This window comes from Nocardia donostiensis (assembly GCF_002081715.1).
In the GTDB taxonomy this organism is placed as follows: Bacteria; Actinomycetota; Actinomycetes; order Mycobacteriales; family Mycobacteriaceae; genus Nocardia; species Nocardia donostiensis.
The window spans coordinates 1-55,109 of record NZ_MUKP01000010.1 but is presented as its reverse complement, the minus strand read 5'-3'; the positions used below and the strand labels follow the sequence as shown (position 1 = coordinate 55,109).

The window sequence follows — 55,109 nt, the reverse complement described above, 5'->3', positions numbered from 1 at the left end:
GCCTGCCCGTAGCGAGCGGGTCGCCAAGTACAACCAGCTGCTGCGCATCGAGGACGCGCTGGGCGATTCGGCTCGTTACGCGGGCGATGTGGCGTTCCCGCGTTTCGCGTTCGAGGACTGATCCGCGGGGAGTGCGATGACGGAGCGACGTGCGCGTGGGACCAGTCCGGCCGGACGCGGTGACCGCCGCACGTCGCGTGCCGCCCACTCCCGCCCGTCGCCGGAACCGCATGCGCGGGCCGCGGCGGCGAAGCGGAAGGTGCGCCGCCGATCGGATGAGCAGAGGCGGACCCGGAACCGGCCGGAACACACCATTCTCGGTATTTCCACCGGTAAAGCGGTGATTCTGGCGATGATGGTGTGCGCGCTGGCGTTGACGTTGGCGGTGCCGATGCGCACCTATCTCACTCAGCGCGCCGAGGCCGCCGAGCTGGCGCAGGAACGCCGGGAACTGGAAGCGGATCTGGCCCGGTTGCGTGACCGTCGCGCCGAGCAGCAGGACCCCGCCTATATCCGGTCCGAGGCGCGGGACCGGTTGCGGCTGGTGATGCCGGGGGAGACGCCCTACATCGTGCAGGTGCCGGGTATCGAAGCCCCCGCCCCGGTCGATCCGACCACCAAGTCCCGCGAGCCCGACCCCTGGTTCACCGATCTGTGGCGCAGCATCTCCGAACCACGGACACCGACAACAACACCCCCCGCCGCGCCACCGCGGCAGCCGGAAGGACCCAGGTGAGCGAACCCGACGACCGGGATCTGCAGATCGTCGCCGACCAGTTGGGCCGCACACCACGCGGTGTGCTGGCCATTGCCTACCGCACACCCGACGGTGTGCCCGCGGTGGTGAAAACCGCGCCGCGGCTGCCGGACGGCACCCCGTTCCCGACGCTGTATTACCTGACCGATCCGCGGCTCACCGCCGAGGCGAGCAGACAGGAGTCCGCGGGGGTGATGCGGGAGATGACCGAACGCCTCGGCCGTGACTCGGAGCTGGCCGAGGCTTACCGGCGGGCGCATGAAAGCTATCTGGCCGAACGCGACGCGATCGAGCCCTTGGGTACCGATTTCACCGGCGGTGGGATGCCGGAGCGGGTGAAATGCCTGCATGTACTGATCGCGCATGCGCTGGCGAAAGGGCCGGGTGTCAACCCGCTGGGCGATGAGGCCGTCGCGTTGGCGGCCGAGCACGGGCTGCGGGGTAGCGCGATTCCCGCCGACTGGCCCGCCTACGAGGGAACAGAAGAGGAGCTATGAGCGAGCGGGTCGCCGCCGTGGACTGCGGTACGAATTCCATCCGTCTGCTGATCGCCGACCCCGGCGTGGACGGCACACTCACCGACGTACATCGCGAGATGCGCATCGTGCGGCTCGGCCAGGGGGTGGACGCGACGGGCAGGCTCGCGCCGGAGGCGATCGAGCGTACTCGGGTCGCGCTCGCCGACTATGCCGCGCTGATGCGTGAGTACGAGGTGAAGCGGGTGCGGATGGTGGCGACCTCGGCCACCCGTGACGCCGCCAACCGCGACGATTTCTTCACCATGACCCGCACTGAACTAGGTGCCGTAGTGCCGGGCGCGGAAGCGGAGGTGATCACCGGCGACGAGGAGGCGCGGCTGTCGTTCGCGGGCGCGGTGGGTGAATTGGCCGGGGATCGTGGGCCGTTCGTGGTGGTCGATCTGGGTGGCGGTTCGACCGAGCTGGTGCTCGGCGACAGCGACGGTGTGCACGCCGCCTTCTCCGCGGATGTCGGTTGTGTACGCATCACCGAACGCTGCCTGCCGGGGAACCCACCGGACAGCGAACAGGTCGCTGCGGCCCGCGCTTTCGCATCCGAGCGGCTCGCGGAGGCGTTCACGCATGTGCCGGTGGGGGAGGCGCATACGTGGGTGGGTGTCGCGGGCACCATGACCACGATCGCGGCCGTCGCCCTCGACCTGCCCGAATACGATGCGGCACAAGTGCATTTGTCCAGGCTGAGCCAGGACGAGGTGCGGGCGGTATGTGAACGGCTGATCGGCATGAATCACGATCAGCGCGCTGCGCTCGGGCCGATGCACCCCGGCCGGGTCGATGTGATCGGCGGCGGCGCGGTGATCACACAGGTACTGGCCGAAGAGTTGTCGCGGCGCGCCGGTATCACCGAACTCGTGGTGAGCGAGCACGACATCTTGGATGGGATCGCGCTGTCGATTGCCTGAACTGCGAGCGGGGTCTGCGGCCGCCACCGTGGCGAACAGCGAGCACGCTGTCGATCGCATACCCCTTCGGCGATCAGTCGGACGAGAGTGACTGACGCCCGCTGCCGGTTCGGCCGAGGATCAGCGACGCCAACCGGTGCAATGCTTCTCGGTTTCGAGGTTTCAGCGCCAGGTCCTGGGCGAAGCCGGGGATCAGCGCGCCCGCACCCCGTACTGCGCGTTCTGCCATGCGGATACGGGTGCTGCCCGGGCTCGGTTCGTCCAGCCGGAGCCGGATCCATGCCGCCCCGAACAACCACAGCCGGGCGTCGAGTTCCAGCAGGTGCGGTGGGTCGACAGCGATGACTTCGGTGGCGTCGGCCACGGTCAACGGCCACGGTCCGACGCTGTGGTGGATGCGGCTGCCCACCGCGGGCCAATCGGCGTCTACCTCCCTGATATGGGAGGCGCCGACCACCCAGGCCGCGTATATCCAGCCGTCGGACAGGACCGCGAACGCCTGTTCGATCGGCGCGTGAACCGTCACTTCCACTTCCGCCATGCGTACCTCCGCCTTCGCTACGGCCATGTGCTTTTATGGGTGCCTTCCGTATAGGCGCGGCTGTGTGGGGGTCTGCCTACTACCGCCTTTGGTCTGGGCGGGCGGCCTGGGTATTCTCGCGTTCACCTTGGGTGGGGCTTGGGTACCTCCGTGTTTGCTTCGGTCAGGTGCGGTCGCTTCGCAGCACGCGCGAGTGTGGTCGGCTCACCTCGTCAGCGCATCGACTGGGCACTTTCTCCTACCGCGGTACCCGCTTGCGGGCGCGTATCACCGGTTTCTCGGTTTCTGGGTGGTATCGGTGTGGATTCCCGTCGCAGGGGGCCGTGACGTGGGATCGTCAGGGGATGGCGGGCGCAGTGGAAGTGGGGCCGACGCCGTCGGGGCGGACGCTGTTCGGGCACCCCATCGGGTTGACGAATCTGTTCGGGGTGGAGCTGTGGGAGCGGTTCTCGTTCTACGGGATGCTCACCATCCTCGGGTACTACCTGTACTACTCCGTGACCGACGGTGGGCTCGGCCTGTCGCAGGACACCGGGCTCGGGCTCGTCGGCGCATACGGCGGGCTGGTGTATTTGTGCACCATCCTCGGCGGGTGGGTGGCCGACCGGCTGCTCGGTATGGAACGCACCGTGTTCTACGGCGGGGTCGTGGTGGTCGCGGGGCATCTCGCGTTGGCCGTGCTACCCGGGTTGAGCGGGGTGGGTGTGGGTCTGGTGCTGGTCGCGCTGGGCAGCGGGGCGTTGAAGGCGAACGCGTCCTCGCTGCTCGGCACGCTCTACGACCACGGGGATCCGCGGAGCGACGGCGGTTTCACCCTGTTCTACCTGGGCATCAACCTGGGCGCTTTCGTCGGCCCGCTGCTGACGGGACTGTTGCAGCGGGAATGGGGTTTCCACGCCGGTTTCGGCGCGGCCGCGGTGGGGATGACGTTGGGCCTGATCCAGTACGCGGTGTTCCGGCGCAATCTGGGCGATGCGGGTAAGCATGCTCCCGATCCGCTGCCGCGTGGTTCGGTCGGCCGGCTGGTTGCGGCGGTCGTGGGTGTTGCGGCGGTCGTCGCGGTGGCGGTGGTGACCGGTCAGGTCAACTTGGGCAACCTGTCCGACGTGACCACGGTGGTTATCGTCGCGGCCGCGGTCGCCTATTTCGTCGTCCTGTTCACCCATCGCAGGGTGACACCGGTCGAGCGGAGCCGGGTGCGAGCGTTCATTCCGCTGTTCGTGGCGAACGCGGTGTTCTGGTCGCTGTTCCAGCAGATCTTCACGGTGCTGGCGGTGTACTCCGATGAGCGGATGAACTGGACGATCTTCGGTTGGACCGCACCGTCGAACTGGATCGGCTCGGTGGAGCCGGTGTGGGTCATTACGTTGTCGCCGCTGTTCGCGCTGCTGTGGACGAAACTCGGCACGCGGGCGCCGAGCACCCCGCACAAGTTCGCGCTGGGGGTGATCGGGGTGGGGGTCGCATTCTGGTTGTTCGCGCTGCTTTCGGTCAGCACCGGCGGCACCGGCCAATCGGTGCCCGCGCTGGTGGTGCTGTGCATTATGGCCGTGTTCGCGGTGTCGGAGCTGCTGCTGTCACCGATCGGGCTCTCGGTCACCACCCAGCTGGCGCCGGAGGCGTTTCGCGCGCAAATGATGGCCCTGTACTTTCTGTCAGTGGGTTTGGGGACGTCTATGTCGGGCGTTCTGGCTCGTTTCTACGACCCCGCCCACGAGTTCGCATATTTCGGTATTACCGGTGCGGTCGCCGTTTTTGCCGGTCTGATCGTCGTCGGCCTGACACCATGGGTGAGCCGACATATGGCAGGTGTCCATTAGGGCGGTCCACAACCGAACCGAATGGACGCGAGACAGAAGATGAAGGAGACCGCCGTGGCGATCCCGACCCGACGGAACCAGTTGTTCCGCACCAAATCGGTGGAGCAATCGATTCGTGACACCGACGAACCCGGCGCGAAATTGCGCAAAGACCTCACCGCCTGGGATCTGGCGATTTTCGGTGTTGCTGTTGTCATCGGCGCAGGTATTTTCACCCTCACCGCCCGCACCGCGGGCAATGTGGCGGGTCCTTCGGTGTCGTTGGCGTTCGTTTTCGCCGCTATCGCCTGCGGTCTGACCGCGCTGTGCTACGCCGAGTTCGCTTCCACTGTCCCGGTTGCGGGCAGCGCCTACACGTTCTCCTATGCCACATTCGGCGAGCTGGCCGCCTGGATCATCGGCTGGGACCTCATCCTGGAGTTCGCGCTGGCCGCGGCTGTCGTGGCCAAAGGCTGGTCCCAATATCTGGGTGACCTGGTCGGCTCGGGTCCGGCGGTGCTGCATATCGGCGGGGTTGACTTCGACTGGGGCGCGGTGCTGCTCATCGCGGCCCTGACGGTGCTGTTGGCGACCGGGACCAAGCTGTCCTCCCGGGTGTCTGCGGTTGCCGTCGCGATCAAGATCGGCGTGATTCTGCTGGTCATCGTGGTGGGCCTGACCTTCTTCGACTCCTCGAACCTGAGCCCATACATCCCGCCGTCGGAGGCCGGTGCAGAGGCAGAAGGGGTGCGTCAGTCGTTGTTCTCGTTCCTCACCGGCGCGGGTAACAGCACCTTCGGCTGGTACGGTCTGCTCGCCGCCGCGAGCCTGGTGTTCTTCGCGTTCATCGGTTTCGACGTGGTCGCCACCGCCGCCGAGGAAACCAAGAATCCGCAGCGCGACGTACCGCGCGGTATTCTCGGCTCGCTGGTGATCGTCACCGTCCTGTACGTGGCGGTGTCGCTGGTACTCACCGGCATGGTGCCCTACACCGACCTCGCAGGCAACGACGCCACCCTGGCCACCGCGTTCGCCCTACACGGTGCCGATTGGGCGAAGAACATCATTTCCGTCGGCGCGCTCGCCGGCCTCACCACTGTTGTCATGGTGATGCTGCTTGGGCAGACCCGGGTGTTGTTCGCCATGTCGCGCGACGGGCTGACCCCGCATGTGCTCGCCCGGACCGGTAAAAAGGGCACTCCGGTGCGGATCACCGTGATCGTCGGTGTGGCGTGTGCGCTGCTCGCCGGTTTCGTCGAATTCGGCACCCTGGAGGAAATGGTCAATATCGGCACCCTGTTCGCGTTCGTGCTGGTGTCGATAGGTGTGCTGGTGTTGCGGCGCACCCGCCCTGATCTGCCGCGCGGTTTCCGGGTTCCGTTCGTTCCGGTGCTGCCGATTCTGGCGGTGCTGGCCTGCCTGTGGCTGATGCTGAATTTGTCGGTGGAAACCTGGCTGCGTTTCGTTGTCTGGATGGTGATCGGATTGGTGGTGTACTTCGCATACGGCCGGCAGCATTCGCTGCTCGGTAAGGCCTCGTCGGAACAGGGGTGATCGGATGCGCAATCCATGGTGGCGGCTCCGTCGGCGCGCCCAGCAGATCGTCGCGCCGGAGCCGGTCGACGACACCGGCACCGATCTGGTGATCCGCTGGATCGACACGGTGACCACCGCGCTGGCCGAGCCACCGAAGGGGCCGCCAGAAGCGGCCCCGGCCCGAGTCTGCGACGGCATGTTCACCGCCGCCACCATCGCCGCCGTGCTGATCGAAAAGGTGGCCGATCGCACCGAATACCGTGTTGCCAACAACCGCTGTATGGCGGCCGCCGTCGATTTCATGAAGGTGCTGGGCGAGGACACGCTGCGTCGCCACCGTATCCACGCCCAGCCCGTCGGCCTGGACCAGCTGTCCCCCGATATGAACGAACTGGCCATAGCCCGCCACCTAGCTCAACTCGGCGAGGCCCTACAACTGTCCCTGTGCGCCGTCACCACCGACGACGCCCTGTCCATCGAGGTTCGCGACACCGCCAACGACTCCGGCTTGCTGGCCGCCGACGTCCTCGTGGAGGTCTGCCAAGCCATCCAATCCGATCCCACTACCTGAACTCCCCGCTGGAGGGGATTCCGGTACATCCGTACGAGTCGGTAGTCTGAGCCGCACGCCCCTATAGCCCAATTGGCAGAGGCAGCGGACTTAAAATCCGCCCAGTGTCGGTTCGAGTCCGACTGGGGGCACCGAAGTGCGCAGGTGGACGCGTTGCCGGGTGGTGTGGGGTGGAGCGCGGCGACGTTCAGCCCGCACCATCCGGGGCAGCCCGCGCAGCGTCCCAGCCGTTCGTGGCACTACCTGTTGAGCAGGCCTTTGGCGATGTGGGTGACCTGGATTTCGTTGCTGCCTGCGTAGATCATCAGCGATTTGGCGTCGCGGGCGAGTTGTTCCACCTTGTATTCGGCCATGTAGCCGTTTCCGCCGAACAGTTGGACGGCTTCCATCGCGACCTCGGTGGCGGCGCGGGAGGAGTACAGCTTCATCGCCGATGCCTCGGCCAAGGAGACTTTTTCGCCTGCGGCGGTGCGTTCGATGGCGTTGAACACCATGTTCTGGACGTTGATGCGGGCGATCTCCATCTCGGCGAGTTTGAGCTGGATGAGCTGGAACTGGGCGATCTCCTTGCCCCACAGTTTGCGGGATTTCGCGTAATCCACGCACAGTCGGTGGCATTCGTTGATGATGCCGAGCGCCAGGGAGGCGATACCGATGCGTTCGGCGGTGAAAGATTCCTTGGCGCTGTCTTTTCCGTCGCCCTTGGCCGGGTTCTCGGTCTCGCCGAGCAGGCGGTCCGGGGTGATGCGCACGTTGTCGAAGAACAGTTCGCCGGTGGGGGAGGAGTTCATGCCCATCTTTTTGAACGGCGGGCTTTGTTCGAATCCCGGCATGCCCTTGTCGAGCACGAATGTCAGGACCTTGCGGTCGCGTCGGTCGGTGCCGTCTTCTTCGTCCAGTTTGGCGTAGACGACGGACACGTCCGCGTACGGGCCGTTGGTGATGAAGGTCTTGCGTCCGTTGAGGATGTAGTCTTCGCCGTCGCGGCGGACATAGGACTTCATTCCGCCGAACGCGTCGGAGCCCGAGTCCGGTTCGGTGATCGCCCAGGCGCCGACCTTCTCCATGGTGACCAGTTCGGGCAGCCAGCGCTTCTTCTGGGCGAGCGTGCCGCGGCTGCGGATGGTGGCTGCGGCGAGCCCGAGACTCACCCCCATGGACGCCACCAGGCCCAGGCTGACCCCGGCTAGCTCGCTGTTGAGGATGACGCCCATGCTGCCCACTCCGCTGAACCCGCCACCCGATTTGCTCGAGGTCTCCCCCGCTTCCTCCCGGGCGAGTGATTTCGCGAGCCCTTCGCGGGCCATCTCGTCCAAGCCGAACGTCGCGTACAGCTTGCGGATGATGTCGAACGGCGGTAACTTGCCGCTTTCCAGCTGGTCGACGTGGGGTTTGAGCTCCTTGTCGATGAAGGCGCGGAGTGCGTCGCGGAACATCAGGTCTTCGTCGGACCACTGGTACATGTCGTGAACTCCCGAGGATCGCCGGTACAGTCTCCTCCGAATATAGAACACGTTCTAATTTGTTTCGGTTCGAGATTGCGACGACAGGAGGTTGCCGTCCGATGTTGTTCGCCCGCTCGGGCGGCCTATCGCATGTCGTGATCGGACAAACTCGAACCATCGGGCGCGTCAGTGGGCAGGTTGAGCGATGTGCGCGATGGCCTCGAGCTGGTCGGCGATTCGCGTCATAACCGACGAACACCCCGCGTCGAGCCGGCGGGTGGCGAGGGCGTCGCCGCGGGTTGCGCCGCGGTTGACGATCAGGATCGGGATGCCGTTGGTGGCGGCTCGGCGCACGAAACGTAGACCCGACATCACGGTGAGTGAGGATCCCGCGACGAGCAGCGCGTCGGCGTTGTCGACCAGATCGTATGCCGTGGCGACGCGGTCTTTGGGCACGTTCTCGCCGAAGTAGACGATGTCCGGTTTCAGGAGGCCGCCGCAGTGTTCGCAATCCACCATGCGAAAGCGCGCGGTATCGGCGATCACGGCGTCGGCGTCGGGGGCGACTTCGATCCCGGTGGCTGTGGCGGCGTCGGCGAAACCGGGATTCGCTGCCTCCAGTCGTTCAGCCAGCGTCATCCGGGACATATGGGACTGACAGCCCAGGCAGCGCACCTGGGCATAGGTGCCGTGCAGGTCGATGACTCGGCGGCTGCCTGCCTTGGTGTGCAACAAGTCGACGTTCTGGGTGATCAACCCCGTGACGACACCCACCCGTTCCAGCCGGGCCAGGGCGCGATGGCCGGGGTTGGGGCGGGCGGCGTCCATCTGCCGCCAGCCGATGTGGTTGCGCGCCCAATAGCGTTGCCGGAATTCGGCGTCACCCACGAACTGCTGGTAGGTCATGGGATTGCGCGGTGGAGAGTCGGGGCCGCGATAGTCGGGGATACCGCTGTCGGTGGATATGCCCGCACCGGTGAGCGCGACCACCCGACGGCCCGCGAGCAGTGGGATGAACGCTTCCACCTCGGCGGCCTCTTGGGGTGACGCGATCGCCATTCCACGAGAGTACGTGCGAGTGCCCGGCAGAGCGGTGACGGCCACGACACTCGGTTGCCGCGTCCTTCGGCAATAACCCAGGCTGGCGATGGGCGGTTTCCGGTGAGCCTTCGACCCGGTTGCGACCTGGCGGATCGCCACGGTGGGCGGTTGCGTTTGTTGCGGGAGGTGCCGGGTAGGTCGTGCGCATGTTGGAACGCAGTGTCGCCGACGGCGTGCATCGACTCGCGCATGCGAACGTCAATGTTTACCTGATCGAGGACGACGATGGCGTCACCGTGGTCGACACGGGGCTGCCCGCGACCTTCAAACGAATCGAGACCGCGCTGAAGGATCTCAGCCGCACCCCCGCCGATATCCGAGCCGTCGTATTGACCCATGCACATTTCGATCACGTGGGCTCCGCGCGGCACGCGCACAAGACGTGGCGGGTGCCGGTGTGGGTGCACGATGGTGACCGGCCGCTGGCCGCGCACCCGTACCGGTACAAACGCGAGAAAAATGTATTCCTCTATCCGTTCCGATACCCGCGCAGCCTGCCCGTGCTGGGGAAAATGGCCGCCGCGGGCGCATTGTTCGTCCGTGGATTGACCACGGTTTCGTCCTTGACGGCGGGCACCGAGCTGGATGTGCCGGGCCGGCCGCGGGTGGTGTTCACCCCCGGTCACACATTTGGGCATTGTGCGCTGCATCTACCGGAACGCGATGTCGTCGTCACCGGTGACGCGCTGGTCACCCTCGACCCCTATACGGGCGGGACCGGCCCGCAGATCGTCTCGGGTGCGGCGACAGCCGACAGCAGTCAGGCTCTGGCGTCTCTGTCGGCGCTGGCCGACACCGGCTCGCAGACGGTACTACCCGGACATGGGGAGCCGTGGCGCGACGGGATCGCCGCGGCCGTCGATGCCGCATTGCGCGCCGGACCGTCGTAGCGGATCCTGCTTGCCGTGTCGCTCGTCCAACGGCGTCGCTATCCGTCCACCTGTTCGGGATCGTCGAGAACTGCGCCGATCGGCGACCACCGTACGTACACCTCGTCGACGTCGACAACCACATCCGCCACCGCGATCACCCGATTGTGTTCACCTTCCAAATGGTCCAGATGCGGCACGAATACGGCCTCGGCCTGCTCGCGCTCGATCTGGTCGAGCAGCCGGCTGATCCGGTCGTCGGAAAGGGCCGAGAACGTGATGGTCTTACGTAGGTTGTAACCGAGACGTTTGGCCAGGCTGCGCATCCGGATTTCGTCCCACCGCTGCCGCACGCCGCAGAGATCGGTGCGGAGGTAGGAAATGGCCGGTGTTTTGTCCATACCCTTCCTCTCTCGAGAGGACTAGATGGTCCTCGAGCCAGACTCGAGTCTCATGGTAGGACTTACTAGTCTCCGACGGGGGCTTTCCGGCGGATAGGAGGTTGTGCCCGTGAGTAGTACCGCCGAGGTGATCCGGTTGCAGCGCAGCAGGTTGCATATATCGCAGGGACGGCTGGCCGAACTGGTCGGCGTCTCCCAGCGGCAGATCGGCCGGTACGAATCCGGCGAGCAGTCACCCAGTTTGACGGTCAGCGTCAGATTGGCTCAGGCGCTGGAAGTTTCGCTGGCCGAGCTGGCCGGGATACCGGCGCCCGAGATCGAAACGCCCGATGTGGAAGGACGGCAGACCGAAGACGACATCGTCGACGTATCCATCACCGCCGGGGACGCCGAATGGCTGGCCGAGTTCACCCGTCGCCTGGTGCGCGACCGGCTCGCCGCCTGCGGCAACATCATCGCGGGTGTGCGTTCGATCTACCGCTGGGAAGGCCAGGTCGAAGACGGCAGCGAAGCGCTGGTGGTGCTGCACACGCGGAGGTCGCTGGTTCCGGCGATCACCGAACGCGCCGATACCGAACATGCCGACAAGACGCCGCAGGTGCTGGCCGTTCCGGTCGTGGACGCCCATCCCGGCTATCGGCAGTGGGTTTTGGACGAAACCCGCCCCTAGTGTTCCCCACGTGGGTGCGCGTCAAGGGAACTGCGCTGTTCGCCTGCTCAAAAATCCAGCTCGCTCCACAAAAAGCGAATCGGGAACGGGAATTCGGTGCACACGCCATCGGTGGTCGCGGGCGCCCATTCGCCGCAGCGGCCGCGGATTTTCCGGGGCAGGTGGCGGACGTGATCACGCCCGCCACCTGCTCTTCGCTCAGCGCCCGCCGAGCATGCCGTTCATCTGGTCGATTTCGGCCTGCTGGGTGGTTTTGATGGATTCGGCCAGGGCCTTCGCGTCGGCGTTCTGGCCGTCGGTGATTTCGGTGTCGGCCATATCGATGGCGCCCTGATGGTGGGCGATCATCATTTCCAGCCACATACGGTCGAATTCTTCGCCGTTCGCGGCTTCGAGCGCATCCATCTGTTCGTCGCTTATCATGCCGGGCATCTGGTGGTCGCCGTGGTCGCCGTGATCACCATCGGTGGGGGCCGGTTTGCCGAAGCTCTGCAGCAATGCGGACATCTGCTGCATCTCGGGCCCCTGGGCCTGCTCGATCGCTGTCGCCAGGGCCAGCAGTTCCGGGTTCTGAGACCGCTGCGGAACCATCTCCGCCATATCGACGGCCTGCTCGTGATGCGGATACATCATCTGCAGGAACATGACATCGGCGTCGTTGAAATCGGAACGGGTCGCCGCGGTAGCGCTGGTGGTCGGGCTGCCGGTCTGGGTGGTGGTGGCCGACGTATCGTCGGCCGAATCGTCGCCGCAGCCCGCGAGAGCGAGTGTCGCGGCGGCGAGGGTGAGCATGATCCGGTTACGGGTGATGAACATGGTGTTGTCCTTGTGCAGTCGGATTCGAGGAGACGAGCAGAAGCCGCGGGTGGCCGCGGCCGGTCCATCAGATCCGCAGAATCGCCAATTCGGACAGGGAGAGAACGGTCCAAGGCGGCGGACGTTCCTGCCGCCGGTCCAGCCGCCGGGCCTTCGCTACGGCGCTCAGCGGGCTGTCGGCCAAGCGGAACAACAGCACCAGTCCGAGCCCGAGCGCGATCACCGACAGAATGAATACGCACAGATGAATCCCGCCGTGCGCCCCGCAACCTCCGCTGTCACAGTCGGGGCCTTGTTCGGTGCCGGTGCTGTGGGGGAGCGCAGCTGCGGAGTGGGGGGAGCCGATGGAAGCTGGTGAGCCAGTCGATGGGAGGCCGCTCGGGTGGGCGAGAAGGCCGGTCGAGGTGGGTGAAACGCTGTCGCTGTGTGCGCTGCGCGCTGCGTTGTTGCTCCCGGCGTCAGGAGCAGCGATTGCCGTGACAGCAGGGTCGTCGGCGACCGAACCATCCGAGCTGTGCTGGGGGGACCTCGGGATGTTGCCGGTGGAGGCGTGCGCGGTATGGGGCTGGAGGAGGAAAACCCCGGCGTGCATGGCGACGACGCCGGTGAGCAGAGCCAGCAGGAGGAGCAGCCGGGGGAACCCGGACGCGCGCTCGCTACGGTGCTGGTCGGTCACGTCGTCATTCTAGAGCGAGGGACAGCAGACCAAGGCGAGGCCCGTATCGGCTGCCTGTACCACGTGGCAGGCGTCTCAGTAGTCCTCGCAGGCCCCGATGGCGGTTTCCCTCGTGGCGTTGAACTTGTCGATCTGCGGGTTCATGGTGTCGACCGGGGCGTCGCGCTCCACCATGTCGGCCAGGGTTTTACTGTCGTCACGGTAGGCGCGTAGCGGAACGGAGACAGCGGAGGGGACCTCGGCGGTGAGTTTCCGGTCGATGTGCTGCGCGCTGTTGCGTAGCGCACCGGCCGCTTGGTCCGCCTTGGTGCTCACATCGGGGGCATTGTCGTTGGCCGCGGCGATGTAGGCGTTGAACGTGGTGATCAACTCGCTGTTCGAGGTCCGGAACGTGCTGCATGCCGCCTCCGCCGCCCGATCCGCAGCGGCCGCCCGCGACGACGATGCCGCAACCGAGGAGGCACGGACCTCCGAGGTGTAGAGCGCGAGTTCCTCCTGGTTGACCTCGGCCGTACCGGTGACGGTGTTCGTGCAGGCCACGAGTAGGGCGCCCACCGCGATCGCGGAGACTGAAACGGCCAGGCGGGCGCGTTCGAATCGTCGCATCTGGTTCCGATCTCCCCTCGGCCGTTGTCGCCGCCGAAGTACCGGGCATACGACTACCGAAGAACTAATCTACTGGGGCGCAGGTTGTTTCGATAGCGACTCGAGTGAATTGTCGAGTAATGAACCTGATACCCCGGAGTTCGGAACCGCGAAGCAGCTGACGGCGACACCGAGCGCGTCGAATAGCGCAGGGTGCGGTGCAGCGATATCCGCGCGCTCACCGGCAGCCCGCGCCACGTCAGCGGCTGTGATCGGCAGCGAAAGGTCGGCGAAGGAGTAGCCAGGGTCGCGGCGCGTGACAGGTTCGGACGGTCGTCCTAGGGCAATCGGTCGGCCTGCCGATGTCGATATCGATCCACTGCGGCAGGTTTGGCAGCTGCAGCGGGCCGCTATTCCGTTGCGATATCTATGACCAGTCGCGTGGGGTCGCTCTGGGTGCTCACCGAAAAGGCAGGATGGTCGGCATTGACGCCGATGAAGGACTGGGTGACGCCTTCGAAGACGAGCGACCGGTACACACCGGCGATACCGGGCGCGGAGGGGTTGACGACCGGGTCGGGTCCTGCGTACTCCTCCACCCCGCTGTCGAACGGATACGCCGAACCGGTGATCCGCACTTCCAGGATCGACTGCCCCGCGACCTCGATCGGGGCGCCGCTGCCGTCCTGATAGGCGACGTCGGTGTATTCCACGATCCAGCCGGGGGTTCCGGTGCCGCCGAGGTCGTAGACGACGCGGTCGAATCCGTCGTGGTGGCCGATTCGTATTCCGGTGACGGTCAGCCGCGCGTCATCGGAGGGTTCCGCGCGTTCGGTGTCCGCGTCGCTCGGGCTCGGCGCGGCCGTGGTCGTCGGTAGCGCTGGTGCGTTCGCCGCGGGGGCGTCCCCGGCCGGAGATGAACCCCCGTCGGCACAGCCGGCGAGCAACGCTGCTGCAGCGGCCACAACCACCACGATGTTGTTACGCATGTGGCAGATGTTACCCATGAGTCGGCATTCATCCGGGAAATCCGAGCAATTGGTATTGGGCGTGCGAAACGAGGGCTCGTGCCGCGTGTTTCGCGTGGGAAGCGTCGCGTGTTTCTCGTTGGCCATGGGGTGGGCGCGGCGGTGTGGCAACGATCTAGCACACTTTACGTGTGCGAGATGTGGAGGAGTTGCTGGAGCGACTGCGCCGGTATCCGGATGTGGAGGCGGCGAACCTCTATGCCGTCGACGCCGCCGACCGGCTGATCCTCGATATCGCGGCGGATTCGCTCGCGACAGCCGGTAGCGCAGAAGTTGCTGTGATCGGAGATGGTTACGGCGCGCTGACACTCGGTGCGGCTGTGGCGCACGATCTACGCGGGATCAGGGTGCATCAGGATCTGTTGACCGGGGAACTGGCTTTGGCGGCCAACGCGCGAACCCACGGGCTCGCCGACCGCTACAGCGCGCACGGGCTCGACGAAAGCCTGCTCAAAGGTGCGCGCGTAGTGCTGCTGCGGCTGCCGCGGGTGCTCGGCGGTCTGGCCGAGATCGCCGACGCCATCGCCCGTTACGCCGACCCTGAGGTGGTGGTGATCGCAGGCGGGCGCGACAAATACCTGACCAAGTCTATGAACGAGGTTCTCAGCGAATCGTTCTCCCTGGTACGAGCCAGCCGCGGCAGGCAGAAATCGCGGGCACTCGTGGTCAGTGGGCCGAAAAAGCTCGGCGAGCCACCGTTTCCGGTGCGGGAGTGGATCGCCGAGCTCGGTATCGATGTCGTCGCGCACGGCGCCGCGTTTTCCGGTGCCCGCCTCGATATCGGTACCCGTTTCCTGGTGCAGCATCTGCGTGCCATGAAACCGGACGCTCGCGACGCCATCGATCTGGGGTGCGGCACCGGGATCCTTGCCGTCGCGTTGGCCAAGGCGCGTCCGCGGATCGCTGTTGTCGGCACCGACCAGTCGGCCGCGGCGGTGGCGTCGGCGACCGCGACGGTCGCCGCCAACGGGTTGGGCGACCAGGTGACGGTGGTGCGGGACGACGCTATGTCCTCAGCCCCCGACAACAGCGCCGACCTGGTGCTGTGCAATCCGCCGTTCCATGTGGGCGCGGCCGTGCACACCGGCTCGGCAATCAAGATGTTCACCGCGACCGGCCGGGTGCTGCGTCCGGGCGGCGAGCTGTGGACGGTGTACAACACCCATCTGAACTACCGCGGTGTGGTGCAGCGAATAGTCGGGCGGACCGAAGTGATGGGCCGGAACCGGAAATTCACCGTTACTCGATCAGTGCGTGGGTTGCACGACCCGCTGCCCCGGTAGAGTCCGATTTGTCTGTCTTGTTGTGCGGGCCGGGAACTCTGCCCGAGTGACAAACGTTGGACACAACAGTTGGATATCGAGTATCAGCTCGAGACTGACGGCCACGGTGACGTGGGCCACGACTCCAGGAAGGGATACACGGTGCGCGCCACAAGCAATCCGGTTTTCAAAAATCTCCCGCGGCAGGAGGGTGGCGGTTACGCCAACTTCGGCTCGGGCGTGGCCGGGGCTGGCCAGCTCGGCTACCAGCAGCAGTACGGCAACCAGTACCCGCCGCAGTACCAGCCATACCAGCAGGCGCCCCCCACCCGGTCGCTCACCATCGACGATGTGGTGACCAAGACCGGCATCACGCTCGGCGTCCTGGCCCTGTCCGCGCTCGCCGCCTACATTCTGACCAGCGCCAACACCTCGCTGGCTCCGCTGTTCGTGATCGGCGGCGGCCTGGTCGGCCTGATCCTGGTGCTGGTGGCGACCTTCGGCAACAAGATGGACAACCCCGCGCTGGTGCTGTCCTATGCGGTGGCCGAGGGCCTGTTCGTCGGCGCGTTGTCGTTCATGTTCACCGATATCACCTTCGGTGGCTCCGGCGGTGCGGCCATGATCGGGCAGGCGGTGCTCGGCACGTTCGGTGTGTTCGCGGGCATGCTCGTCGTCTACAAGACCGGCGCGATCCGCGTGACGCCACGCTTCACCCGCATGATCGTCGGCGCGATGATCGGCGTGCTGGTGCTGGTGGTCGGCAACCTGATCGCGAGCTTCTTCACCGACGGTGGTTTCGGCCTGCGTGACGGCGGACCGGTCGCCATCATCTTCAGCCTGGTGGTCATTGCGATCGCCGCGTTCAGCTTCCTGCTCGACTTCGACGCCGCCGACCAGCTGATCCGCGCCCAGGCGCCGGAGAAGGCAGCCTGGGGCGTTGCGCTCGGTCTGACCGTCACCCTGGTCTGGCTGTACGTCGAGATCCTGCGCCTGCTGAGCTACTTCCAGAGCGAGTGAGCAACCCAGCGCAGTAACAGCACCAACGGCCCCCCACCTGCTTTCACAGGTAGGGGGCCGTTCGCTGTACCCAGGACCTCATCAGCCTCAGCCGGAGGGGGCCATGCCCCTGGTCCTGACATCGGTGTGTGCGCCCCGCCGTGCCGCCGGGCTACGTGGTCAGCCGTGCGGCCGGGGTGCACAACCGGCCAGATCGCGGGGATGCATGACTCCGACCGGAGACACCGGTGCACCTCAATGGTCGGGCCCGCCCCGGGTCTGGACCGACCGGAGCGAATCCGCCCCAGCGGATCCGCGGAGGGAGGGAAGACCCGGGGTCACGAGGGCCCGACCCGCGCCGCCGGAGGCGCCATAGATTCAGCTGAGCCGTTCGATGATCATGGCCATGCCCTGGCCGCCACCGACGCACATGGTTTCCAGGCCGAACTGCTTGTCGTGGGTTTGCAGGTTGTTGATCAGGGTGGCTGTGATGCGGGCGCCGGTCATACCGAACGGGTGGCCGAGCGCGATCGCGCCGCCGGAGACGTTCAGTTTGTCCAGGTCCATGCCCAGTTCGCGCGCCGAGCCCAGCACCTGCACCGCGAACGCTTCGTTGATCTCGTAGAGGTCGATATCGTCGATGGTTTTGCCCGCCAGCCGCAGTGCTTTGCGTACGGCTTCGATCGGGCCGAGGCCCATGATTTCCGGTGACAGACCCGATACACCGGTGGACACGATGCGCGCCAGCGGGGTCAGGCCCAGTTCCTTGGCCTTGGTGTCGCTCATGATCACCAGCGCGGCGGCGCCGTCGTTGAGCGGGCAGGCGTTACCGGCGGTGACTGTGCCGTCGGGGCGGAACACCGGCTTGAGCTGCGACACCTTTTCGTAGGAGGTGCCGGGGCGCGGGCCGTCGTCCTGGGAGACGACAGTGCCGTCGGGCAGGGTGACCGGGGTGATCTCGCGTTCGAAGAAACCGGATTTGATGGCTTCTTCGGCGCGGTTCTGTGAGCGCACGCCCCAGTGGTCCTGGTCTTCGCGGGAGATGCCGGTGAAGGTGGCGACGTTTTCCGCGGTTTGGCCCATCGCGATGTAGATATCGGGCAGGTTGCCGTTTTCGCGCGGGTCGCGCCAGGTCACGCCGCCCTGTGCGGTGGTCTTGGTCCGCTCCTCGGCTTCGGCGAACAGCGGGTTGTGGGTGTCGGGCCAGCTGTCGGAGGTGCCCTTCGGGAACCGTGAGACGGTTTCCACACCGGCGGAGATGAACGCATCGCCTTCACCGGCCTTGATCGCGTGGAACGCCATTCGGGTGGTTTGTAGCGAGGACGCGCAGTAGCGGTTGACGGTGGTGCCGGGTAGGTAGTCGTAGCCCAGCTGGGTCGCGACGGCCTTCGCCATATTGAAACCGGCCTCGCCGCCCGGCTGGCCGCAACCCAGCATCAGATCGTCGATCTCGGCGGGATTCAGCGCGGGCACCTTGTCCAGCGCGGCGCGGACCATCTGGGTGGCGAGGTCGTCGGGCCGCATACTCACCAGAGACCCTTTGCCTGCGCGGCCGATCGGGGAGCGAGCGTAGGAAACAATGACGGCCTCTGGCATGAGAGGTCTCCTTGTGTCGAGGAGCGTGCGCGGCGGGAATCCCCCATCCGGACACAAACTCGTGGGTATGGATCCTCTCGAATCTACGTCGCGCTCGGCTGCGGCGAAACATCCGCTGTGGCGTTGTCCCATTCAGCGAACGTGCAGCAGATCACGGTGTGGGTTCGTATCCGGCGGCCGAGGAGTCCGAGCCCCGGCCGGGCCGGTACCGCCGCGGTCAGGCAGGTACGAAGAAGGTGCCGTGCGCGGGGATGCCGGCATGGTTGGTGGTCACCGTCACTGCCACGCGGCCGGGCCCGGTGTCCTGGAACAGCGAGTACTGGATGCTGCCGTAGATACCGGTCACCACGTTGTTTTCGTAGACACCGGTGGCTCCGGTGTCTAGATTGCGCCAAGAAACGGTCGTGCGGACCTCACACAGCGGGGCAAGCGGGTAGCGACCTGGTCCGATACCGGAGACCGGCCCCGACCGTACGTTCAGCACGGCCCGTCCCGGCCAGGCCGGGCTGGTATCGGCCCAGGTGTGGATATGGGTCCAGCACAGCCCGCCGTACGCCATGGTCGGAACCCCGGGGAACGTGACGGTAGTGGTGGTCGCACCGGCCTGAGCTCCGGAACCGATGATCAGCGCGACCGCCGATCCGGCCAGAACCATGGCGGCACGAGCGATTGTCGGCAGCCTCATGGGCGCAGATAGTAAATGTGGCTTGCCGCCACCGCAGGTTTCCCACTCTGTCCCGACCACCTCGAGCCCGTCGGCAACGACTCTGCAACGATGGGGGCATGCGCATCGCGGATCATGTCGTGGACCTCATCGGCAATACGCCGCTGGTTCGATTGAACTCTGTGGTCGGTTCGGGCGCCGGTCTGGTCGCAGCCAAGATCGAGTACCTCAATCCGGGGGGCAGCTCGAAGGACCGGATCGCGGTGAAGATGATCGATGCCGCCGAAGCATCCGGTCAGCTACGTCCCGGCGGCACCATCGTCGAACCCACCTCGGGCAATACCGGCGTCGGTCTGGCGTTGGTCGCGCAGCAACGCGGCTACCGGTGTGTGTTCGTCTGCCCCGACAAGGTCAGCGACGACAAGCGCAATGTGCTGCGCGCCTATGGCGCCGAAGTGGTGGTCTGCCCGACCGCTGTACCGCCGGATCATCCGGACAGCTATTACAGCGTCTCCGACCGGCTGGTCACCGAGATCGACGGCGCCTGGAAGCCCGACCAGTACTCCAACCCGGGCGGCCCGGACAGCCATTACGAGACCACCGGCCCGGAGATCTGGCGCGACACCGAAGGCAAGGTCACCCATTTCGTCGCGGGCGTCGGCACCGGCGGCACCATCAGCGGCGCGGGCCGCTACCTCAAGGAGGTGTCCGGCGGGAAGGTGAAGGTCATCGGCGCCGACCCGGAGGGTTCGGTGTATTCCGGCGGTACCGGCCGCCCCTACCTGGTGGAGGGTGTCGGCGAGGATTTCTGGCCTGCGGCGTACGACCCGAAGGTCCCGGACGAGATCATCGCTGTTTCCGACGCCGACTCCTTCGATATGACCCGTCGCCTCGCCCGCGAGGAAGGGCTGCTGGTCGGCGGCTCCTGCGGTATGGCGGTGGTGGCCGCGATCGAAGTGGCGCGCCGCGATCCCGACTCCGTGGTGGTAGTGCTGCTGCCCGACGGTGGCCGCGGCTACCTGTCGAAGATCTTCAACGACGAATGGATGAGCTCCTACGGCTTCCTGCGCACCCGGCTGGACGGCACCACCGCGGAACCGCTGGTCGGCGACGTGCTGCGGGGTAAATCGGGGGCGCTGCCGGACCTGGTGCACACCCATCCCTCGGAGACCCTGCGCGATGCCATCGAGATCCTGCGCGAATACGGTGTCTCGCAGATGCCGGTCGTCGGGGCCGAACCGCCGGTGATGGCCGGTGAGGTGGCAGGCAGCGTTTCCGAACGCGATCTGCTCTCGGCCGTGTTCGAGGGGCGCGCGTCGCTCACCGATTCGGTGGCTCAGCACATGAGCGCGTCGTTCCCGCTGATCGGCTCGGGTGAACCGATTTCGGCCGCCACCAAGGCGCTGTCGGACACCGACGCGCTGATGGTGGTGGAGGACGGCAAACCGGTCGGTGTCATCACTCGGCACGATCTGCTCGGCTTCATGAGCACCGGAGCCGTCGGACGGTGAAATGGTGGGGGCCCGGCGTGACCGGGCTGGGATACCGCAGTTTAGGCTGGGCGATATGAGCGAGCTGGGATTCTCCACCAGAGCCGTGCACGCCGGATACGAACCCGACCCCAAGACCGGCGCGGTGAACGTGCCGATCTACGCCAGTTCCACCTTCGCCCAGGACGGCGTCGGCGGACTGCGCGACGGTTACGAGTACGCTCGCACCGGCAATCCCACCCGTACTTCGCTGGAAGCCAACCTCGCCGCGCTCGAATCCGGCCGCTACGGCCGCGCGTTCGCCTCCGGCATGGCCGCCACCGACTGCGCGCTGCGCGCCATGCTGCGCCCCGGCGACCACATCGTCATCCCCGACGACGCCTACGGTGGCACCTTCCGGCTGATCGACAAGGTGTTCAGCCAGTGGGGTATCGAACATTCCGCCGCGCATGTGTTCAACGTGGACGAGATGCGCGCCGCCATCCGGCCCAACACCAAGCTCATCTGGATCGAGACGCCGACCAACCCGCTGCTGAGCATCGGCGATATCCCGGCGCTCGCCGATATCGCGCACACCAGCGGCGCCAAACTGGTTGTCGACAACACCTTCGCCACCCCCTACCTGCAGCAGCCGCTGCTGCTCGGCGCCGATGTGGTCGTCCATTCGACCACCAAGTACCTGGGCGGGCATTCCGATGTGATCGGTGGCGCGTTGATCACCGATGACACCGAACTCGACGCCGCATTCGGGTTCCTGCAGAACGGTGCGGGCGCGGTGCCCGGCCCGTTCGATGCGTTCCTCACTTTGCGTGGCACCAAAACGCTGGCGGTGCGCATGGATCGGCACTGCGATAACGCCGAGACACTGGCCGAGTTCCTGTCCGGGCATCCGGCGATCAGCAAGGTGATCTACCCGGGCATGCCCGAGCATCCCGGTCACGCTGTCGCCGATAAGCAGATGCGTCGTTTCGGCGGGATGATCTCGGTGCGGCTGGCCGGTGGTGTGGAGGCCGCCCGCCGGTTCTGCTCCGCGACGAAGGTGTTCACCCTGGCCGAGTCGCTGGGCGGGGTGGAGTCACTGATCGAACATCCTGCGGCCATGACGCACGCGTCCACCGAGGGTTCCGATCTGGAGGTGCCCGCGGATCTGGTTCGGCTGTCGGTCGGTATCGAGGATGTGGGCGATCTGCTCGCCGACGTACAGCAGGCGCTGCGCTGATAGGTTCGATACGTGAGGAAACGGCCGCACCCGAAACATCGGATGCGGCCGTTTGCGTCTGTTACTTCCGACCGACCCCGTTCAACCGAGTCCAGCGCATGCGGAAATTACCGCGCACAGCGGTGTTCGGTGTGGGGGGTCAGCTCAGCTCCGGTACGGCTCCGCGCTGACCAGCGTCACCTTCATGGTGTTGCCGTTGGGCAGCGTGTATTCGCGGGTCTCGCCGACCTTGGCGTCGATGAGTGCGCCGCCGAGCGGCGAGTTGGGGGAGTAGGTCTCGAGGTCGGAGTCACCCAAGCCCTCTTCCCGGGTGGCGATGAGGAAGGTCTCGGTGTCGGTTTCGTCGCCGTCGTAGTACACCTTCACCACCGACCCCGGCAGTGCGATACCGGATTGGGTGGGGGCGACGCCGACTTTGGCGTTGTTCAGCAGTTCCTGCAGTTGCCGGATGCGGGCCTCCTGCTGGCCCTGCTCCTCGCGCGCCGCATGGTATCCGCCGTTCTCCTTGAGGTCACCTTCTTCCCGGCGCTCGTTGATTTCGGCGGCGATGACCGGACGATTGGCGATGAGCGCGTCGAGTTCGCTCTTGAGCCTGTCGTGCGACTCCGGGGTCAGCCAGGTCACTTGCGTCTCAGTCATCTCGATCACTCCCTAGTAGTTGTCCCCAGCCTGGGCCGGGATTCCCTGATAACTGCGGCACGGCCCACCCGTGGGCAGGCATGCTTCAGTGGACGGCTAGAGCGATCCTGGGGAAGTTCTACGAACCCCAACAGGGCTGGTCCCGGGCGAACTCGCCGCCACGGGACTTCACAGCGCTGGCCGTCTATGCAGCAAACACGGCTCCGTGCCCCGGAACCGTGTCTGAAGCCATTTTAGCATGAATCACAAAAATGCAGGTCGGAGTTATTTTCTTCCGACCGACCACGTGTTGCTCGGCGCGGAAACCCGGCTCCTACCGGGAGCGCAGGTATTCCGGGACGCTTTCGGTGCAGCCGTAGACGGCGCCGGAAGCGGGCCGTTCGGAAGTCCGCACCATGGTGGTGAACTCCACCGTACCGTGCTCGGATCCCTCGATCAGGATCTCGCGGCGGCCTACCTCCGCGATGTCGGCGTCCATGGCGCGCACGAAACACACCACCGGTTTCTCCGGGTCGGCGCGGGTGAGCTTGATCCGGACCTCGATCGTCGAATCGTCGAGCACGGTGTAGCCGAGCTGTTCGGTCTGGATCTCGTCGGGGCCGTACTGCTGCCAGCCCAGGTAGCCGACGCCGATACCCACGACCACCACCAGGACACCGAGCACGAGGACCGGCCACCGCCGCCGCGTACGTGATGCGCGCCCGTACCGGTCGGCGTAGCGGGCGGCGGCGTCGGTGTGGCTGGCTGTTTCCGCGCCGGGACTGTCGCCGGCACCGGCGCTGTCGGGCGCGGATTCCGGTGTCGGCTCAGTCATGGTGTGTCGCTCCCGGGGGGTAGGTCGGAACAGAATCGGTCCAGATGGAACTATAGATACGGAAGACCCCTCGGGAACGAAAGCCCCGACCCCACCCGCGAGCGAGAGCGACGGTGAACGAGATAGTGAGTGGCCTTCGCCTCATGGCGGTGCATGCCCACCCCGACGACGAATCCAGCAAGGGCGCCGCGACGACCGCTCGTTACGCCGATGAGGGTAACGAGGTCATGGTCGTCAGCCTCACCGGCGGCGAGCGCGGCAGCATCCTGAACCCGGCGATGGATACGCCGGGGGTTCTGGAACGTATCCACGAGATCCGCCGGGAGGAGATGGCCGCCGCGGCCGCCGCCCTCGGCGTGCGCCACACCTGGCTGGGTTTCGTCGACTCCGGGTTGCCCGAAGGCGATCCGCTGCCGCCACTGCCGGAGGGCTGCTTCGCCCTGGTGCCGCTGGAGGAAGCGACCGAGGCGCTGGTTCGGGTGGTGCGTGAATTCAAACCGCACGTGATGACGACCTACGACGAAACCGGGGGCTACCCGCATCCCGACCACATCCGCTGCCATGAGGTAGCGGTAGCCGCCTTCGAAGCCGCGGGCGACCCGGAACGATTCCCCGACGCGGGGGAGCCGTGGACGCCGTTGAAGCTGTACTACAACCACGGTTTCAGCATCCGCAGGCTGGAGATTTTCGCCGAGGAGTACGAGCGGATCGGTGAACCGTTCCCGATGCAGGACTGGCTGGACGGAATACGCAAACGCGCGGTGGAACGCGGTGACGTGATGTCGCGGGTGACCACCCAGGTCGAATGCGCCAAGTACTTCCCGCAGCGTGACGACGCCCTGATCGCGCACGCCACCCAGATCGACCCCAACGGCGCGTTCTTCGCGATCCCGCTGGACATGCAGCAGCGGCTGTGGCCGACGGAAGAATTCGAGCTCGCCCAGACCCGGGTTCGCACCGATCTGCCGGAAAACGACCTGTTCGCTGGTATCGGAGATGAGCAGCGATGAACGCAGTGCTTGTTCAGACCGTGCTGCTCGCTCAGACGCCGGGTACGCCGACCGGCCCCGAGTTCGGTAAGGCGTCCCCGCTGGGTCTGATCATCGTGCTCGTCCTGCTGGTCGGCACCTTCCTGCTGGTCCGCTCCATGAACAAGCATCTGAAGAATCTGCCGGACACCTTCGAGCCCGAACATCCGGAACCGGATCAGGAAGCCGACGAAGGCACCGAACACGGGATCATCCGCCGAGCCGGGCAGGACAAGAACGAGGCGCAGCACCCGGTGGAGTGACTGCGTATCGGCAGGCTGTCCGCAGTCGGACACCGCCGGTGATCGGATCCGCGAGCCTGGCGCGCGTCGCTCCGTTCTGCGGCGTGGCTGCTTCCAGTCGATCTACCAGTCGATGAGACCGAGGTCGTGCAGATGGCGGAAGACCATCAAGGAACCGGGAGCAACGTCGTTCATCGCGCTGTACTCGCTGCCGGTGAAATAGCGGAGCTCGGCGATTTCGCTGGTGGGATGGGGTTCGTCGGTGAGGTCGGCGGTGAAGCAGGTCATGTGCAGGCGGGTGCCTGCGGGATGGCCGTAGGCGGCTGCCTCGAAGATGCCGAGTTCGTGGACCGCGGTGACACCGACGCCGAGTTCTTCGCGTACCTCTCGATGTAGGGCTGCGACGGGAGTTTCACCGGGATCGATCTTTCCGCCTGCCATATAGAAAACCGATTTGCCGACCGGCCGGGTCTGGATCAGGCGGCGGTCGCGGATATGGGCGAGGGCGGCGGTTCTGATCACGCGCTCACCCTAAACAAGCGACGGCCCGTGTCGCCAACGCGAATCCGCGGACCGTGGCAGGCTGGATACCGTGAACCGGCTCCGGAACGCGACCTCACCGTATCTACGACAGCACGCCGACAATCCCGTGCATTGGCGCGAATGGGACGCCGAAGCGCTCGCCGAGGCCCGGGAGCGCGATGTGCCGATCCTGTTGTCGGTGGGCTATGCATCCTGCCACTGGTGTCATGTGATGGCGCACGAATCGTTCGAGGACGAGGCGACGGCCGCGTTGATGAACGACAACTTCGTCTGCGTGAAGGTCGACCGGGAAGAACGGCCCGACCTGGACGCGGTGTACATGAATGCCACCGTCGCCATGACCGGCCAGGGCGGCTGGCCGATGACATCCTTCCTCAACCCCGACGGGGAACCGTTCTACTGCGGCACCTACTACCCGAAGTTGCCGCGCGGCGGGATGCCGTCGTTCACCCAGCTGCTCACCGCCATCACCGACACCTGGCGCAATCGGCGCGACGAGGTGGACAACGCGTCCGCGGAGGTCGCCGCGGCGCTGCGGACACAGGCCGCGGGGCTGCCCGAAGCGGAGCTGGCCGTCACTGGCGAACTGCTCGACCACACCGTCGCGACCGTGTTGGGAGACGTGGACGAGCGCAACGGCGGATTCGGTGGCGCACCGAAATTCCCGCCGTCGGCGTTGCTGGAGGGTTTGCTGCGCAGCTGGGAACGCACCGGCGACAAACGGGTGCGGTCGGTGGTCGACCAGACCGCCGACGCCATGGCCCGCGGCGGTATCTACGACCAGTTGCGCGGCGGTTTCGCCCGCTACTCCGTGGACGCCGAATGGCTGGTGCCGCATTTCGAGAAGATGCTCTACGACAACGCCCAGCTGTTGCGCGCCTACGCACACCTGGCCCGCCGCACCGCCGACGCCTCGCTGCCGTTGCGGGTGATGCGCGAGACCGCGCATTTCCTGCTCGACGACCTCGGCACCACGCACGGTGGTTTCGCCTCCGCGCTGGACGCCGACACGCATATGGTGCCGGGGCAGCCCGGCGTCGAGGGCGCAACGTATGTGTGGACGCCCGCGGAGCTGGTAGGCGAGCTGGGGCCGATGGACGGTGCGTGGGCCGCCGAGGTCTTCGGCGTCACCACCGGCGGCAACTTCGAACAGGGCGCTTCGGTGCTGACCTTGCGTGCGGACCCGGATGATCCGCAGCGTTTCGAACGGGTCCGCGCGAGGTTGCGCGAAGCCAGGGACCGCCGCCCGCAACCCGACCGCGACGCCAAGGTGGTCACTGCCTGGAACGGTATGGCGATCACCGCGCTCACCGAAGCAGCCACTGCCCATGAGGAACCGGACTGGCTGGCCGCCGCGATCCGCTGCGCCGAATTCCTGCTCGCCGAACACGTCGCAGGCGACCGGGTGCTGCGCGCCTCCCTGGGCGGGGTCGCCGGGAACGCACCCGGCGTTCTCGAGGACTACGCCTGGCTCGTCACGGGGCTGCTGGCGCTACATCAGGCCACCGGCAGCGCTGCCTGGCTGGAACACGCGCAACGCCTGCTCGATTCGGCGATCGAGCATTTCGCCGACCCGGCCGCCGCAGGCAGCTGGTTCGACACCGCCGACGACGCCGAAACCTTGGTCGCCCGCCCCCGCGACCCCATCGACGGCGCGACTCCCGCCGGCGCGTCCGCCCTCGCCGAAGCCCTGCTCACTGCATCCGCCCTCAGCGATCCCGACCGCGCTGCCCGCTACCGTGACCTCGCCGACCGCACCCTGGTACGCGGCGCGATCGTGCTGGCCAGGGCCCCACGCTCGGCCGGGCAATGGCTTACCGTCGCCGAGGCCGCCCTACGCGGCCCGATCCAGGTCGCCATCACGGTCCCGGATGCCCACGATGCTGGTGCCGCCGAGCTGCTCGGCGCCGCCCGGCGCGCCGCTCCGGGCGGCACGGTTGTCGTTGCTGCCGAGCCCGAGGCGGTGCCGTTGCTCGCCGACCGACCGCTCGTCGCCTCCGGCGCGGCGGCCTACGTCTGCCGTGGCTCGGTATGCGATCTTCCGGTGTCGACCGCCGTCGAACTACGGAAGTTGCTGAATACCGCCTGATCCGGGAATTGCGCGGGGACAGCGGTGGGCTGTATCGCTGAGCCTCGTGGGACTAACTGCCATGCCCGGCTTGCGTGTCGAAGCTCCATCGGTTGCGCTGCCCGGCTTCCACCGCGGCGACAGCCCACGTTGAGCGCGGGACCAGCCGATACGCATGCCAGGTGATAGTCCTGCCGTAGGGCGCTTAACTCGACGGTGAGCGCCGTGCTCGTGTCGGTGACCGGGTGGGGTCAGTCGTCTGTGCCCGGTTCACGGTCGGTTGCTGCTCGTTCCGCGGGGTGGGTCCGGGTGGCTGGTGTGGGAACATCGGCCGGATCGATATCGGTCCATGATGGGGTGGGTTCGGTGAGGCCGCGCAGGGTGATGTGCTCGTAGGCCTCCCATGCTGCGCGTTCGTGGGGTGCGGCGGCATCGATGACGGCCTGGCTGACCAGGATGCGGCGAGGGGCCTGTTTGGCCTGGGTGGTGAGGCGGGATGCGGCGTTGACGGCGTCGCCGATGACGGTGAACTCCAGGCGGGTGTCGGTGCCGATGTCACCGGCGAAGACACGGCCGCGGGCGACGCCGATACCGATATCGAGTTCGCCGGTGGCGAGCACTTCGTCGCGGATGCGGCGGGCGGCGCGCAGGGCGGGAGTTGCGTTGTCGCGCAACGCGATGGGCGCGCCGAAAATACACAGCGCCGCGTCGCCTTCGAACTTGTTGACCAGGCCGTTGTTCTCCTCGGTCGCGGCGACCACGATGGAAAGCAGCCGGTTGAGTTTGGCGACGAACTCCTGCGGCGGCAGCCCGGTGGAGATGGCGACCGACCCGGTGACGTCCACGAACAGCGCTGTCACCTCCCGCACGTCGCCGGTCAGGTCCATCCCTGCAGCGAGTGCCCGTTCGGCGACCTCATCACCGACATGGCGGCCGAACACGGCCCGCATCCGGGACCGTTCCCGCAGTGTCGCGGCGAGTTCGTTGACCGAGTTCTCCAGCCGCCCGATTTCGCTGGCGCTGCCGACGGGCACCTTCACATCCAGCTCGCCCTGGGTGATGCGGTCCAGGGCCAGCCGCAGCATCCGCATCGGCGCGGCAACCGCCCTGGCCAGGGTCGCGGTGGCCAGCGCGCCGACGGCGATACCGACGGCCGCGACATAGATGCCGGTGCGGATACGGTGCGAGGGTGCCGATACCGGGTCGGCCAGCACCACGATCAGCGCGCTCAACGGCATGGCCCCGGATACCGCCCAGGCGAGTACCACGCGCACGAAGACAGTGGAACTCCAGTGCATGGTGGCGCCGAGCACCCCGGCCACGATGGGGATGGTTGGCCGGATCAGCCGGTCGACGATCAGGAAAGTCGCTGCCGCCGATTCCAGGCCGCCGATGAGGAACATCGCCAGCATCACCGCCAGATCGTTCTCCGGGGTGATCTGCGCCAGGATCACGGCGGCCAGGATCACCCCGGGCAGCCACAGCGCCAGCGCGCGTGTCGTGATGGCGAGCGGCAGTCGCAGCAGCCGTCGTGCTTCGGCCGGGCTCGGTTTGCGCGCTTGGTCGAGCCATCGGAAGTAGACGGATCGGTCGCGGACGGCAAGCGCGACGCCGACCAGGAAAGCGATGATCGGGTAGATCGAGACCACCACGAGGCTGTCCAGGATGTGGGGGCCGAGTCTGCCGGAGAACCCGATCAGCCACAGCTGGGTGACGATGACCGCGAGGCCGCTCAGATTACAGGTGATGACGACAACAGCCAGTCCCCAGCGTGCGCGCAGCGCCCACAGCACGAACCGGCCCATCATGGTGTTGGCTCCGTGGCGGAACCGGCCGCGGCCGTGGAACTGCTCGCGGCAGCGACGGGTGACACGATCGTGCAGCATAGAGCGCCTCGGGTGCTCAGCGCAGTAACACGAGCCAAACTGCAACGTAGTGGCACAGTGCGGCAAGGACGGTCGCGGCGTGGAAGAACTCGTGATGACCGAACACCGTCGGCCACGGGTTGGGCCACCGGGTGGCGTAGAGGATCGCGCCGCCGCTGTAGATCAGCCCGCCGATCAGCAGCAGGATCAGCGGGGCGATCCCGACGTGTGTGTGTAGCTGCCCGGCTACCGGCACGATTGCCCAGCCGAGCAGCAGGTACAGCGGAACCCCCACCCAGCGCGGCGCGGTCGGCCACAGCAGTTTCAACGCGACCCCGGCGAGCGCACCCGCCCACACCACGGTGAGCAGGGTCCGCCCGGTGCCGCTCGGCAGGCCGAGCATGGCGAAGGGCGTGTAGCTGCCCGCGATGAACAGGAAGATCATCGAATGGTCGGCGCGTTTCATGCGGATGCGGCCCGCGACGGTGGCCCAGGTCACTCGGTGGTAGACGGCGCTGATGCCGAACAGTGCGCAGACGGTGAGGCCGTAAACGAGGGTGGACCATACGGCGGTGGCCGAAACCGTCGCTGCCGCGGCGACGAGCACTGCTACTGCCAGAGCTGCGATGCCGACCGCCCAGGTGTGGATCCAGCCGCGCATCCGCGGTTTGACCAGAGACGCCAGGGATTCGGCCGGGTTGGGGCCATCGGCCGCCGCGAGCGCGGGGTCGGCGGCGCCTACCGGATCGGACACTGGTACCTCCTCTGTGAACCCATCAGTAACCTACGCTAACGTAGGTTTCCGTCCGTGCGCTACTGCGACAGGAAACCCGTCCACTGCTGGCTGCGTGCCGATAAGGCGTACTGTTGAACGCCGTGGAGTTTCCGAGTCGGGTGCGTGGTTTTCCATATCGCGTCTATGAGGCCCGGCTGGCCAGACAGCTGGAAGGTAAACAGCATCCCCGGCATGTCGCGGTGATGTGCGATGGCAATCGCCGCTGGGCAAGGGAAAACGGTTTCACCGACGTCAGCCACGGACATCGGGTGGGCGCACGGAGGATAGCCGAACTGGTCGGCTGGTGCGAGGCGGCCGGTATCGAGCTGGTCACCGTCTACCTGCTCTCCACGGAGAACCTGCGCCGTGATCCAGAAGAGCTGGAGACGCTGTTCGAAGTGATCACCGATGTTGTCGAGGAACTGTCGGCCCCGGAACAGAACTGGCGGGTGCGTATCGTCGGAACCCTCGACGGATTCCCCGAGCTGATCGCCAAACGGCTGCGCGCCGCCGCCGAACGGACCAGCGACCGCAACGGCGTGCACGTCAATGTCGCGGTCGGCTACGGCGGCAGACAGGAGATCACCGACGCCGTGCGCGCGCTGGTACGGCAGGAAATCGCGGCGGGGGAGACCGGCGAGGACCTGGTGCAGTCGATCACCGTGAACGCCATCGACCAGCATCTCTACACCTCCGGCCAGCCCGACCCGGACCTGGTCATCCGCACCTCCGGTGAGCAGCGCCTGTCCGGGTTCCTGCTGTGGCAGAGCGCGTACTCCGAGATCTGGTTCACCGAGGCGTACTGGCCCGAATTCCGTCGCGTCGACTTCCTGCGTGCACTGCGCGATTTCGCCGCCCGGCACCGCCGCTTCGGCGCCTGAGACGCCGGCTACAGCTTCCGCAACCGCAGCCGGTTGATGCTGTGATCGGAGTCCTTGCGCAACACCAGGGTGGCGCGCGGCCGGGTGGGCAGGATGTTCTCCACCAGATTCGGCCGGTTGGTCGAGTTCCAGATGTCCTTCGCGGCCGCGGTCGCCTCGGCGTCGGTGAACCGGGCGTAGTGGTGGAAATGTGCGGCGGGATGGGCGAAACCGGTACTGCGCAGGCTGAGGAAACGCCGCACATACCAATTTTCGATGTCCTCGATGCGGGCATCGACATAGATCGAGAAGTCGAACAGATCCGACACCATCAGCCGCGGCCCGGTTTGCAGCACGTTCAAGCCCTCGACGATCAGAATGTCGGGTTGCCGCACACAGTGCTTTTCCCCGGGAACAATGTCGTAGGAGATATGCGAATACACCGGCGCGCACACCTCCGGCGCACCGGATTTCACCTCGGTGACGAAACGCAGCAGCTTGCGCCGGTCATAGCTTTCCGGGAAACCTTTGCGATGCATGATGCCGCGCCGGGTGAGTTCGGCTGTGGGATAAAGGAAACCGTCGGTAGTGACCAAATCCACACGCGGATGATGGTCCCAGCGCGCCAGTAGCGCCTGCAACACGCGCGCGGTAGTGGATTTGCCGACCGCGACACTGCCTGCGACGCCGATCACGAACGGCACCTGCTTATCCGGGTGCGTTTCCCCGAGGAAGGTCGCCGTCGCGGCGAACAGTCGTTGTCTCGCGGCGACCTGCAGGTGGATGAGGCGGGCGAGCGGTAGATAGACCTCGGCGACCTCTTCCAGATCGATCTGTTCACCCAGACCGCGCAGGCCGATCAGTTCTTCTTCGGTGAGCACCAGTGGAGTTGATTTACGCAGCGTGCGCCACTGTTTTCGGTCGAATTCCACATACGGGCTCGGCTCGCTCATCCGTGCCACCTACCCGAAGCTCCGCCGCGGCAAACATGCACACATATCGTGCCGTGGAGGTGAGATGCGGTCCGTCTGTGCCCTCATGGCTGAATTCTGCGCTCTGTGGAAACGAGTGTTGAAAGGGGGTGTCGATATCGCCTCGTGATGCGCGCTTTCTCCCCGCCGTGGGTCGAGACCGCGGGCACACACCCGCTATCGTCGGCTGGCATGGAAGCGCATCCGCTCGTCACCGACTACCTGCGGCTCGGCCTGGCCTTCGACCGGCTGGAATCCGGTTTCGTCGACGCCTACACCGGCGACCCGGCGCTACGCCGCGAAGTGGCGAACGCACCCGCTCCGCAACCGCGCGACCTGGCCAAGCGGGCCGCCGAACTGCGTGCCGAACTACCCTCGGCCGGGCTCGCAGGCGAACGCACCGAGTTCCTGGATGTGCATCTGCGCGCGATGGAATGCTCAGGCCGCAAGTTCGCCGGTGACGACATCGGATTCGTCGACGAGGTGCGCGCCTACTTCGACGTCGACATCGCCCCCGGCAACACCGACGACTACCGCGACGCGCACCGCAAAATGGACGAGGTGCTCGCGGGCGACGGGCCGCTGGCCGAACGCGTCGCCGCGCATCGCAAGGCCGATGAGATTCCGCCGGAACGGTTGTCGGCATGTGTAGAGGCGTTCTCCGGGGCGCTGCGCGAACTGGTGCGCGCACGATATCCGCTGCCCGATCATGAGCACGTCACCTACGAGGTGGTCGGCGACAAACCGTGGTCCGGGTTCAACTACTACCTCGGCAACTATCGCTCCACGGTCGCCATCAACTCCGACCTGCGCCAGCACATGGCCAACCTGCCGCGCTTGATCGCGCACGAAGCATATCCGGGGCATCACACCGAGCACTGCCGTAAGGAAGCCGGGCTGGTCGCGGCGGGACAGGCCGAGCAGACACTGTTCCTGGTGAACACGCCGCAGTGCCTGATGGCGGAGGGGCTGGCGGATCTGGCGCTGCGTTCCATCGTCGGACCAGGCTGGGGCAGGTGGGCGCAGGAGATCTACGCCGATCTGGGGCTGCGATTCGACGGGGAACGCGCCGAACGGTTGGCGGAGGCGTCCGCGCAACTGCTCGGGGTCCGTCAAGACGCCGCGCTGCTGCTGCACGACCAGCATCGTGACCCCGACGAAGTCGCCGCGTTCCTCGAGCGCTGGAATCTGACCACCCCCGACCGCGCCCGCCAGTCGCTGCGCTTCCTGTCCTCGCCGCTGTGGCGTGCCTATATCAGCACCTATGTGGAGGGTTATCGACTACTCGGCGGCTGGCTGGACCGGGCACCGGACGACGACGAGCGCGCCGACCGGTTCCGCAGGTTGTTGGATGAGCCGCTGGTCCCGAGTGCCGTCCGGGCCTTGTGGTGACCCGTGTGCCGAGATGAACCCGTCAGTGGAACAGTAACGGGATCACCTTGGTGAAAAGAGTGATCACATTGCGGGACAGCGCTTGGATCAGTTGCGGTAAGAAGACCATGGCGAACTCCTCGGTGAATGTGTAACTAAATAAACACTGTTCTCACTCACTGGGATAGAGCATGTTCTGGCGAGAGCGTGTGCCTGCGGCAACGGCACGCGCGCACCCGCTGCCCACCTGGCCGCCGCAGGCAAATAGACTAGCCGCGTGACGCAGACGACCGCCTCTGTCAATACCCAGTCTCTCGGTGAACTCGATCCCGAGGTCGCTGCCGCGATGGCAGGAGAGCTCGCCCGCGAGCGCGACACCTTGGAGATGATCGCCTCCGAGAACTTCGTCCCGCGTGCGGTGCTGCAGGCGCAGGGCAGCGTGCTCACCAACAAGTACGCCGAGGGCTATCCGGGGCGGCGGTATTACGGCGGCTGCGAACACGTCGATGTCGTCGAGAACCTTGCGCGTGAGCGCGCCAAGGAACTGTTCGGCGCCGATTTTGCCAATGTCCAGCCGCATTCGGGCGCCCAAGCCAATGCGGCGGTGCTGATGTCGCTGATGGATCCGGGCGACAAGCTGCTGGGTCTGGACCTGGCGCACGGCGGTCACCTCACCCACGGCATGCGGCTTAACTTTTCCGGCAAGCTCTACGACGTGCATTCCTACGGGGTCAGCAAGAGCGACCACCGTATCGACATGGACGAGGTGCGTACCATCGCCCGCCAGGCGCGGCCGAAAGTGATCGTGGCCGGTTGGTCGGCTTACCCGCGGCACCAGGATTTCGCGGCGTTCCGGGAGATCGCCGACGAGGTGGGTGCGTACCTGTGGGTCGATATGGCGCATTTCGCCGGTCTGGTCGCGGCCGGGCTGCATCCCTCGCCGGTGCCCTACGCCGATGTCGTCTCCTCCACCGTGCACAAGACCCTGGGCGGCCCCCGCTCCGGCCTGATCCTGGCCAAGCAGGAGTTCGCGAAGAAGCTCAACAGCTCGGTGTTCCCCGGTCAGCAGGGCGGCCCGCTCATGCACGTCATCGCCGCCAAGGCGGTCGCGTTCAAGATCGCGGGCAGCGCCGAGTTCGCCGAACGCCAGCAGCGCACCGTGTCCGGCGCGAAGATCCTCGCCGAACGCCTCACTGGCGCTGATGTCGCGAACAAGGGCGTCAGCGTCCTCACCGGCGGCACCGATGTCCATCTGGTGCTGGTCGACCTGCGTAACTCCGACCTCGACGGCCAGCAGGGCGAAGACCTGCTGCACGAGATCGGTATCACGGTCAACCGCAATGCCGTCCCGTTCGACCCGCGCCCTCCGATGGTCACCTCCGGCCTGCGTATCGGCACCGCCGCCCTGGCCACCCGCGGTTTCGGCGACACCGAGTTCACCGAGGTCGCCGATATCATCGCCCATGCTCTCGCCGGTACGTCGGATGCGGACACCCTGCGCGGCCGGGTCCGCAAACTGGCCGCCGATTTCCCGCTCTACCAGGGGCTGGAGGACTGGAACCTGCTGGGCTGAGCGAATTCCGGTGGACTTCGGTTCACCGGGACAGCAGGGCGGGGTAGTCGCGCAGATCGATGTTGTCTTTGGCGTCGGCGGCGTATCGGTCCATCGCGGCGAATAGGCGCGACCCGAGGAACCAATCGCGCAGGCGAATGCCGTACGCGGTCTTCGGTGCCAGGAATCGACCGGGGTTGCTGTTGCCCGAGATCTTGGTGTAGCGGCGCATGACCTCGTCGTATCGGGGGAACGCCACGGTGTGGTCGCCGTCGGCGGCGGCCAGTTCGCCGGCGAGGACGTAGGCGCCGACAACCGCGAATCCGGTTCCGAATCCCGCCAGAGTGTTCCCGTAGGCCGAATCGCCCACCAGCGCTACCCGCCCCGAAACATAGGTGCCCATACGCACCTGCGCGAGCGCGTCGAGGTAGAAGTCCGGGCACTGCTTCAACTCCGCGAGCATCGCCGGGACCTTCCACCCCACCTCGGCGAACATCTCGGTGAGGATGCGCCGCTGAGCGGCTTCGTCGTCTCGCGCATAGTCGAGTTCCGGAGCGGCGAACATATACATCTGCTGTGCCTTCGGACCGCCGTATATCGCGAGCCGGCCCGGGGCATTGTGCCCGTAGCAGACTCGACGTCGCGGCCCCTCGTCTCGGTCGGCCGCGGGCGCGGAGCCCGCCACGCAGTAGTGGTAGCCGCGGTGGTGGACGAAGTCCTGTTCGGGCCCGAATACGAGTGCGCGGACCCGGGAGTGGATGCCGTCGGCGCCGAAAACGAGGTCGAACCGGCGCGCAGGCCCGTGCTCGAATTCCACATGCACGTCATGGTCGGTTTCGCGCAGTGCGGTGATCGAATCACCGAATATGTAGCTGCACTGCCCGGCCGTCCGCTTGTAGAAGATCTCGGCGAGATCGCCACGCAGGATCTCCACGTCGCCTCCGGTGAAATCACCGGAAATACGCGCCCGGGGCTTGCCCGCGCTGTCCACCAACACCATGTCGGTGGCGCCGGTGCTGCGCCGCTCGATATCGGTGAAGACGCCCATCCGCTCCAGCACGGTGCGCTGTACCCGGCCTTTGAAATCGATGGCCTGTCCGCCCGGCCGCAGTGCGGGGGCGCGCTCGACCACCGTGACATCGAATCCGTATCGACTCAGCCAGTAGGCGAGGGCAGGGCCGGCGACGCTCGCGCCGGAGACGAGGACTGTGGTGTTTCGCATAGTGTTCCCCACTCGATGATTAATTGCGTCCACCGGAATCTGTTTCCATCGGACGCAGATGAGCGTATGGTAGACACAGTTACGCGTCAAGCGGTTATTGCGGGAAGGAGCGCTATGCCGGCACCCACCGTGCTCGAGTTGCTCTGGGGCGCATCCGCGCGACCCAAGCGCGGACCCAAACCGTCGCTGTCGGTGGCGGGTATCGTCGCCGAAGCCATGGCTTTGGCCGATGCCGAGGGCTTGGCCGGGTTGTCCATGCAGCGGCTGGCCGACCGGCTCGGCAACACGAAGATGTCGCTGTACCGCTACGTTCCGGGTAAGGCCGAGCTCACCGCGTTGATGCTGGAGGCCGCTATCGGAGTACCGCCGGAGCTCGAGTCCGAGCCGCCCGCGGCTGAGAAGACCGGGCCGCTCGCGGCCGAGCCCTGGCGTGCGGGACTACACGCGTGGGCCGCGGCCACGTTCGAGCGGTACCGGAAACACCCGTGGGTGCTGGAGCTGCTGGTGGGAGTCCGCCCGCTGGGGCCCAACGAAATGGGCTGGATGGAGGCCGCGCTGCGGGTCCTGGCGGATACCCCACTGACCGGTCCGGAACGGCTCGACACCATCGTCGTACTGAACGGGCACGTACGCAGCCTGGCGCAGCAGACGATGGGCTCGGACACCACGGAGGAAGGTTTCACGCAGGGCATGGCCGCGGCGATGGAACTGGCAGGCGACCGTTTCCCGCAGCTCACCGCCGCACTGACCGCACCGGAACAGTTCGCTGCCCAGCGTGACGACGCACTGGACTTCGGGATCGAACGCATCCTCGACGGAGTGGGCGCGCTGATGGCTCAGCGAGGCGAATCCTCCTAGCCCGCATTACATCCCGGGCAGCTGGATCCCCTTCTCCGCCGCAACCCGCGCCAGCTTCTCGGCCTCGTCTACGGCGACCGCGACATAGGCGTGCAGCCCGTCGTCGTCGCGGCGCAGCAGGTACTCGTAGTCGCTGTCGGTGAGCAGTTCGTCGTCGGTGTCGAAGAAATGCCAGCGGACACGAACCCGGACGATGCGTTCGGTGAGCTCCGTGCAGTCGAGCAGCGTGTGGCCGACGCGAGCCAGGCCGAGCGCTTGATAGAACGGGTGCGATTGGGATAGGCCCTGCGCCATCTGGTCCCGGCTCGGCAGCGAACCAGTGAAATCGTCGCTCACGATGGTGCCGGGCGTCCCCCACAAGGCGGCGGTGCGTTCGCCGTCTAACGCGGACAGCGCGGCTTGGTACTCGTCGAGGAACGACTCGATCTCGTCACGAATAGCCATACCCCACGGTAGCGACACGCCCAGGAACATCCAGGCGACCGCGCCGAACCGCCCAACCGGGCGGTGGACCGGCTTAGGCTCGGAATATGACCGACACCGAGCTGACCCAGGACGCGATCACCACGGTGCGCGAGTTCTTCACAGCCATGGAAATGGGCGCGATAGGTGAAGCCCTCGAACTGGTGCACCCCGATATCGTCTGGAAGAACACCACGCTGCCCGATGTGCGGGGCGCGCACCGCGTCGGCAGCCTGCTGCGAGGTTTGAGCCGAGACCGGTTCGGGTTCTCCGCTGAAATCCACCACATCGCCGCCGACGGCAGTATCGTCCTCACCGACCGCACCGACATCCTCCGCTTCGGCCCGGTGTCGATCGAGTTCTGGGTGGCGGGCACTTTCGAACTCCGCGGTGGTCGGATCATCCTGTGGCACGACCATTTCAGCTGGGAGAACTTCCTGCGTGGCACAGCGAAAGGCATTGTGCGAGCGGTCTTCCGACGCCGCTAGGCGTGCAGGGAAGGATGCCGGCGTGTGGTGTCGTGCAGCGTGCGGGTGCTGTGGCTGATTACTGGCCCATTACGTATTTCACGATCGACCCGCCTCCGGCGGCGCGGCCCTCGGCGTCGAGGAGATCGGCGAGCACCACCTTCCCGCCACCGTCGACGATCCAGCGGGAAAACGCCGCCCCGAGTCCGCGGGCACCGCCGGTAACGAGGACCACCTTCCCGGATAACGCAGCCGAGCCATTCATGTGCTTGCCCTTTCGCCGCTTACCTGACGTCATGTGCTGTGGGCCGATGTAGCACCGGTACCCGGACATCAGGTCTGTACGCGCAGTGCACGCAAGGAGGCGCGGGTGCTGGTCAGCTGTCCAATATCTGCACGGCGCTACCCACGGCGGTGAAAGCGGTCGGAGTCAGACCGAACATGCTGCGGAAGGTATCGCTGAAATGCGACGGTGAGGCGAAACCCGCATCGACCGCGGCTCGGGTCAGATCGTGGCCCGCCGCGTACGCCTCGGCCACCCGCAGCATGCGCGCCCACTGCACATAACGGCGGAAACTCGTACCCGTCTGCTCGGTGAAAGTACGCAGAAAATACGAGGTGGAAAGCCCTGCAGCAGCGGCTCTTTCGGCTGCACGCTGCGGCGCGGTGGGGTCGGCGCGGATCGCGGCGGCAGTGGCCGCTATCCGCGGGTCACGGATATGCGGCAGCGGCATGCTCGCCGCATCCAATAAGCGTTCGACGTCGATATCGGGGTCCGAACTCAACTCCACGAGTTCGGCTTCATTGCGATGCCCGACCGGGTAATCACCGACCGCACCGGTCATGCTGCCCAAAGTCCGGGCGACCCGCGACGACGTCGGATCGAAGAAACAGAACAGCATCCGGCCCTCACTGTGCACCACATGATGGGTGATCCTGGCCCGGAACAGGAAACTGCGCGCAGTGATATCCCGCGCACCCGGCACCCGCACCCGGAACGGTGCGTCGACACCGACCCCGAGCGAGGCGATGGCGGTGGAGTGGGCGGCCAAACCCAGGCTCGGCCCCAGATAGACCGCATGCCCGAGCCGCAGCCACAGCTGCGCGGTGGAGGCGCACGTTTCCGGAAGTGCCGTCCGCGTCATGTGGGTGACGATACCCGCGAAGGCGCAACCCACCGAGCGCCTGCACAGTGCGAGGAGGAGACCGCGATGACACTGTTCGATACCAGCCAACCAGCCGCCGGGCTCCGCGAAACCGTTGTGGACGGCGCCGTCATGCGCTACGCCGAAGCCGGCGACGGTGACCCCCTGGTCCTGCTGCACGGCTGGCCGGAAAACCACCTGGCCTGGCAGCAGCAACTCGGCCCGCTGTCCGCGATACGCCGCGTGATCGCCCCCGACTGGCTCGGCTGGGGTGATTCAGCCCGCGACCTGGCACTGAGCTGTGACTACAACAGCGAAGTCGACCGCATCGCCCACATGCTCGACGCCCTGGGCTTGGACCGCGTCGACCTGGCCTGCCACGACTACGGCGGCTTCCTCGGTCTCGGTTTCGTCCAGCGCTACCCCGAACGGGTACGCCGCCTGGCCATCCTCAACTCCCGCGCCCACGGCATCTTCACGGCCCCCTACTGTCTGCTGTTCGGCCTGTTCACCACCGCGGCCCGCCACCGGCTCACCCGCCCCCTGCTCACGACGCCCCCGATTCACCTGATCCACCGGCTCGGCATGAGCCGATACCTACGCAACGGCACCTTCGAACCCCACCGCCTCGGCCGCTACCTGTCGGTACTGCGCAGCCCCGAAGGACGCCGCTGGTACGCCCACTTCTGGTCCGGCTACCAGGTGCGCCGCCGCCCCGAACTCGCCCCCGGACTGTCCGGCATCACGTGTCCAACAACGGTGATCTGGGGCGTGCACGACCCAGGGATACCAGCGAAAACGGCCCGCGAACTCGCCGCAGCGATTCCCGGCGCCGACCTCGTCTGGATCGACGGCGACCACTTCATCATGGAGCAGCGCCCCGATGAGGTCACCCAAGCCTTGCTCGGCTGGCTGGAGCGCCCGGTGAGCTGAACACCGGCAGCACGCTCACACCGCCACCCGCTTCACTCGAACTCGATCATCCGAGCGAGTTCAGTGCGCAACTCATCGTGGGAGATCGGGTCGATATGGAAATCCCGGTAGCGCTGACGGTAGAGGTAGCGGCCGTCGTCGGTGACGTCGAACCAGCTGAGGTAGGACGGCGGTAGGGGAGTGCGGTCGTGTAAGCCGTGGCGGGCTTCGATGTGGCCGGAGCCGTCGCGGGGGGCTTTCAGCAGGCGGCGCATATGGTCGACGACCTGCGGTTTGGAACTGGTCCAGCCGACATCGGTGTCGCCCAGCTTATCGAGACTTTCCACCAGCGGTGGGCGGCGGCCTTTGGGGAGTTCGCCGAGTACCGCCGCGAAGACGCGCGGAACGATGGCTGGGCTGCCGGTTTCGATGAGCACGTTACCGCCGAATTCCGGGGTGGGGCTCGGCCGCTGCACCAGCGTGACACCGGTGTCGGTGAAAATCGCGCCGTACGCGCGGACCGGTCTCTTCCGTGTCCCGAACAGGGCAAAACTCGAATCGGGATCGGCCGCAACCCGCAGCACAGCCGTCAGATCCGGGTCCGACCCCACCGGGCGGCGGGCCCGGATTTCGGCGGAGAGCTTGTCGTACTCGTCCTCCCAACGCACCGACGACAGCAGATTCAGCGGGAGCGGATACCTGTCGAGCCCTGTCTCCGCCCAGACGTGCATGAACTCGTCGGGAGTGAATTCCCACCTCACCGGTAATCACTACCTTCGGCCGGTCGGTTCGCAGGTGCATCGGCCCCGAGCGCCTCCGGCACCGTGCCCGGTTGACGGCCGAACAACTCTTCCTCCCGGTTGGTGATCAGGTAGTCGGGAGTCTTGCGTTCGTTCTCGTCGTCGCCACCGCGCCTGGCCGCGCCAGGAGACATCATCCCCGGCATACCGGTCATGGGCCGACCGGCAGCGGTAGCGGCGGCCGCCGGGGTCGCCGGGGTCGCCGCGCCAGGAACACCCGGCGCGGTAGGGGTGCCGGGGATACTGCGGCCCGGGCCGGGAGCCTGCGGATTGTTGCCCGGACCGCCTGGAGAGCTGGGACGCCCCGGCGTCGACGGAACACCTGGCACACCAGCGGTGGTCGTGGTGTTGCGCTGCGGATCACCTGTCGGGGTGCCCGTAGTGGTGGGTGTGCCCGTCTGCTGCGTGTTCTGACCCGTCGAGTTCTGGTTCGTATTCGCCGCCGTCGTCTGAGGATCCTCCGAACCTGGCTGCTCACCCTCCGGTTGGCCGTTCTCCGGTGAGCCCGGGGTGTTGCTACCCGGCCCAGGCTGGTTGTTGCCCGGGCTGGATGAAGTGGTGGTCGAACCGGGAACGGGCCCCGTCGGGTTGTCGCCCGGCGCCTGCACCGGCACAAAAGTCGGCACACCCTCGCCCGCGGGCTGATATGTCGGCTTGTACACGGTGTTCATCACATGGATCGCAAGCTGCCGCTGTTCTTCTTTGGCTCGTTCGAGGGCGGATGCGTCCGAAGGAGCGGCCACGGTGAGCATCGCATCACCTAACGCCGCCAAATTCGGTGGCAGATCGGTAGTTGCTGTTCCTGGCGGAGCCCCCGTGGCAGTCCCTGAGGGAGGCTTTTGCACCGACAACTTCACGACTTCCGCGCCGTACGCGGCCGCCTTCAACCGGCGACCCACATTATGGATTACTTCCTGGACATCGGTCGCCTGGTCGTAGAAGCGCTTCGTCGCCTCGGCTGCCCCAGTAGCGAACTCGCCCTCGAGACCGTCCGACAGCGCGCGGTTGATCGCGAGATGTGCCCCGAGCAGACCACCCGACAATGTGTTCGAGATTTCCACGTAGGTATCGCCGAGATCCTGCATTACGCCAGGGTGCATGGTCTGGGCCTTGTCGTAGATCTCCTGATGCGGAATACCTTCGAAATGCTCCATTCGCGTGATGTACGGCGGATCCTGGCCGTCGTGCGAAAGCTGCGTGCCCAGGTTCTCGGCGCCCGACAGGTTCTGCTGAGCGTAGACGCGGGCGTTGACAGCGTCCGGCGAGATGCCCAGGTCGGTACCGAGGATGCCGGGAACGGCGGAGGTCTCGTTGCTCATGGTCAGTTCTCCTCGCCGATTTCCGGTTCGAGTGCTGTGGCGATCTCCAGAACACCGTCGCATAGGCCGAGACCTGTTTCGCTCCCCTCGAACGTGCGTGCGGAGCTGAACGTTACGTATCCGACCTTCGTCCGCACGTGGATGTCGCACCTTCGAGGCGTACTCGGGTCTCGCACTTGCAGTGCCTCACGTCCGTTTACGGTCAATGGTTCGCTGTGGGCGTCGTTTTTCCGAAGGTTCTCTTCCCAGGCCACGTTCCCCGAGTCGACTTGCAGATCGCGCAGACGACCATCGAAATCACAGGTAAGGAACGTGTATTCGGCGACTAGGTCGTCACCTCGGCGGCGAGTCGAAGGGTCGAGGCCAGCCTTGACGATCGCGTCATCGCTAATCCAGGTGCAGGGGTCGAACACTACTTCTGGCCGTCCCTGTGTCGTGTACTCGTTCTGTTGCGACGGTGGCTGCAACTTGGGCGCGGTCAATGTCGGTCGTGCGGGATTCGTCTGGGGCTTTGAAACCGAAGAGGAAGAAGCGGTTGCCGACCCGGGGGCGAGCCTCGGTTCGGCGTTCTCCGAGCATCCCAGCGCAACTGTGGTAATCATTCCGAGCGCTAGCGGAATAGCGATCTTGCGTCGTGTCACTGTTTCGGGGCCTTCCAGGCTGCGTCGATAGCGCGTCTGTTCATCGCATCTGCTTCTTCGAATGCTCCGCCCGCTTGCAAGAAGGCTGCCGCCATTCGGAGGGCTGCTTCCATCAAGCCGGTCAGAGCTTCCGTTGTCGCCCCACCTTTGGTAGCGAACCCTGCTTGGAGTTCTTGCGCCGAGGCGAAGTCGCCGAACCCGCTCACTCGGCTAAGACGTTCTGACTTGTCGACCAGCGGCTCAAGCACCGTGTCCACCAGCCGTGTATACACTTTGGCGCACTCTTCCGCGGCCCCCCGCTCCATCCGGAACGTCCCGGACGCTGCCTGCTGCCATAGCGCGTTGGCGTTACCTTGCCCTACGTCCATGTCGATATGCCCACCCTTCCGCAAACTGCCCTCAATGTACTGGACGCATGTCTACGCCAATCGGTTCCATCGATCTCGGTTCCCAAGCCGAGCTCGGTCGTGGACACGTCACGGCGTGATGGTCGCGCCACCGTATCGGTGAGTCCTCGTGCGATCGAGCAGGCCCGCAGCCTCCAAGAGTTTCTCAGCGACCGGGACTCGGCGTCGGGAGTCACTGTCCGATCGGGTGCTGACCAACAACTGGTGTTACCGCCGGAGCTGGCCACTCTCGTGCTCGAGTTGGTGGACTTGATCGGCCGAGGCTGCACGGTCACTGTCGGCAGCATCCCCAACGAGGTCACTACGACGGTGGCCGCGAGGATGCTGAACATGTCGCGGCCGTCGTTGATGAAACTCGTTCGTGAGGGGCGGATCCCGGCCCACAAGGTTGGGTCGCACACCCGCCTGTACAGCAAGGATGTGCTGGCCTTCCGCCGCTCACAGCTGGAACGTCAGAGTAAGGCGTTCGATGAACTGCGCGCCCTCGAAGAGGAATGGGGCATCCTCGACTGAGGATCGGCTGCACCGCGCTTCGTTGCTCGGTCCGCCCGCTGCCATGCCCGCGTTGTATGCCCACTGCCCGGCAGGGCGTCGCAATCTAGTCGAGAGGTCGCCAGGCTGCGTTGTTGCGGTGCAGGATCTCGCACAGCTCTCGGTAGGGAATCGGCGAGCGGATCACGTGGGCGACAACCCGGGTGTGCATCAGCTCTCGCCTCAGTGGTGCGGGTAGCTCGGCGGCTGCTTTGCCGTTCTCATCGGTGAGGTATCGGAGTCTCTGGAGGCGGAAGGATTCGCCTCGGAGGTAGGTGTGGATCGTGGACAGACACTGGTGGCCGTTCACTGTCTGCAATAACCCGTCGCTGGTTTCCAGGAAATAGATGGCTGGCAACGGGATTCGGATCAGCAACGACTCGATCAGTCGTGATTTGTCCGTTGGTGACCATGGCGCGGCGTGTTGTTCCTCGTGTGTGGTGTCGATGTCGCCGCTGTCGATCATGTCGAGGATGTGTTCGACCGGGAAGGTTTGGGTGGCAACGTGAATCGCTTGCTGGTCCAGCGGTTCGGTCTCGGGAGGGTATTCCGGCTTGCGTTGGGTTTTCGTCTTGTCGCTGTGGTGCATCAGGGCTCCAGGTACAGGCGTTCGCAGGGCAGGCGGGTGAGTCCTTCGGTGCTGCCGGGAAAGACGGTGACCGGGCTTCGCTGACGGGCATGCCATTCCTGGATGAAGCGCAGTGCGGCGGTGCGGCAGGCGGCGAAGTCGAGGCGTGCGCCGTGCAGGAAGACGCTCAGGTGCAGGTCGGGTTCGCCCGGGCGGGGTGTGGTTGGGCTGTTCATCGGGCGCATTCGAGGAGGGTGTCCAGGACGGTGGTCAGGCTGGGACGGAAGCCGTCGCGGGCCGGGTGGATCCAGCGGCGGAAGGTGTCGGTATCGCCGGGGGAGGGCAGGGCGACGGTGCCTAGTGGTGGGACGATCTGGGAGTTGGTGCCCAACAGGACCGAGGCGTAGAGCGAGTTGTCTTCGGCTTCTGGGGAATAGCCGGTGAGGAAGGTGTAGCGGCGGGAACGGTGCCACACGATCGGCCCTACCAGTGAACGGGTGCTGAGTGTTTCACGCATCTGCTGACCCAACGGTTCCGGGACGGTGACAGCGCGGAGGCTACCGCCGACGACGACAGCGATGCGCCCGGCGTCATCGATATGACACGGTAACGCGCATACGGTGCGGTAGTAGTGGCAGCGCCCGAGCGCGGCATTCACAACGGACACAGACGAGCCCCCTTGTAGGCGTGGAAAACACGAGTGTGGGTGCGCCCGGCCCCCGGTTTGACGGCGGCACCGGGGACGGGATCTGCGGAGGGGTGTTGCGGCGAGACCCTTACCGGGCACCTCTAAGACTGCCCGAAGAAGCGGCTGTGATCCACGGCACATAGGAGGCAGTTATGCTGCTCTTGTGAGACGACAGCAGCTGATCGATGCACGAAAGTCCAGTGGCAAGACTCAGGAGCAGATCGCTCAGTTCGTGGGAGTCGATCGGACAACTTTAGGCAAGTGGGAGAGGGACGCGTCCACGCCACACCTCAGCCAGCGTGGGCGCTATGCGGATGCGCTCGGAATCACCATTCAGGAGCTGAACGCGATGCTCAGTGGTGTGTCTCTGGGCGCAGATGAGATGCCCGAATGGCTGACGACGTACTTAGCGATGGAGCAGTCTGCAACCACTCTGCGAGCGCATGAGTCACGCGCGGTCTACGGGATGCTGCAGACGCCTCGGTACGTCGAATACCTTGCAGGCAGAGCTGGCATCGCGGGTTTGTCGGCGTCGTTCGTTCAGCGCACGGTGGACCAGCGATTGCATCGTCAGAAGCGGGTCCGGAACGGAGACTTGAAGGTTGACGTGATTCAGCCGGAATACGCTCTCCACCTGCGCGTTGGTGATGAATCTGTCATGGCGGAGCAGTTGCTCACCATGGCCGAGTTGGCCGACCTGCCGAACGTGACTATACGAATCACGACGTACGATGCAGGTCGGTATGAAGCGCGTCGACTTGGCGATTTCGTCCTGTTGACGCACCCGTGGGGCAACCCGCGGGTCCACATCGAGGGGTACAAGGGCGGAGAGTTTTTGACCGACGCATCAACCGTGGCTTATTTCACGGCTGCATTGGATGAGGCTAACCGAATAGCTCTGACGCCAAGTGAATCTCGAGAATTCATACTGAATCTTGCAGAGGTATGGAGTAAGCGATGAATGAACTGAACTGGCGGAAATCGAGCTTCACTGATCCACACACCTGCGTGGAAGTCGCTGCGGTTCCCGGGGGTGTCCTCGTCCGCAACAGCAACGCCCCCGAAGCCGGAACCATCGAGTTCACGCGCGCCGAGTTCAGTGCATGGCTGCAGGGTTGCAAAGCGGGAGAGTTCGACGACCTCGCCGTTTAGTTTCTCTGTCGATCTTGGGTCTGTTGTTCAGAGCTGCGCCCGGCCCGTCTCACAGGCCGGGCGCAGCTCTGTCAGAAGGTCAGCTGACCGTTACCTCCGGCATGGCGGGCGGGCATGGTGGTTATGTCTCGGGGCGGCTGCTCCACGGGGTCGGGTGCTCGTCGGTGGGGGAGGAAGCAGATGAGGCTGATTGCAAGCCGAGTTTCGTCAGCAGGTCCTCGATACGGGTGGCGACGGTGATCCAGAGCCCGGAGGACAGTGAAGCGTAGATAACGCGAGGTGCTGTCCTCGAAGTCCGGAAGTCCAGTGCGAACGGCATATCGTATCCGAGGTCGCCGATCAAGACGGACAGATTGGGGTCGATGTCACCCGGCGGCATCGAGTCGTCAGGAGTGCCGCACAACTCTGGATGTCTGGTGGCGACGCCCTGCCACTGCTGGTTCTCGACCTGCATGTAATCGAAAGTGTAGAAGCTGGGATCCTGGGGTTTCTCGGTGAACACCTGCTCCAGAATCGTCTCATCGGACGGTGCGACCCACCGCTCCTCCTCGATCGCCGCCGCAAGGGCCGCAGGCAATGGCAAACCATTGATCGTCATCTCGGTCATGTATCCGACTCCACATTGCGGCCAGTTGATTCCTGCAATGCTTTCATGAGTCCCGGGCGTATCTCATCCGGTACGGCGGTGCCGGGAAAGCTGGGGTTCTCGCCGTTGACGCTCGCGGAGTTCCATCGGCATCCCAAGGACCCGTCGTCACGGAGCAGTGCCACGAACCCGACGTTGTCTCTGTGGTTGAATCCGGTGAGGTCGCAGAAGATATCGTTCACATCGGCATGCCCACCGAATCGCGTCAGCAGATTGGCGGGCCGCTCGCCGGAATCGATGTATCGCGTGTCGCCGCTGGGGTATGCCAGGATCTTGCCGCTCTCGGGGTGGTATACGCCGCTGAACCCGTTTCCCGGTCCGAACCTGCTCAGCCGCTCGTTGCTGCCTGGGGCGAGATTGGTCAGTGAGTTTTCGAGGGTAGCCGGGGGGATGTCCCGGTTTTCCGTTCTGGTCTGCACCGCCGCGGGTTCCGGTGCGGGGGCGGGTGTGGGGTCGGGCGGAGGGAGAGCTTGTCTGACCGGGGCCGGCGGTAGTTGCGGCATACCTTTGGCAAGGTCGCCATCGTTGTTCACCTTTTCGGTGGCAACGCCGCGGAGATTGGATGCGGTTCCGCCGGGCAGGTCCTTGGCCGATCCTGCGCCCTTCCCGAGCGCGATAGTGATCCGCTGAGCGACGCGGCTCCACCACTCGGAAAGGCTAGCCATCGCTAGTCACCTGAAGGGCGACCGGCAGGTGCCGGTGGTGATATGTAAAAGCGTTGCCGTGTGTGTCCGACGCTAGGGCGTGGCTGGATCGCTTGTCCCGATTCGTCATCAATCCAGCTGGTATCCAAGTGACTGTATTCCTTTGTGACAGCGCGAAAACGGTTTCTGTAGGAGAAAGCGGGCACTGTGAGACGAAATGTACTGCAAATTTGGCGGGCGGGGTAGCGGTAGCGGCTTGATCTCGCCGTTGTTCTCCAGCCTGTTGTTCAGGGCTGCGCCCGGCCGACACACCGGGCGGGCGCAGCCCTGTCAGAGGGTCAGCTGACCGTTACCTCCGGCTCAGCGGTGGGTATGGAGATCCGCCAAGCAACGAGCCCGGCGGCGGCGAGCCCGGCGACGGCCAGGAGGCTGCTGGTGAGGAACGGGTCGGTGCCGCTCAGGGCGGGAGCGAATCCGATACCGACGTAGAGCGTGATCCCGGTGGAACCGCCCAGTTGGTCGGCGGCTCGCTGGACACCGGAAGCGATACCGGCATCCGCTTCGGTCACGCCGGTCACCGCCACATACTGCAACCCGACGATCCCGAATCCCATCCCGGCAGCGATGAGCATCATGGCCGGGATCATTGCCGGACCGGTCGCGCCGAGGTGGGAGACCAGGGCGATGGCGGCCATCGCCAGCACGGTGAAACCGATCCCGGCCAGGACACACACCCGCGCACCCCACTGCCCGAGCAGCCGGGGAACCAGCACGGACGCCACGATCAGAGACAAGGCCAGGGGCAACAGTGTCAGACCGGCCTCGAATGGGCTCGCACCCAGCCGGTCCTGCAGGTAATAGGTGAACAACAGGAATGAGGTGGACAGCGCCGCGCTCAGCAGAGCGGTCGCAAGGTTCGCCAGCACGCGTGACCGGTGACGGAAGAACCTCAGCGGCACAAGCGGATTCGGCGAACGACGCTCGGCCCTGAAAAACAGAGCCCCCGCTGCTATCGCGCCGCCCAACGCCACCAGCGAAAGCCATGGCGCGCTATCCGTTTTTCCTGCTTCGACAACCCCCAGAGTGAACAGCAGCGGCGCCGCGGTCAGCAGGAGCGACCCGGGCAGGTCCAGCGGCATGCGTTCGGCGGGTGGATCATTCGGCACGAGGAAAACCACTGCGGCGATCACGATCACGATGAACGGCACCGACACCAGGAAGATCCACCGCCAGCCGAGCAGCTCCGTAATGATCCCGGAAAGCACGAACCCGAGGACGAGCCCGCAGCTCGCCACCGCCGCCCACACACTCAACGCCCGTGACCTGCGCGGACCCTCGGGGAACATGAGCACGATCACCGCCATCGCCGCCGGAAGTGCGATCGCTTCGCCCGCGCCCTGCAGCAGCCGCGCCGCCACCAGCAGGGAAAACGACGGCGCGAGCCCGGCCAGTAAGGACGCGGCACCGAAAAGTGTCGTGCCCAGCAAGAGGATCCGGCGCCTGCCGAGCACGTCACCTAGACGTCCGCCGAGCATCAGCAGCCCGCCGCCGGTGATTGTGTACCCGACGACGACCCAGGTCAGCTCGTGTCCATCGACGCCGAAGTCGGCACCGATCGACGGCAGGGCGATATTGACCACGGTCACGTCGACCGCGATGAAGAATTGCAGCATAGCCATGCCGCACAACACCAGCCATGCGCGCACCGAGGACGATCCGTCCTGGCGCGATGAAAGAATGCCCGAAAACACTACGTTGCTCCGTTGCTCAGAAGAAGTTCCGAGCAGCACAAAATTGCCGCTCCGGTTCAACCACGAAGCGACAGAACGTTCAGCAGAAGTGAGACGAACGCCCCGCCGCTAGCGGAGCGTCCGAGTCACCGCGGCAGCAGCGGCCGCGCATGAAGCACCAGACATGGCAGCGACATTACCGCAGCCGGACCGACGACCGGCGACCGGTCTCGCTTGCGACCCCTGAACCTGGTCATCGCTGTCGACTCGGATGAGCCGTTTGCCGGGCATCGGATGCTCGCACATCGCCCGCGGGGCGACCGAGCGTCCGCCGACTATCCGGGCCGGGTGGGGTCAGTCGAAGTAGTGGTTCGATAATTTTTGATAAAAAGGATAATAATACTTGTACCATAAACCTTGGGGGTTGTTGATACTATCGGCGATCTTGGTACGCGCCTGTTCTCGTGTTATGTTTCCGCCAATGTAGCTATTGTAAGTGTTTCCGGTGACATCGTCGAGATCCGGAATATATGGCATGCCAGGATCTTTACTGTTCCGAATCTCCTGTATTATCCCGGCGGCCACCAGTTCTGCTTCGGCTTCGTCCAAGAACGCATGGTACATCTGATCTTCGATCCACTGAGCGCGTGTCATCCCTGTTCGTGGCGGCGTTACTGGAGGAGGCTCGAGGGCGCCATGGTAGGCGTGCCCGACTTCATGAGCGATGATGTCGACCAGTGACATTTCGTCGCTGTTTTCAGCATCGACCGAGATGTTGATAATTTTTTTCTGTCTGTCGGCGTAGTATCCGCTTCCTTTCGTACCCCATCGGATCCCCCAGCCATCCGCCTCGATATCCCGCAAGTGCTTCATCAGAGTAGGTGACATCTCGACGAGCTTCTCCACCTTCTGAACGGGCCCGTTGTAGTCGTGGTAGGTCAACGGGTGCTGGTTACTGTCGCTGACCAGCACCTGGTTGCCCCCCAATAGGAAAGCTGTCGTCCATGAGATCCTCGCAATACGATTCCAGGGGATCTTCGCGATGTGGTCTTGGGCTGTGGTCACATAAGCTGTGTTGCGCAACTTGTCGGCGTTGGTCTTGTAGCGATTGGCGAGTCCCGTGCTGGTTTGTTGCAGCAGATTTCCGGTATGGCGGGCTGCTTCCGCGGCGAGACGTGCGATTCGGCTCATGGCGCTTCGTGCACGCTGATCGAGCGCAGTATTTCGGATTCGGCGGTGAACTGCAGGTGCAGCGTTCTGCAGCCGTGTTCTTCCTCGAACGAGATGACTCCCTCCGGAGGTATCCGAGGATTGACATGGACCCGCTCGAAGGAAAGGCGGAAGGAATCCGCAAGGTCGGACCGGGTGACTCGGCATTCCGCCGAGACGTCCATGATCACCAAGCTCGGCCGTCCTGATGACCCCGCAGCCCCACGGAAGGTGATCGTGGAAAACGGTCCCGCCTCGGGGTGCGCCTCGAATTCGTGCATATAAGGATTGGTGCGCACCCTCTTGCGCAGTGTTACCGAGCACGCCTCGGAGACAGAATCCTCGGTGAACCGACCCGGCGCTGTCAGAACCCGGTTCACGATCCGGTGGATCTCACCGACGGGTCCGGGCGTCACGGCGCGGCTCGACGAGTGGTGCGTACCGCCCGATCACCCGGTTCCGGTAGTGGAGGTGCACCGGCTGGGCCGGGCGAGCATCCCGAAACCAGCTGGGGCCAGCGGCTCGTACCCTTCCACAGCGCTGTTCTGGTTCCGGTCTCGGCGTAATGCCTGTCGGTTCCCGTTGTCGCGTTTGTCGGCGGTACGGGCTCTGTCTCGTGGCTGTCGATTTCGAAACGGCCCACGGCAACCTCATTCAAGCCAGGACAACCAAAATCAGGTCGAGATCGCCGTCCAGGCTATCAGCGGCGAACGCAACTCCTGGGCATCCGGACGGGCCAATTCCTTGGAAAGGCTGTGCTGGGCGCTACCTTTCTGCAGTAGAGGAACCTCCGAGCAGTCATAATTCCCAACACTGGGAATGCTGGAAGTTGTATCTCAGGTCGAGAGAGCGCGAACCGCTCCGGCGACGGGCGAATCGAGTCGCCGTACCCACCCTGGCTCACGCGGGCGCTGAACCCGAGATACGAGCAACGACGGGAACCTGCTACTCGCGATCAACCTCATCCGGCGTTCACGTCGACACCGATCGCGTCACGCTTACGAGTGTTCGATGAGGTATTCCAGGTAGAACGGCCGCAACGCGTCGGCGAGCTTACCGTCTCCGGCGTGGATGTAGTCGTCGATGAGCGGGACCACCCACTTGACGTCGGCTTCACCCTCCCCGGTTTTGCCCGCAGTTTCCTCAGCGGCCGGGATACGGGTGAGCAGCTGCCACAGGAATTTGATGTCGGCGCGGCGCACGGCCAGTTTGACCGCTCGGTCGTGCAGCTCCTTGGATGACAGTTTCTCCAGCTCCTCTTTACTGGCCATGACAGCGACTCTAGCGCTGGTCGTGGGGCAGTGGCCGCGTTGCGGCCGACCCGGCAGCGACGTAGACAGGCGCAGCGTGGCGCGGCGAACACACACCGCGGTCATGCTGCGATAGCGGGATGACCGACGATTCGCTCACCCCGCCGCGCGGCTTCCGCCTCAAACGTGTCTACGACGATCCCGACCCGGATGACGGTTATCGGGTGCTGGTCGACCGGTTGTGGCCGCGTGGGTTGAAGAAGGTCGAGGCGCATATCGATGAGTGGGCGAAGGATGTGGCGCCGTCCACCGAGCTGCGGCGCTGGTTCCATGAGGACCCGGAGGGGCGTCGCGGTGAGTTCGCTGAGCGGTATGCCGATGAGCTGTCCGGACCGGCGGCGCGGCAGGAGTTGGGGCGGCTGCGTGAACTCGCGGCGAACGAACCGCCGGTCACCTTGTTGACGGCTGTGAAAGAGCCGGAGCGCGGACATTTACCGATATTGCTCGGCCACTTGCGCGGGTGAGCCGAAGGGTTCCTGCTGCGGCGTTTCCCAATACTGGCTGGCTGAATTCCTGCGGCATAGTGATAGAAACCTGCAATAGGTTCGAGCCGTGCGCGCTGTCGAGACGATTCCGGCTCGCCGATGTGATCAGGAGCAAGGGTGAACGTCGACCCTCCTGCCAAGGGTTTGGCTGACGCTTTTCTCCAGGGTGCCAACCGCATCGTGTCCGCTGCCGACGACGCGACGAGGCATATCGCCGACCAGCAGCACGAAGTCCCACGCGAGATGCGCAAAAGCCTGGAACAACATGGGCAGGCGAACCAGCACGCCGCGTCCGAGGTCGACGCCGCAGCGCAGGGGCTGCGCACCGGCCTCGAGCACACTGGGGATGTCCGGCAACCAGTGTCCGGACGAGACCCCGGCGCCGAGTACGGTTTCCGGGACCGGGACATCGACGAGCAGATACGTGAACTGGAGGCGGCGCTCGGCATTCGGACCGATGCTCAACGCGCGCTCGAAATGAGCTTGTTCATGGAGGACAAGTTCCGGGATATCGCTCTGATCTCGCGCCAGGTCCGTCCGGAAACGATCTTCGACGGTCCCGTGAGTTGGGCGGGATGGCTCGACGCCCGGGTGTTTGCCCGGCGCAACCTCCACCGTGACATGTCGCTCGACCTCATGCGGGAGATGCACCGTCGGCTGACCGGTCGGCAGGGACCCGACGTCGCGGGGCAGCTGCGCGGGCATATGTGGGGTCGCGGTGGCATGAGTAGGCCGTTGACACCGAAGGAACTAGCCGCAGTCGCGGCCAATCCGTTACTCGGATATCATCCTGGGCCGCTGCACACCAAACCCCATGGGGTCGTGCTGCGGCACCTGGGCGAGGGGCCACCCAGGCCGCCTGAGGCGACGTGGCCGACCGCGCCGCTGTCGAAGGAAGAACTCGCCGCCATCGAAGCCGATCCCATGCTGGAATTCAGGGGGCCGGATGATTCCGTCCTCGAGCACGGCGCGATCCTCTACCCGAGTTGCGGCACGGTCGAACGCGCCGAAGAACTCCATGAGAGGTTGGCCGACTGGTGCAACGATGCCATGCGTCGGCCTGGGGCCGACCCGTACGCGGTTGCCGCTGAATTCCAGCGGCAATTCATTTCCGCGCACTCCTTCCAAGGTGATAGTCATGGTCGGCATTCGAGAATTCTGATGGATTTCGTGCTGGAGAAGTCGGGTGTGCCGCCGAGCGCCCCTGTCGAGTTCGACAAGGATCTCCTCGCGCCGCTGGCGGAGTGGACCGATGAGGTCAGGGCGGGAAGCGAACGGTACGCGCGGTGGCAGGACAAGCTGGAACGTTCGGGTGCGGATATCGATCCTGTGGAGCTGTTCGAGCTGGAAACGATGATGCAGCGGTATCAGCAGATGGGGGGCGAGACCTCCCCGTTCGTCCCGGGAGAGTTGCACGATGTGGAGAAGTACGAGCGGCTGCATGCGGAGTTGCGCGCGGGACAGTGATCTGCCTCGTACGCGCCATACGTTCCGGTCTTCGGGATGGTTTCTCACTCATGGCAGGGTCCGACAACCATCCAGCAACCCTTGAAAAGGTCGTGAGCAGCGGAAATGCTCCTCAGGAGCGGGGTGTTAACGGCGAATTCACCAACACGCTTTCCCGTCTCCGAGCGCGTTACACCCGAACGCAGGTAGCTTCGTGGTGGCGGGCCGCGTCGTTGTGGCTCGTTCGGGAGGTCCTGACCGTGACTGAGCAACTCAGTTCGAGGGGGCCGGCACCCGGCCCTCGTGGTGGTTGACGAACCAGTCGCCGCCATCCGGACCGACCGGCCCAGCGAGACTGTCTGTGTGGGTGCCGCGCAGGCGATAGGAGCCTACCGTGACTGCTGCACGCTCCGTATCCGCTCCCATGGCGATCTCTCGCTCCCCCGAGAAAGGCACTAAAACCTTCGTTGTCGACACCTCGGTTCTGTTATCGGATCCGTGGTCGGTCACCCGGTTCGGTGAGCATCGTGTGGTGCTGCCGCTGGTGGTGATCAGTGAACTCGAAGGCAAACGTCACCACCACGAACTCGGCTGGTTCGCGCGGGAAGCCCTGCGCATGCTCGACGACCTGCGAGTGCAGCACGGCAGGCTGGATCAGCCGCTGCCGATCGGCACCGAAGGCGGCACCCTGCATGTGGAGCTGAACCACACCGATCCCGCGGTGCTACCGGTGGGCTTCCGCACCGAAACCAACGATTCCCGCATCCTGGCCTGCGCGCTCAACCTGGCGGCCGAAGGCCAGGAAGTGACGCTGGTGTCCAAAGACATCCCGCTGCGGGTGAAGGCGAGCTCGGTGGGTTTGCGCGCCGAGGAATACCACGCACAGGACGTGGTGACCTCCGGCTGGACCGGTATGGCCGAAATCGACGTCGCGTCCGACCATATCGATGAGCTGTACAGCGAATCGGTGATCGACCTCGACGAGGCACGAGAACTGCCGTGCCACACCGGTATCCGGTTGCTGAGCGCGAGCTCCAGCGCGTTGGGCCGGGTGACCCCGGACAAACGGGTGCAGCTGGTACGCGAACGGGAGGCGTTCGGCCTGCACGGGCGGTCCGCCGAACAGCGGATCGCGCTGGATCTACTGCTGGACGAAAGCGTCGGCATCATCTCCATGGGTGGGCGAGCGGGCACCGGTAAATCCGCGCTGGCGTTGACCGCGGGCCTGGAAGCGGTGCTGGAGCGGCGCACGCAACGCAAAGTGGTGGTGTTCCGGCCGCTGTACGCCGTCGGCGGTCAGGATCTGGGCTATCTGCCCGGCACCGAAAGCGAGAAGATGGGGCCGTGGGCGCAGGCCGTGTTCGACACCCTGGACGGGCTGGCCAGCCGCGAGGTGATGGAGGAAGTGCTCAGCCGCGACATGCTGGAAGTGCTGCCGCTGACCCATATCCGGGGGCGCTCGCTGCACGATTCCTTCGTCATCGTCGACGAAGCGCAGTCACTGGAACGCAACGTGCTGCTCACGGTGCTCAGCCGACTGGGCACCGGGTCGCGGGTGGTGCTCACTCACGACGTCGCCCAGCGTGACAACCTGCGCGTCGGCAGGCACGACGGGGTCGCCGCGGTGATCGAGAAACTCAAGGGCCACCCCTTGTTCGCGCATATCACCCTGACCCGTAGCGAACGCTCGCCGATCGCCGCTCTGGTCACCGAAATGCTGGAGGAATACGGCCCCAACGCCTGATCCTGCCGGTTCGGCGGCGGCTTCCGGACTTCGGTTCGGAGGCCGCCGCATGCGGTAGCTGGGCGGTTCGGCCACCGCGACGCGCCGTGATACACGCATCAGGTGTGGCAACCCCGCTGCGGCACCCCGCGGCCTAGGGTCGAAGGTATGAGCGAGGAGACGCAGTACCGCATCGAACACGACACCATGGGCGAGGTCCGCGTTCCCGTGCACGCCCTGTGGCGCGCGCAGACCCAGCGGGCGGTGGAGAATTTCCCGATCAGCGGCAGGGGGCTCGAACGCGCCCAGATCCGCGCGCTCGGCCTGCTCAAGGCCGCGTGTGCGAAGGTCAACCGTGATCTCGGTCTGCTCGACACCGCGAAGGCCGACGCCATTATTGCGGCCGCGAACGAGATCGCCGAGGGCCGCCACGACGACCAGTTCCCGATCGACGTCTTCCAAACCGGGTCGGGCACCAGCTCCAATATGAACACCAACGAGGTGATCGCCTCGATCGCCGCCGCGAACGGCGTCACGGTGCACCCGAATG

At 65.4% G+C, this 55,109-nt stretch carries 61 protein-coding genes, 1 tRNA gene and 1 pseudogene (1 of these 63 running past the window's edge); 30 read left to right on the top strand and 33 right to left on the bottom strand.

Annotated features, from left to right (window positions below):
- The 4 genes in view from eno to B0T44_RS09175 are tightly spaced (at most 15 nt apart) and all read left to right on the top strand, a layout consistent with a single transcriptional unit that may run on beyond the window.
- A protein-coding gene (gene eno, locus B0T44_RS09190; RefSeq protein WP_077114511.1) for a phosphopyruvate hydratase crosses the window boundary here: on the top strand, positions 1 to 121 show its 3' end. Its footprint begins 1,166 nt before the window's first position; the window shows 121 of its 1,287 coding nt (coding positions 1,167-1,287); the start codon falls outside the window, past its left edge; its stop codon occupies positions 119 to 121.
- Positions 122 to 136: 15 nt separating this feature from the next.
- Positions 137 to 736, top strand: a complete 600-nt coding sequence (locus tag B0T44_RS09185) for an FtsB family cell division protein (RefSeq protein WP_077114513.1) — start codon at positions 137 to 139, stop codon at positions 734 to 736.
- A complete protein-coding gene (locus B0T44_RS09180; protein ID WP_077114515.1) occupies positions 733 to 1,254 on the top strand; it encodes a DUF501 domain-containing protein in 522 nt (173 codons plus the stop codon). Before B0T44_RS09185 ends, B0T44_RS09180 begins: the two co-directional genes overlap by 4 nt.
- Entirely contained in the window at positions 1,251 to 2,198 is a 948-nt protein-coding gene (locus B0T44_RS09175) for a Ppx/GppA phosphatase family protein (protein WP_077114517.1), read from the top strand. The genes B0T44_RS09180 and B0T44_RS09175 overlap by 4 nt, the downstream gene beginning before the upstream one ends.
- Before the next feature lie 73 nt (positions 2,199 to 2,271).
- On the opposite strand, the gene B0T44_RS09170 is transcribed toward B0T44_RS09175, so the two are convergent.
- Entirely contained in the window at positions 2,272 to 2,739 is a 468-nt protein-coding gene (locus B0T44_RS09170; RefSeq protein WP_077114749.1) for an SRPBCC family protein, read from the bottom strand.
- Between the two features lie 344 nt (positions 2,740 to 3,083).
- On the opposite strand from B0T44_RS09170, the gene B0T44_RS09165 reads away from it, so the two are divergent.
- The 4 genes from B0T44_RS09165 (at position 3,084) to B0T44_RS09150 (ending at position 6,776) form a co-directional block, all read left to right on the top strand.
- Complete coding sequence (locus tag B0T44_RS09165; RefSeq protein ID WP_077114519.1) at positions 3,084 to 4,559, top strand: peptide MFS transporter; 1,476 nt, start codon at positions 3,084 to 3,086, stop codon at positions 4,557 to 4,559.
- Positions 4,560 to 4,598: 39 nt separating this feature from the next.
- Positions 4,599 to 6,092 carry an amino acid permease gene (locus B0T44_RS09160; protein ID WP_081511835.1) on the top strand — a complete coding sequence of 498 codons (1,494 nt, stop codon included), beginning with the start codon at positions 4,599 to 4,601 and terminating at the stop codon, positions 6,090 to 6,092.
- A 4-nt stretch (positions 6,093 to 6,096) separates the two neighbouring features.
- Positions 6,097 to 6,645, top strand: coding sequence for a hypothetical protein (locus tag B0T44_RS09155; protein WP_077114523.1), 549 nt, complete (start codon positions 6,097 to 6,099; stop codon positions 6,643 to 6,645).
- A gap of 57 nt (positions 6,646 to 6,702) precedes the next feature.
- A tRNA-Leu gene (locus tag B0T44_RS09150) sits at positions 6,703 to 6,776 on the top strand.
- Between the two features lie 108 nt (positions 6,777 to 6,884).
- Here B0T44_RS09150 and B0T44_RS09145 read toward each other — a convergent pair.
- The gene (locus B0T44_RS09145) at positions 6,885 to 8,108 is read right to left on the bottom strand and encodes an acyl-CoA dehydrogenase family protein (RefSeq protein ID WP_077114525.1); all 1,224 of its coding nucleotides are present in this window, start codon (positions 8,106 to 8,108) and stop codon (positions 6,885 to 6,887) included.
- A 168-nt stretch (positions 8,109 to 8,276) separates the two neighbouring features.
- Positions 8,277 to 9,149, bottom strand: a complete 873-nt coding sequence (locus B0T44_RS09140; RefSeq protein WP_077114527.1) for an NAD-dependent protein deacetylase — start codon at positions 9,147 to 9,149, stop codon at positions 8,277 to 8,279.
- A gap of 188 nt (positions 9,150 to 9,337) precedes the next feature.
- On the opposite strand from B0T44_RS09140, the gene B0T44_RS09135 reads away from it, so the two are divergent.
- Complete coding sequence (locus tag B0T44_RS09135) at positions 9,338 to 10,081, top strand: MBL fold metallo-hydrolase (RefSeq protein ID WP_077114529.1); 744 nt, start codon at positions 9,338 to 9,340, stop codon at positions 10,079 to 10,081.
- A gap of 38 nt (positions 10,082 to 10,119) precedes the next feature.
- Here the strand turns inward: B0T44_RS09135 and B0T44_RS09130 are convergent, their stop codons facing one another.
- Positions 10,120 to 10,461, bottom strand: coding sequence for a hypothetical protein (locus B0T44_RS09130; RefSeq protein ID WP_077114531.1), 342 nt, complete (start codon positions 10,459 to 10,461; stop codon positions 10,120 to 10,122).
- Positions 10,462 to 10,570: 109 nt separating this feature from the next.
- Between B0T44_RS09130 and cutA the strand changes: the two genes are divergently transcribed.
- Positions 10,571 to 11,131 carry a divalent cation tolerance protein CutA gene (cutA, locus tag B0T44_RS27540; RefSeq protein WP_217697414.1) on the top strand — a complete coding sequence of 187 codons (561 nt, stop codon included), beginning with the start codon at positions 10,571 to 10,573 and terminating at the stop codon, positions 11,129 to 11,131.
- Between the two features lie 198 nt (positions 11,132 to 11,329).
- Here the strand turns inward: cutA and B0T44_RS09120 are convergent, their stop codons facing one another.
- The 4 genes from B0T44_RS09120 to B0T44_RS09105 all read right to left on the bottom strand — a co-directional run bounded on the left by B0T44_RS09120 (position 11,330) and on the right by B0T44_RS09105 (position 14,197).
- Complete coding sequence (locus B0T44_RS09120; protein WP_077114533.1) at positions 11,330 to 11,947, bottom strand: DUF305 domain-containing protein; 618 nt, start codon at positions 11,945 to 11,947, stop codon at positions 11,330 to 11,332.
- 67 nt (positions 11,948 to 12,014) lie between these two features.
- Entirely contained in the window at positions 12,015 to 12,623 is a 609-nt protein-coding gene (locus B0T44_RS09115) for a hypothetical protein (RefSeq protein WP_077114535.1), read from the bottom strand.
- A gap of 75 nt (positions 12,624 to 12,698) precedes the next feature.
- Positions 12,699 to 13,229, bottom strand: coding sequence for an Rv2240c family protein (locus B0T44_RS09110; protein WP_077114537.1), 531 nt, complete (start codon positions 13,227 to 13,229; stop codon positions 12,699 to 12,701).
- A 389-nt stretch (positions 13,230 to 13,618) separates the two neighbouring features.
- Entirely contained in the window at positions 13,619 to 14,197 is a 579-nt protein-coding gene (locus B0T44_RS09105; RefSeq protein ID WP_081511831.1) for an AMIN-like domain-containing (lipo)protein, read from the bottom strand.
- A 170-nt stretch (positions 14,198 to 14,367) separates the two neighbouring features.
- Between B0T44_RS09105 and B0T44_RS09100 the strand changes: the two genes are divergently transcribed.
- Positions 14,368 to 15,519, top strand: coding sequence for a class I SAM-dependent methyltransferase (locus B0T44_RS09100; RefSeq protein ID WP_077114539.1), 1,152 nt, complete (start codon positions 14,368 to 14,370; stop codon positions 15,517 to 15,519).
- 141 nt (positions 15,520 to 15,660) lie between these two features.
- Positions 15,661 to 16,518, top strand: a complete 858-nt coding sequence (locus tag B0T44_RS09095; protein ID WP_077114752.1) for a Bax inhibitor-1/YccA family protein — start codon at positions 15,661 to 15,663, stop codon at positions 16,516 to 16,518.
- A gap of 357 nt (positions 16,519 to 16,875) precedes the next feature.
- Here the strand turns inward: B0T44_RS09095 and B0T44_RS09090 are convergent, their stop codons facing one another.
- A complete protein-coding gene (locus B0T44_RS09090) occupies positions 16,876 to 18,093 on the bottom strand; it encodes an acetyl-CoA C-acetyltransferase (RefSeq protein WP_077114541.1) in 1,218 nt (405 codons plus the stop codon).
- A 217-nt stretch (positions 18,094 to 18,310) separates the two neighbouring features.
- On the bottom strand, positions 18,311 to 18,778 hold the full coding sequence (locus tag B0T44_RS09085; RefSeq protein WP_077114543.1) for a hypothetical protein: 468 nt from the start codon (positions 18,776 to 18,778) through the stop codon (positions 18,311 to 18,313).
- A 98-nt stretch (positions 18,779 to 18,876) separates the two neighbouring features.
- Here B0T44_RS09085 and B0T44_RS09080 point away from each other — a divergent pair, with 98 nt between their 5' ends.
- Together B0T44_RS09080 and B0T44_RS09075 are read left to right on the top strand one after the other, a co-directional pair.
- Positions 18,877 to 20,268 (top strand): cystathionine beta-synthase, encoded by a 1,392-nt coding sequence (locus B0T44_RS09080; protein WP_077114545.1) that lies wholly within the window; start codon positions 18,877 to 18,879, stop codon positions 20,266 to 20,268.
- A gap of 55 nt (positions 20,269 to 20,323) precedes the next feature.
- Complete coding sequence (locus B0T44_RS09075) at positions 20,324 to 21,466, top strand: cystathionine gamma-synthase (protein WP_077114547.1); 1,143 nt, start codon at positions 20,324 to 20,326, stop codon at positions 21,464 to 21,466.
- Positions 21,467 to 21,610: 144 nt separating this feature from the next.
- Here B0T44_RS09075 and greA read toward each other — a convergent pair whose 3' ends face one another.
- Both greA and B0T44_RS09065 read right to left on the bottom strand, forming a co-directional pair.
- Entirely contained in the window at positions 21,611 to 22,105 is a 495-nt protein-coding gene (gene greA, locus B0T44_RS09070) for a transcription elongation factor GreA (RefSeq protein ID WP_077114549.1), read from the bottom strand.
- Between the two features lie 313 nt (positions 22,106 to 22,418).
- Positions 22,419 to 22,919 carry a DUF4307 domain-containing protein gene (locus tag B0T44_RS09065; protein ID WP_077114551.1) on the bottom strand — a complete coding sequence of 167 codons (501 nt, stop codon included), beginning with the start codon at positions 22,917 to 22,919 and terminating at the stop codon, positions 22,419 to 22,421.
- A gap of 125 nt (positions 22,920 to 23,044) precedes the next feature.
- Here B0T44_RS09065 and mca point away from each other — a divergent pair, with 125 nt between their 5' ends.
- A complete protein-coding gene (gene mca, locus B0T44_RS09060; RefSeq protein ID WP_175647905.1) occupies positions 23,045 to 23,929 on the top strand; it encodes a mycothiol conjugate amidase Mca in 885 nt (294 codons plus the stop codon).
- Positions 23,926 to 24,210, top strand: a complete 285-nt coding sequence (locus B0T44_RS09055) for a hypothetical protein (RefSeq protein ID WP_077114555.1) — start codon at positions 23,926 to 23,928, stop codon at positions 24,208 to 24,210. Before mca ends, B0T44_RS09055 begins: the two co-directional genes overlap by 4 nt.
- Before the next feature lie 102 nt (positions 24,211 to 24,312).
- Here B0T44_RS09055 and B0T44_RS09050 read toward each other — a convergent pair whose 3' ends face one another.
- On the bottom strand, positions 24,313 to 24,711 hold the full coding sequence (locus B0T44_RS09050; protein WP_077114557.1) for an NUDIX hydrolase: 399 nt from the start codon (positions 24,709 to 24,711) through the stop codon (positions 24,313 to 24,315).
- Positions 24,712 to 24,781: 70 nt separating this feature from the next.
- On the opposite strand from B0T44_RS09050, the gene B0T44_RS09045 reads away from it, so the two are divergent.
- Complete coding sequence (locus B0T44_RS09045; RefSeq protein ID WP_077114559.1) at positions 24,782 to 26,821, top strand: thioredoxin domain-containing protein; 2,040 nt, start codon at positions 24,782 to 24,784, stop codon at positions 26,819 to 26,821.
- Between the two features lie 230 nt (positions 26,822 to 27,051).
- Here B0T44_RS09045 and B0T44_RS09040 read toward each other — a convergent pair whose 3' ends face one another.
- Together B0T44_RS09040 and trhA are read right to left on the bottom strand one after the other, a co-directional pair.
- Positions 27,052 to 28,686, bottom strand: coding sequence for an adenylate/guanylate cyclase domain-containing protein (locus B0T44_RS09040; RefSeq protein WP_245838996.1), 1,635 nt, complete (start codon positions 28,684 to 28,686; stop codon positions 27,052 to 27,054).
- Between the two features lie 16 nt (positions 28,687 to 28,702).
- Positions 28,703 to 29,350, bottom strand: coding sequence for a PAQR family membrane homeostasis protein TrhA (trhA, locus tag B0T44_RS09035; RefSeq protein WP_254893668.1), 648 nt, complete (start codon positions 29,348 to 29,350; stop codon positions 28,703 to 28,705).
- Positions 29,351 to 29,532: 182 nt separating this feature from the next.
- On the opposite strand from trhA, the gene B0T44_RS09030 reads away from it, so the two are divergent.
- Positions 29,533 to 30,321, top strand: a complete 789-nt coding sequence (locus tag B0T44_RS09030; protein ID WP_139347629.1) for an isoprenyl transferase — start codon at positions 29,533 to 29,535, stop codon at positions 30,319 to 30,321.
- A gap of 8 nt (positions 30,322 to 30,329) precedes the next feature.
- Here B0T44_RS09030 and coaA read toward each other — a convergent pair whose 3' ends face one another.
- Positions 30,330 to 31,262 (bottom strand): type I pantothenate kinase, encoded by a 933-nt coding sequence (gene coaA / locus B0T44_RS09025; protein ID WP_077114564.1) that lies wholly within the window; start codon positions 31,260 to 31,262, stop codon positions 30,330 to 30,332.
- A gap of 201 nt (positions 31,263 to 31,463) precedes the next feature.
- Between coaA and B0T44_RS09020 the strand changes: the two genes are divergently transcribed.
- Positions 31,464 to 32,663, top strand: coding sequence for a DUF885 domain-containing protein (locus B0T44_RS09020; RefSeq protein ID WP_077114754.1), 1,200 nt, complete (start codon positions 31,464 to 31,466; stop codon positions 32,661 to 32,663).
- Positions 32,664 to 32,919: 256 nt separating this feature from the next.
- Positions 32,920 to 34,215: a serine hydroxymethyltransferase gene (glyA, locus tag B0T44_RS09015; protein WP_077114566.1), complete on the top strand. Its 1,296-nt coding sequence runs from the start codon at positions 32,920 to 32,922 to the stop codon at positions 34,213 to 34,215.
- Between the two features lie 22 nt (positions 34,216 to 34,237).
- Here glyA and B0T44_RS09010 read toward each other — a convergent pair whose 3' ends face one another.
- Positions 34,238 to 35,416, bottom strand: a complete 1,179-nt coding sequence (locus B0T44_RS09010; protein WP_077114568.1) for an FAD-dependent monooxygenase — start codon at positions 35,414 to 35,416, stop codon at positions 34,238 to 34,240.
- Between the two features lie 114 nt (positions 35,417 to 35,530).
- Here B0T44_RS09010 and B0T44_RS09005 point away from each other — a divergent pair, with 114 nt between their 5' ends.
- Complete coding sequence (locus tag B0T44_RS09005; RefSeq protein WP_077114571.1) at positions 35,531 to 36,274, top strand: TetR/AcrR family transcriptional regulator; 744 nt, start codon at positions 35,531 to 35,533, stop codon at positions 36,272 to 36,274.
- Between the two features lie 6 nt (positions 36,275 to 36,280).
- On the opposite strand, the gene B0T44_RS09000 is transcribed toward B0T44_RS09005, so the two are convergent.
- Positions 36,281 to 36,718: a DUF6841 family protein gene (locus B0T44_RS09000; RefSeq protein ID WP_077114755.1), complete on the bottom strand. Its 438-nt coding sequence runs from the start codon at positions 36,716 to 36,718 to the stop codon at positions 36,281 to 36,283.
- Positions 36,719 to 36,804: 86 nt separating this feature from the next.
- Here B0T44_RS09000 and B0T44_RS08995 point away from each other — a divergent pair, with 86 nt between their 5' ends.
- The gene (locus B0T44_RS08995) at positions 36,805 to 37,224 is read left to right on the top strand and encodes a limonene-1,2-epoxide hydrolase family protein (RefSeq protein WP_077114574.1); all 420 of its coding nucleotides are present in this window, start codon (positions 36,805 to 36,807) and stop codon (positions 37,222 to 37,224) included.
- Positions 37,225 to 37,327: 103 nt separating this feature from the next.
- On the opposite strand, the pseudogene B0T44_RS08990 reads toward B0T44_RS08995, so the two are convergent.
- Positions 37,328 to 37,468 (bottom strand): annotated as a pseudogene (locus B0T44_RS08990) (3-alpha-hydroxysteroid dehydrogenase); the annotation flags it as partial.
- Between the two features lie 112 nt (positions 37,469 to 37,580).
- On the bottom strand, positions 37,581 to 38,348 hold the full coding sequence (locus B0T44_RS08985; protein ID WP_077114576.1) for a helix-turn-helix domain-containing protein: 768 nt from the start codon (positions 38,346 to 38,348) through the stop codon (positions 37,581 to 37,583).
- Between the two features lie 66 nt (positions 38,349 to 38,414).
- Here B0T44_RS08985 and B0T44_RS08980 point away from each other — a divergent pair, with 66 nt between their 5' ends.
- Positions 38,415 to 39,281 (top strand): alpha/beta fold hydrolase, encoded by an 867-nt coding sequence (locus B0T44_RS08980; protein ID WP_077114756.1) that lies wholly within the window; start codon positions 38,415 to 38,417, stop codon positions 39,279 to 39,281.
- A 32-nt stretch (positions 39,282 to 39,313) separates the two neighbouring features.
- Here B0T44_RS08980 and B0T44_RS08975 read toward each other — a convergent pair whose 3' ends face one another.
- Genes B0T44_RS08975 through B0T44_RS08960 form a run of 4 tightly spaced genes read right to left on the bottom strand, consistent with a single transcriptional unit; the run spans position 39,314 to position 42,388 of the window.
- Positions 39,314 to 40,021, bottom strand: coding sequence for an ESX secretion-associated protein EspG (locus tag B0T44_RS08975; RefSeq protein ID WP_077114579.1), 708 nt, complete (start codon positions 40,019 to 40,021; stop codon positions 39,314 to 39,316).
- Complete coding sequence (locus B0T44_RS08970; RefSeq protein ID WP_077114581.1) at positions 40,018 to 41,379, bottom strand: hypothetical protein; 1,362 nt, start codon at positions 41,377 to 41,379, stop codon at positions 40,018 to 40,020. The genes B0T44_RS08975 and B0T44_RS08970 overlap by 4 nt, the downstream gene beginning before the upstream one ends.
- Before the next feature lie 2 nt (positions 41,380 to 41,381).
- Positions 41,382 to 41,981, bottom strand: coding sequence for a DUF3558 domain-containing protein (locus B0T44_RS28525; protein ID WP_254854127.1), 600 nt, complete (start codon positions 41,979 to 41,981; stop codon positions 41,382 to 41,384).
- Positions 41,982 to 42,016: 35 nt separating this feature from the next.
- Complete coding sequence (locus B0T44_RS08960) at positions 42,017 to 42,388, bottom strand: hypothetical protein (RefSeq protein WP_077114583.1); 372 nt, start codon at positions 42,386 to 42,388, stop codon at positions 42,017 to 42,019.
- A gap of 138 nt (positions 42,389 to 42,526) precedes the next feature.
- Here B0T44_RS08960 and B0T44_RS08955 point away from each other — a divergent pair, with 138 nt between their 5' ends.
- A complete protein-coding gene (locus tag B0T44_RS08955; RefSeq protein ID WP_077114757.1) occupies positions 42,527 to 42,940 on the top strand; it encodes a helix-turn-helix domain-containing protein in 414 nt (137 codons plus the stop codon).
- 85 nt (positions 42,941 to 43,025) lie between these two features.
- Here B0T44_RS08955 and B0T44_RS08950 read toward each other — a convergent pair whose 3' ends face one another.
- From B0T44_RS08950 to B0T44_RS08940, 3 genes are read right to left on the bottom strand one after another with little or no spacing between them, the layout of a single operon-like run.
- Complete coding sequence (locus tag B0T44_RS08950) at positions 43,026 to 43,547, bottom strand: DUF262 domain-containing protein (RefSeq protein WP_077114584.1); 522 nt, start codon at positions 43,545 to 43,547, stop codon at positions 43,026 to 43,028.
- Complete coding sequence (locus B0T44_RS08945) at positions 43,547 to 43,762, bottom strand: hypothetical protein (protein WP_077114585.1); 216 nt, start codon at positions 43,760 to 43,762, stop codon at positions 43,547 to 43,549. Before B0T44_RS08945 ends, B0T44_RS08950 begins: the two co-directional genes overlap by 1 nt.
- Complete coding sequence (locus B0T44_RS08940; protein ID WP_077114586.1) at positions 43,759 to 44,193, bottom strand: hypothetical protein; 435 nt, start codon at positions 44,191 to 44,193, stop codon at positions 43,759 to 43,761. Before B0T44_RS08940 ends, B0T44_RS08945 begins: the two co-directional genes overlap by 4 nt.
- A gap of 184 nt (positions 44,194 to 44,377) precedes the next feature.
- Between B0T44_RS08940 and B0T44_RS08935 the strand changes: the two genes are divergently transcribed.
- Together B0T44_RS08935 and B0T44_RS08930 are read left to right on the top strand one after the other, a co-directional pair.
- Complete coding sequence (locus tag B0T44_RS08935; protein WP_077114587.1) at positions 44,378 to 45,175, top strand: helix-turn-helix domain-containing protein; 798 nt, start codon at positions 44,378 to 44,380, stop codon at positions 45,173 to 45,175.
- Positions 45,172 to 45,366 (top strand): DUF397 domain-containing protein, encoded by a 195-nt coding sequence (locus B0T44_RS08930; RefSeq protein WP_077114588.1) that lies wholly within the window; start codon positions 45,172 to 45,174, stop codon positions 45,364 to 45,366. Before B0T44_RS08935 ends, B0T44_RS08930 begins: the two co-directional genes overlap by 4 nt.
- A gap of 121 nt (positions 45,367 to 45,487) precedes the next feature.
- On the opposite strand, the gene B0T44_RS08925 is transcribed toward B0T44_RS08930, so the two are convergent.
- The 6 genes from B0T44_RS08925 to B0T44_RS08900 form a co-directional block, all read right to left on the bottom strand.
- Positions 45,488 to 45,973: a hypothetical protein gene (locus B0T44_RS08925; RefSeq protein WP_077114589.1), complete on the bottom strand. Its 486-nt coding sequence runs from the start codon at positions 45,971 to 45,973 to the stop codon at positions 45,488 to 45,490.
- Entirely contained in the window at positions 45,970 to 46,677 is a 708-nt protein-coding gene (locus B0T44_RS08920) for a hypothetical protein (RefSeq protein ID WP_077114590.1), read from the bottom strand. Before B0T44_RS08920 ends, B0T44_RS08925 begins: the two co-directional genes overlap by 4 nt.
- A 317-nt stretch (positions 46,678 to 46,994) precedes the next feature.
- Positions 46,995 to 48,335 carry an MFS transporter gene (locus B0T44_RS08915; protein ID WP_077114591.1) on the bottom strand — a complete coding sequence of 447 codons (1,341 nt, stop codon included), beginning with the start codon at positions 48,333 to 48,335 and terminating at the stop codon, positions 46,995 to 46,997.
- A 405-nt stretch (positions 48,336 to 48,740) separates the two neighbouring features.
- Positions 48,741 to 49,577: a hypothetical protein gene (locus B0T44_RS08910; protein WP_077114592.1), complete on the bottom strand. Its 837-nt coding sequence runs from the start codon at positions 49,575 to 49,577 to the stop codon at positions 48,741 to 48,743.
- On the bottom strand, positions 49,574 to 50,011 hold the full coding sequence (locus tag B0T44_RS08905) for a hypothetical protein (RefSeq protein WP_077114593.1): 438 nt from the start codon (positions 50,009 to 50,011) through the stop codon (positions 49,574 to 49,576). Before B0T44_RS08905 ends, B0T44_RS08910 begins: the two co-directional genes overlap by 4 nt.
- Positions 50,012 to 50,593: 582 nt before the next feature.
- Positions 50,594 to 50,866, bottom strand: coding sequence for a hypothetical protein (locus B0T44_RS08900; protein ID WP_077114594.1), 273 nt, complete (start codon positions 50,864 to 50,866; stop codon positions 50,594 to 50,596).
- Positions 50,867 to 50,985: 119 nt separating this feature from the next.
- On the opposite strand from B0T44_RS08900, the gene B0T44_RS08895 reads away from it, so the two are divergent.
- From B0T44_RS08895 to B0T44_RS08880, 4 genes are all read left to right on the top strand, one after another.
- Positions 50,986 to 51,369: a DUF488 domain-containing protein gene (locus tag B0T44_RS08895; protein WP_077114595.1), complete on the top strand. Its 384-nt coding sequence runs from the start codon at positions 50,986 to 50,988 to the stop codon at positions 51,367 to 51,369.
- 138 nt (positions 51,370 to 51,507) lie between these two features.
- Positions 51,508 to 52,857, top strand: a complete 1,350-nt coding sequence (locus tag B0T44_RS08890) for a hypothetical protein (protein WP_077114596.1) — start codon at positions 51,508 to 51,510, stop codon at positions 52,855 to 52,857.
- Positions 52,858 to 53,230: 373 nt separating this feature from the next.
- Positions 53,231 to 54,580, top strand: a complete 1,350-nt coding sequence (gene phoH2, locus B0T44_RS08885) for an RNA 5'-3' helicase PhoH2 (protein WP_077114597.1) — start codon at positions 53,231 to 53,233, stop codon at positions 54,578 to 54,580.
- A 147-nt stretch (positions 54,581 to 54,727) separates the two neighbouring features.
- The coding region (locus B0T44_RS08880) for a lyase family protein (protein ID WP_254893666.1) at positions 54,728 to 55,109 on the top strand (382 nt) is incomplete at its 3' end.

Coding starts and splice junctions, on each gene's coding strand:
- B0T44_RS09185 (WP_077114513.1), top strand. CDS start 137: ATGACGGAGCGACGTGCGCGTGGGACCAGTCCGGCCGGACGCGGTGAC.
- B0T44_RS09175 (WP_077114517.1), top strand. CDS start 1,251: ATGAGCGAGCGGGTCGCCGCCGTGGACTGCGGTACGAATTCCATCCGT.
- B0T44_RS09170 (WP_077114749.1), bottom strand. CDS start 2,739: ATGGCGGAAGTGGAAGTGACGGTTCACGCGCCGATCGAACAGGCGTTC.
- B0T44_RS09165 (WP_077114519.1), top strand. CDS start 3,084: ATGGCGGGCGCAGTGGAAGTGGGGCCGACGCCGTCGGGGCGGACGCTG.
- B0T44_RS09160 (WP_081511835.1), top strand. CDS start 4,599: ATGAAGGAGACCGCCGTGGCGATCCCGACCCGACGGAACCAGTTGTTC.
- B0T44_RS09155 (WP_077114523.1), top strand. CDS start 6,097: ATGCGCAATCCATGGTGGCGGCTCCGTCGGCGCGCCCAGCAGATCGTC.
- B0T44_RS09145 (WP_077114525.1), bottom strand. CDS start 8,108: ATGTACCAGTGGTCCGACGAAGACCTGATGTTCCGCGACGCACTCCGC.
- B0T44_RS09140 (WP_077114527.1), bottom strand. CDS start 9,149: ATGGCGATCGCGTCACCCCAAGAGGCCGCCGAGGTGGAAGCGTTCATC.
- B0T44_RS09135 (WP_077114529.1), top strand. CDS start 9,338: ATGTTGGAACGCAGTGTCGCCGACGGCGTGCATCGACTCGCGCATGCG.
- B0T44_RS09130 (WP_077114531.1), bottom strand. CDS start 10,461: ATGGACAAAACACCGGCCATTTCCTACCTCCGCACCGATCTCTGCGGC.
- B0T44_RS09120 (WP_077114533.1), bottom strand. CDS start 11,947: ATGTTCATCACCCGTAACCGGATCATGCTCACCCTCGCCGCCGCGACA.
- B0T44_RS09110 (WP_077114537.1), bottom strand. CDS start 13,229: ATGCGACGATTCGAACGCGCCCGCCTGGCCGTTTCAGTCTCCGCGATC.
- B0T44_RS09105 (WP_081511831.1), bottom strand. CDS start 14,197: ATGCGTAACAACATCGTGGTGGTTGTGGCCGCTGCAGCAGCGTTGCTC.
- B0T44_RS09090 (WP_077114541.1), bottom strand. CDS start 18,093: ATGCCAGAGGCCGTCATTGTTTCCTACGCTCGCTCCCCGATCGGCCGC.
- B0T44_RS09085 (WP_077114543.1), bottom strand. CDS start 18,778: ATGAGGCTGCCGACAATCGCTCGTGCCGCCATGGTTCTGGCCGGATCG.
- B0T44_RS09080 (WP_077114545.1), top strand. CDS start 18,877: ATGCGCATCGCGGATCATGTCGTGGACCTCATCGGCAATACGCCGCTG.
- B0T44_RS09075 (WP_077114547.1), top strand. CDS start 20,324: ATGAGCGAGCTGGGATTCTCCACCAGAGCCGTGCACGCCGGATACGAA.
- greA (WP_077114549.1), bottom strand. CDS start 22,105: ATGACTGAGACGCAAGTGACCTGGCTGACCCCGGAGTCGCACGACAGG.
- B0T44_RS09065 (WP_077114551.1), bottom strand. CDS start 22,919: ATGACTGAGCCGACACCGGAATCCGCGCCCGACAGCGCCGGTGCCGGC.
- B0T44_RS09055 (WP_077114555.1), top strand. CDS start 23,926: ATGAACGCAGTGCTTGTTCAGACCGTGCTGCTCGCTCAGACGCCGGGT.
- B0T44_RS09040 (WP_245838996.1), bottom strand. CDS start 28,686: ATGCTGCACGATCGTGTCACCCGTCGCTGCCGCGAGCAGTTCCACGGC.
- B0T44_RS09020 (WP_077114754.1), top strand. CDS start 31,464: ATGGAAGCGCATCCGCTCGTCACCGACTACCTGCGGCTCGGCCTGGCC.
- B0T44_RS09010 (WP_077114568.1), bottom strand. CDS start 35,416: ATGCGAAACACCACAGTCCTCGTCTCCGGCGCGAGCGTCGCCGGCCCT.
- B0T44_RS09005 (WP_077114571.1), top strand. CDS start 35,531: ATGCCGGCACCCACCGTGCTCGAGTTGCTCTGGGGCGCATCCGCGCGA.
- B0T44_RS09000 (WP_077114755.1), bottom strand. CDS start 36,718: ATGGCTATTCGTGACGAGATCGAGTCGTTCCTCGACGAGTACCAAGCC.
- B0T44_RS08995 (WP_077114574.1), top strand. CDS start 36,805: ATGACCGACACCGAGCTGACCCAGGACGCGATCACCACGGTGCGCGAG.
- B0T44_RS08985 (WP_077114576.1), bottom strand. CDS start 38,348: ATGACGCGGACGGCACTTCCGGAAACGTGCGCCTCCACCGCGCAGCTG.
- B0T44_RS08980 (WP_077114756.1), top strand. CDS start 38,415: ATGACACTGTTCGATACCAGCCAACCAGCCGCCGGGCTCCGCGAAACC.
- B0T44_RS08970 (WP_077114581.1), bottom strand. CDS start 41,379: ATGAGCAACGAGACCTCCGCCGTTCCCGGCATCCTCGGTACCGACCTG.
- B0T44_RS28525 (WP_254854127.1), bottom strand. CDS start 41,981: ATGATTACCACAGTTGCGCTGGGATGCTCGGAGAACGCCGAACCGAGG.
- B0T44_RS08960 (WP_077114583.1), bottom strand. CDS start 42,388: ATGGACGTAGGGCAAGGTAACGCCAACGCGCTATGGCAGCAGGCAGCG.
- B0T44_RS08950 (WP_077114584.1), bottom strand. CDS start 43,547: ATGCACCACAGCGACAAGACGAAAACCCAACGCAAGCCGGAATACCCT.
- B0T44_RS08945 (WP_077114585.1), bottom strand. CDS start 43,762: ATGAACAGCCCAACCACACCCCGCCCGGGCGAACCCGACCTGCACCTG.
- B0T44_RS08930 (WP_077114588.1), top strand. CDS start 45,172: ATGAATGAACTGAACTGGCGGAAATCGAGCTTCACTGATCCACACACC.
- B0T44_RS08925 (WP_077114589.1), bottom strand. CDS start 45,973: ATGACCGAGATGACGATCAATGGTTTGCCATTGCCTGCGGCCCTTGCG.
- B0T44_RS08920 (WP_077114590.1), bottom strand. CDS start 46,677: ATGGCTAGCCTTTCCGAGTGGTGGAGCCGCGTCGCTCAGCGGATCACT.
- B0T44_RS08915 (WP_077114591.1), bottom strand. CDS start 48,335: ATGGCTATGCTGCAATTCTTCATCGCGGTCGACGTGACCGTGGTCAAT.
- B0T44_RS08910 (WP_077114592.1), bottom strand. CDS start 49,577: ATGAGCCGAATCGCACGTCTCGCCGCGGAAGCAGCCCGCCATACCGGA.
- B0T44_RS08900 (WP_077114594.1), bottom strand. CDS start 50,866: ATGGCCAGTAAAGAGGAGCTGGAGAAACTGTCATCCAAGGAGCTGCAC.
- B0T44_RS08895 (WP_077114595.1), top strand. CDS start 50,986: ATGACCGACGATTCGCTCACCCCGCCGCGCGGCTTCCGCCTCAAACGT.